General features: G+C 69.7%; 44 protein-coding genes (1 of these 44 cut by a window edge). 20 read left to right on the top strand and 24 right to left on the bottom strand.

Annotated features, from left to right (window positions below; genetic code table 11):
* The 4 genes from ACGFNK_RS05080 to ACGFNK_RS05095 all read right to left on the bottom strand — a co-directional run.
* Positions 1–11, bottom strand: partial view of a hypothetical protein gene (locus tag ACGFNK_RS05080; RefSeq protein WP_393412031.1) — the 5' end (the start) only. Its footprint begins 667 nt before the window's first position; 11 of the gene's 678 nt are visible here — the first part of the coding sequence; its start codon is at positions 9–11; the stop codon falls past the left edge of the window.
* Between the two features lie 305 nt (positions 12–316).
* Positions 317–1,423 (bottom strand): peptide chain release factor 2, encoded by a 1,107-nt coding sequence (prfB, locus tag ACGFNK_RS05085; RefSeq protein ID WP_386352037.1) that lies wholly within the window; start codon positions 1,421–1,423, stop codon positions 317–319.
* Positions 1,424–1,796: 373 nt separating this feature from the next.
* A complete protein-coding gene (locus ACGFNK_RS05090) occupies positions 1,797–3,029 on the bottom strand; it encodes a serine/threonine-protein kinase (RefSeq protein ID WP_393412033.1) in 1,233 nt (410 codons plus the stop codon).
* 264 nt (positions 3,030–3,293) lie between these two features.
* Positions 3,294–4,979, bottom strand: a complete 1,686-nt coding sequence (locus ACGFNK_RS05095) for a serine/threonine-protein kinase (protein WP_393412035.1) — start codon at positions 4,977–4,979, stop codon at positions 3,294–3,296.
* A 410-nt stretch (positions 4,980–5,389) separates the two neighbouring features.
* Between ACGFNK_RS05095 and ACGFNK_RS05100 the strand changes: the two genes are divergently transcribed.
* The 7 genes from ACGFNK_RS05100 to ACGFNK_RS05130 all read left to right on the top strand — a co-directional run bounded on the left by ACGFNK_RS05100 (position 5,390) and on the right by ACGFNK_RS05130 (position 18,451).
* Complete coding sequence (locus ACGFNK_RS05100) at positions 5,390–9,679, top strand: FHA domain-containing protein (RefSeq protein ID WP_393412037.1); 4,290 nt, start codon at positions 5,390–5,392, stop codon at positions 9,677–9,679.
* A 261-nt stretch (positions 9,680–9,940) separates the two neighbouring features.
* Entirely contained in the window at positions 9,941–11,329 is a 1,389-nt protein-coding gene (locus tag ACGFNK_RS05105; protein ID WP_393412039.1) for an ABC transporter substrate-binding protein, read from the top strand.
* 9 nt (positions 11,330–11,338) lie between these two features.
* A complete protein-coding gene (locus ACGFNK_RS05110) occupies positions 11,339–12,691 on the top strand; it encodes a carbohydrate ABC transporter permease (protein ID WP_393412041.1) in 1,353 nt (450 codons plus the stop codon).
* Positions 12,692–12,798: 107 nt separating this feature from the next.
* Positions 12,799–13,602 carry a carbohydrate ABC transporter permease gene (locus ACGFNK_RS05115; RefSeq protein ID WP_388685626.1) on the top strand — a complete coding sequence of 268 codons (804 nt, stop codon included), beginning with the start codon at positions 12,799–12,801 and terminating at the stop codon, positions 13,600–13,602.
* Positions 13,603–13,748: 146 nt separating this feature from the next.
* Positions 13,749–16,103 carry a CDP-glycerol glycerophosphotransferase family protein gene (locus tag ACGFNK_RS05120; RefSeq protein WP_393412043.1) on the top strand — a complete coding sequence of 785 codons (2,355 nt, stop codon included), beginning with the start codon at positions 13,749–13,751 and terminating at the stop codon, positions 16,101–16,103.
* 21 nt (positions 16,104–16,124) lie between these two features.
* A complete protein-coding gene (locus tag ACGFNK_RS05125; RefSeq protein ID WP_393412045.1) occupies positions 16,125–17,078 on the top strand; it encodes a class I SAM-dependent methyltransferase in 954 nt (317 codons plus the stop codon).
* A gap of 89 nt (positions 17,079–17,167) precedes the next feature.
* Positions 17,168–18,451 (top strand): hypothetical protein, encoded by a 1,284-nt coding sequence (locus tag ACGFNK_RS05130; protein ID WP_393412047.1) that lies wholly within the window; start codon positions 17,168–17,170, stop codon positions 18,449–18,451.
* 22 nt (positions 18,452–18,473) lie between these two features.
* On the opposite strand, the gene ACGFNK_RS05135 is transcribed toward ACGFNK_RS05130, so the two are convergent.
* On the bottom strand, positions 18,474–18,887 hold the full coding sequence (locus ACGFNK_RS05135; RefSeq protein WP_388685328.1) for an organic hydroperoxide resistance protein: 414 nt from the start codon (positions 18,885–18,887) through the stop codon (positions 18,474–18,476).
* 138 nt (positions 18,888–19,025) lie between these two features.
* Between ACGFNK_RS05135 and ACGFNK_RS05140 the strand changes: the two genes are divergently transcribed.
* The 4 genes from ACGFNK_RS05140 to ACGFNK_RS05155 all read left to right on the top strand — a co-directional run bounded on the left by ACGFNK_RS05140 (position 19,026) and on the right by ACGFNK_RS05155 (position 23,393).
* Entirely contained in the window at positions 19,026–19,562 is a 537-nt protein-coding gene (locus ACGFNK_RS05140) for a MarR family winged helix-turn-helix transcriptional regulator (RefSeq protein WP_393412049.1), read from the top strand.
* A gap of 129 nt (positions 19,563–19,691) precedes the next feature.
* Positions 19,692–21,380 (top strand): glycosyltransferase, encoded by a 1,689-nt coding sequence (locus ACGFNK_RS05145; RefSeq protein WP_393412051.1) that lies wholly within the window; start codon positions 19,692–19,694, stop codon positions 21,378–21,380.
* Positions 21,381–21,444: 64 nt separating this feature from the next.
* Positions 21,445–22,425, top strand: coding sequence for a UDP-glucose 4-epimerase GalE (gene galE / locus ACGFNK_RS05150; RefSeq protein WP_393412053.1), 981 nt, complete (start codon positions 21,445–21,447; stop codon positions 22,423–22,425).
* Between the two features lie 230 nt (positions 22,426–22,655).
* The gene (locus ACGFNK_RS05155; protein ID WP_393412055.1) at positions 22,656–23,393 is read left to right on the top strand and encodes a hypothetical protein; all 738 of its coding nucleotides are present in this window, start codon (positions 22,656–22,658) and stop codon (positions 23,391–23,393) included.
* Between the two features lie 122 nt (positions 23,394–23,515).
* On the opposite strand, the gene ACGFNK_RS05160 is transcribed toward ACGFNK_RS05155, so the two are convergent.
* Genes ACGFNK_RS05160 through ACGFNK_RS05175 form a run of 4 tightly spaced genes read right to left on the bottom strand, consistent with a single transcriptional unit; the run spans position 23,516 to position 25,231 of the window.
* A complete protein-coding gene (locus ACGFNK_RS05160) occupies positions 23,516–24,031 on the bottom strand; it encodes a helix-turn-helix domain-containing protein (protein WP_393412057.1) in 516 nt (171 codons plus the stop codon).
* Positions 24,028–24,441 (bottom strand): type II toxin-antitoxin system RelE/ParE family toxin, encoded by a 414-nt coding sequence (locus tag ACGFNK_RS05165; RefSeq protein WP_386351994.1) that lies wholly within the window; start codon positions 24,439–24,441, stop codon positions 24,028–24,030. Before ACGFNK_RS05165 ends, ACGFNK_RS05160 begins: the two co-directional genes overlap by 4 nt.
* Positions 24,438–24,794: a hypothetical protein gene (locus tag ACGFNK_RS05170; RefSeq protein WP_393412059.1), complete on the bottom strand. Its 357-nt coding sequence runs from the start codon at positions 24,792–24,794 to the stop codon at positions 24,438–24,440. The genes ACGFNK_RS05165 and ACGFNK_RS05170 overlap by 4 nt, the downstream gene beginning before the upstream one ends.
* Positions 24,791–25,231, bottom strand: coding sequence for an ATP-binding protein (locus tag ACGFNK_RS05175; RefSeq protein ID WP_393412061.1), 441 nt, complete (start codon positions 25,229–25,231; stop codon positions 24,791–24,793). The genes ACGFNK_RS05170 and ACGFNK_RS05175 overlap by 4 nt, the downstream gene beginning before the upstream one ends.
* A 302-nt stretch (positions 25,232–25,533) precedes the next feature.
* Between ACGFNK_RS05175 and ACGFNK_RS05180 the strand changes: the two genes are divergently transcribed.
* Genes ACGFNK_RS05180 through ACGFNK_RS05190 form a run of 3 tightly spaced genes read left to right on the top strand, consistent with a single transcriptional unit; the run spans position 25,534 to position 27,530 of the window.
* Complete coding sequence (locus tag ACGFNK_RS05180) at positions 25,534–26,385, top strand: DUF5753 domain-containing protein (RefSeq protein WP_393412063.1); 852 nt, start codon at positions 25,534–25,536, stop codon at positions 26,383–26,385.
* Between the two features lie 12 nt (positions 26,386–26,397).
* Positions 26,398–26,592 carry a DUF397 domain-containing protein gene (locus tag ACGFNK_RS05185; protein WP_393412065.1) on the top strand — a complete coding sequence of 65 codons (195 nt, stop codon included), beginning with the start codon at positions 26,398–26,400 and terminating at the stop codon, positions 26,590–26,592.
* On the top strand, positions 26,589–27,530 hold the full coding sequence (locus ACGFNK_RS05190) for an ADP-ribosylglycohydrolase family protein (protein ID WP_393412067.1): 942 nt from the start codon (positions 26,589–26,591) through the stop codon (positions 27,528–27,530). Before ACGFNK_RS05185 ends, ACGFNK_RS05190 begins: the two co-directional genes overlap by 4 nt.
* A gap of 76 nt (positions 27,531–27,606) precedes the next feature.
* On the opposite strand, the gene ACGFNK_RS05195 is transcribed toward ACGFNK_RS05190, so the two are convergent.
* Positions 27,607–27,828, bottom strand: a complete 222-nt coding sequence (locus tag ACGFNK_RS05195) for a hypothetical protein (RefSeq protein WP_165345107.1) — start codon at positions 27,826–27,828, stop codon at positions 27,607–27,609.
* Between the two features lie 113 nt (positions 27,829–27,941).
* The gene (locus tag ACGFNK_RS05200) at positions 27,942–28,601 is read right to left on the bottom strand and encodes a TetR/AcrR family transcriptional regulator (protein ID WP_386351967.1); all 660 of its coding nucleotides are present in this window, start codon (positions 28,599–28,601) and stop codon (positions 27,942–27,944) included.
* Between the two features lie 115 nt (positions 28,602–28,716).
* Here ACGFNK_RS05200 and ACGFNK_RS05205 point away from each other — a divergent pair, with 115 nt between their 5' ends.
* The gene (locus tag ACGFNK_RS05205) at positions 28,717–29,646 is read left to right on the top strand and encodes an ABC transporter permease (RefSeq protein ID WP_393412070.1); all 930 of its coding nucleotides are present in this window, start codon (positions 28,717–28,719) and stop codon (positions 29,644–29,646) included.
* Complete coding sequence (locus ACGFNK_RS05210) at positions 29,639–30,457, top strand: ABC transporter ATP-binding protein (protein WP_393412072.1); 819 nt, start codon at positions 29,639–29,641, stop codon at positions 30,455–30,457. The genes ACGFNK_RS05205 and ACGFNK_RS05210 overlap by 8 nt, the downstream gene beginning before the upstream one ends.
* A gap of 710 nt (positions 30,458–31,167) precedes the next feature.
* Here the strand turns inward: ACGFNK_RS05210 and ACGFNK_RS05215 are convergent.
* The 3 genes from ACGFNK_RS05215 to ACGFNK_RS05225 all read right to left on the bottom strand — a co-directional run bounded on the left by ACGFNK_RS05215 (position 31,168) and on the right by ACGFNK_RS05225 (position 40,214).
* Entirely contained in the window at positions 31,168–32,271 is a 1,104-nt protein-coding gene (locus ACGFNK_RS05215) for a glycosyltransferase (protein ID WP_393412074.1), read from the bottom strand.
* A gap of 11 nt (positions 32,272–32,282) precedes the next feature.
* Positions 32,283–35,150, bottom strand: coding sequence for a CDP-glycerol glycerophosphotransferase family protein (locus ACGFNK_RS05220; protein ID WP_393412076.1), 2,868 nt, complete (start codon positions 35,148–35,150; stop codon positions 32,283–32,285).
* Between the two features lie 123 nt (positions 35,151–35,273).
* Entirely contained in the window at positions 35,274–40,214 is a 4,941-nt protein-coding gene (locus tag ACGFNK_RS05225; protein WP_393412078.1) for an NAD-glutamate dehydrogenase, read from the bottom strand.
* 584 nt (positions 40,215–40,798) lie between these two features.
* On the opposite strand from ACGFNK_RS05225, the gene ACGFNK_RS05230 reads away from it, so the two are divergent.
* On the top strand, positions 40,799–41,365 hold the full coding sequence (locus ACGFNK_RS05230) for a DJ-1/PfpI family protein (protein ID WP_386351950.1): 567 nt from the start codon (positions 40,799–40,801) through the stop codon (positions 41,363–41,365).
* Positions 41,366–41,421: 56 nt separating this feature from the next.
* Here ACGFNK_RS05230 and ACGFNK_RS05235 read toward each other — a convergent pair whose 3' ends face one another.
* Together ACGFNK_RS05235 and ACGFNK_RS05240 are read right to left on the bottom strand one after the other, a co-directional pair.
* A complete protein-coding gene (locus ACGFNK_RS05235; protein ID WP_393412080.1) occupies positions 41,422–42,087 on the bottom strand; it encodes an HAD family hydrolase in 666 nt (221 codons plus the stop codon).
* Between the two features lie 71 nt (positions 42,088–42,158).
* Positions 42,159–42,674, bottom strand: coding sequence for a DUF6912 family protein (locus ACGFNK_RS05240; protein WP_393412082.1), 516 nt, complete (start codon positions 42,672–42,674; stop codon positions 42,159–42,161).
* A gap of 323 nt (positions 42,675–42,997) precedes the next feature.
* Between ACGFNK_RS05240 and ACGFNK_RS05245 the strand changes: the two genes are divergently transcribed.
* Positions 42,998–43,615 carry an Rv3235 family protein gene (locus ACGFNK_RS05245; protein ID WP_393412084.1) on the top strand — a complete coding sequence of 206 codons (618 nt, stop codon included), beginning with the start codon at positions 42,998–43,000 and terminating at the stop codon, positions 43,613–43,615.
* A gap of 284 nt (positions 43,616–43,899) precedes the next feature.
* On the opposite strand, the gene secA is transcribed toward ACGFNK_RS05245, so the two are convergent.
* Complete coding sequence (gene secA, locus ACGFNK_RS05250) at positions 43,900–46,752, bottom strand: preprotein translocase subunit SecA (RefSeq protein ID WP_393412086.1); 2,853 nt, start codon at positions 46,750–46,752, stop codon at positions 43,900–43,902.
* Between the two features lie 242 nt (positions 46,753–46,994).
* Between secA and ACGFNK_RS05255 the strand changes: the two genes are divergently transcribed.
* Together ACGFNK_RS05255 and ACGFNK_RS05260 are read left to right on the top strand one after the other, a co-directional pair.
* On the top strand, positions 46,995–47,573 hold the full coding sequence (locus ACGFNK_RS05255; RefSeq protein ID WP_393412088.1) for a GNAT family N-acetyltransferase: 579 nt from the start codon (positions 46,995–46,997) through the stop codon (positions 47,571–47,573).
* 87 nt (positions 47,574–47,660) lie between these two features.
* A complete protein-coding gene (locus ACGFNK_RS05260) occupies positions 47,661–48,860 on the top strand; it encodes a winged helix-turn-helix domain-containing protein (protein WP_393412090.1) in 1,200 nt (399 codons plus the stop codon).
* A 175-nt stretch (positions 48,861–49,035) separates the two neighbouring features.
* On the opposite strand, the gene ACGFNK_RS05265 is transcribed toward ACGFNK_RS05260, so the two are convergent.
* From ACGFNK_RS05265 to mtnA, 7 genes are all read right to left on the bottom strand, one after another.
* A complete protein-coding gene (locus ACGFNK_RS05265) occupies positions 49,036–49,800 on the bottom strand; it encodes a response regulator (protein WP_386351929.1) in 765 nt (254 codons plus the stop codon).
* A 230-nt stretch (positions 49,801–50,030) separates the two neighbouring features.
* The gene (gene hpf, locus ACGFNK_RS05270) at positions 50,031–50,723 is read right to left on the bottom strand and encodes a ribosome hibernation-promoting factor, HPF/YfiA family (RefSeq protein WP_386351926.1); all 693 of its coding nucleotides are present in this window, start codon (positions 50,721–50,723) and stop codon (positions 50,031–50,033) included.
* Between the two features lie 314 nt (positions 50,724–51,037).
* Positions 51,038–51,805, bottom strand: coding sequence for a ComF family protein (locus ACGFNK_RS05275; protein ID WP_393412092.1), 768 nt, complete (start codon positions 51,803–51,805; stop codon positions 51,038–51,040).
* 70 nt (positions 51,806–51,875) lie between these two features.
* Complete coding sequence (locus ACGFNK_RS05280; protein WP_393412094.1) at positions 51,876–53,726, bottom strand: LpqB family beta-propeller domain-containing protein; 1,851 nt, start codon at positions 53,724–53,726, stop codon at positions 51,876–51,878.
* Entirely contained in the window at positions 53,716–55,815 is a 2,100-nt protein-coding gene (gene mtrB, locus ACGFNK_RS05285) for an MtrAB system histidine kinase MtrB (RefSeq protein ID WP_393412096.1), read from the bottom strand. The genes ACGFNK_RS05280 and mtrB overlap by 11 nt, the downstream gene beginning before the upstream one ends.
* A 1-nt stretch (position 55,816) precedes the next feature.
* A complete protein-coding gene (mtrA, locus tag ACGFNK_RS05290; protein ID WP_187822996.1) occupies positions 55,817–56,506 on the bottom strand; it encodes a two-component system response regulator MtrA in 690 nt (229 codons plus the stop codon).
* An 8-nt stretch (positions 56,507–56,514) separates the two neighbouring features.
* Positions 56,515–57,660 (bottom strand): S-methyl-5-thioribose-1-phosphate isomerase, encoded by a 1,146-nt coding sequence (gene mtnA / locus ACGFNK_RS05295; protein WP_393412098.1) that lies wholly within the window; start codon positions 57,658–57,660, stop codon positions 56,515–56,517.
* Positions 57,661–57,671 lie beyond the last annotated feature (11 nt).

A 57,671-nucleotide genomic window follows, 5' to 3' on the forward strand; every position in this document is an offset into this window, starting at 1 on the left:
TTCTTGGTCATCTGCCTGCTACCCCCAGATAGCTCATCGTGAATGGAGCAGCGCCTGGGGCGACGACATCAGGGACGCTCTCGAAGCCCCCCGGTTCACATGCGCCCCAGAGATACGCATGCCGCGCGTCAGCCTTCCTGTTCTTCAAAGCATCGTCAAGGTCGTTGCGACCGTGATGTCCAGATCAAGGTCATATGACGGCCGATACTCAATGTGAGTGTGACGTAAAACCCAGACATTGAGCTGCAGAAAGGGCAACTGCCGTCCATAGGACGGCAGTTGCCCTGTCGACAAAACGACGCCTGCGAAAGTCGCCTTACTTCGCCTGCTGCTTGCGCCAGCGAATTCCGGCCTCCAGGAAGCCATCGATCTCGCCATTGAACACGGCCTCCGGGTTGCCCACCTCGTACTCCGTGCGCAGATCCTTGACCATCTGGTACGGGTGCAGCACGTACGAACGCATCTGGTTGCCCCAGGAGTTGCCGCCATCGCCCTTGAGGGCGTCCATCTTGGCCTGCTCCTCCTGCCTGCGCCGCTCCAGCAGCTTCGCCTGCAGTACGTTCATGGCGGTCGCCTTGTTCTGGATCTGCGACCGCTCGTTCTGACAGGAGACGACAATTCCCGTGGGGAGGTGGGTCAACCGCACTGCGGAGTCAGTGGTGTTGACGCCCTGACCGCCGGGACCGGACGAGCGGTACACATCCACCCGCAGCTCGGACTCGTCGATCTCTATGTGGTCGGTCTTCTCGACGACGGGCAGCACCTCCACGCCCGCGAACGAGGTCTGCCGGCGCCCCTGGTTGTCGAACGGCGAGATCCTGACGAGCCGGTGCGTGCCCTGCTCCACCGACAACGTCCCGTAGGCGTACGGCACCTGGACGGCGAAGGTGGTCGACTTGATGCCGGCCTCTTCCGCGTACGAGGTTTCGTAGACCTCGGTCTTGTAGCCCTGCTGTTCGGCCCAGCGCAGGTACATGCGCTGGAGCTTCTCGGCGAAGTCCGCGGCGTCGACGCCGCCGGCTTCCGCGCGGATGTTGACGAGTGCCTCGCGGGAGTCGTACTCCCCCGACAGCAGCGTCCGGACCTCCATCTCGTCCAAGGCCTTCTTGACGGCGGTGAGCTCCGTCTCGGCCTCGGCGCGGGTGTCCGGGTCGTCCTCCTCCTCGGCCATCTCGAAGAGCACGCCCAGATCGTCGATCCGGCTGCGCAGGGCTTCCGCCTTGCGGACCTCCGCCTGGAGGTGGCTCAGCTTGCTGGTGATCTTCTGCGCCGCTTCCGGGTCGTCCCACAGGGACGGCGCTGCCGCCTGCTCCTCGAGCACGGCGATATCTGCCCTCAGCGTGTCGAGGTCCAGGACGGCCTCGATCGACTCCATGGTCGCGGAGAGGGATTTGAGCTCTTCGGATACATCGACAACTGCCACACCCCCAGCGTAACGGCTCTGCCAAGTGGCTCCGCCGGTTGAGCGGGGGGTCCGGGTGCGGGGTGCGGTCGGTTTGGCAGCCGCGGCTGAGTGGGGGCAGGCGCTTTTCCCCGACCCGGCCCCTTCCCGAAAACTGGGGGCTACGGGGCTACGCCCCCATGCCCCCTCGGCGGGTCGTGTGTCGGCTGCGGGCCGTCCTGGGTTGCTCGCGCAGTTCCCCGCACCCCTCGGTGGGTGGGGGCTTGGGCCGTCGTGCGGCCCGCGCCCCGTCAGGGGCGCGGGGAACTGCGCGACCAGCCACAACGGGCCCGCAGCCGCCAATCGCACCCCAGCCAGATACCCCCCCCGTAGGCACCCCGCCGGGGGGCGACGGTTACGGCGAAGCCGGAGCCGACGCCCCCGGACCCTGCGGCTTCGCGTCCGCGTTGTCGCCCGTCGTGGCGAGCCACGTGCCGATGCCGACCGCCGCCGCGAGGGCGACGGCCACCGCGCTGAGCGTGAGGCGTCGGCGCCGTGCCGCGGCACGGTTGCGGGCGGAGCCGGGCCGCGGGGCACCGGCGGCGCGGGGCGCGCGGGCGGTGCCCCTGGCGCCGCCCGCCAGCTCGTCCGGCCCCGGCACGCGCATGCTCGTATGCGTGTCACGGTTCGAGTCCGGCGCGGCGCGCCCCGGCACCAGCGGCACAGCACCCCGCCGCACCCGCTCGGCGTCGCGCGGAGCCTCCGGCTCCGCGGGCGTCGCGTCGGATTCCGGCTCCGGCTCGTCCACATCCAGCGGTGGCATCCCCGCCAGTTCGGGCAGCTGCTCGCGCAGCCGCGCCCCCAGCTCGGACGCCCGCAACCTTGACGCCGGCGCCTTCGCCAGACACTGCACGAGCAGCTGCCACAGCTCGTCGGGAATCCCGGGAAGCGGTACCACCGTCTCCGTGACATGCCGCCGCAGCACCGCTCCGGGGTGACCGCCGCCGAACGGCGTGAACCCGGCCAGCAGCTCGTACAGCACGGTCGCCAGCGCGTAGATGTCGACGGCCGCCCGAGGGGGCAGCCCCTCGATGATCTCGGGCGCCAGATAGTCCGGCGTACCGATGATCTTCGTCGCCCGGGTCCGCCGCGGCGAGTCGATGAGCTTGGCCACACCGAAGTCCGTCAGCAGCGCCGGATGCGAGCCGCCGGGCCCGAGCGGTCCCTGCATGTCGAGCAGTACGTTCTCCGGCTTGACGTCCCGGTGGACGACACCGGCCGCGTGCGCGGCAGCGAGCCCGTCCGCGACATCCGCGACGATCGCGACCGCGGCCTCGGGAGCCAGCCGCCGCTCGCGGTCGAGACGGGTACGCAGATCCGTCCCCCGCACGAGATCCATGACCAGCGCGAGGTCGTTGCCGTCGACCACCAGGTCACGTACGGAGACGACATGCGGATGATCGAGCCCGAGCAGCGCCGTCCGCTCCTGAACGAAGCGACCCACGAGCTCCTGGTCGGAGGCGAGGTCCTCACGCAACAGCTTGATGGCGACGGGCCCCTCCGGCCCCTCGCCCAGCCACACCGTCCCGGCGCTGCCCCGCCCCAGAATCTGGTGCGCGGTGTACCGGCTTCCGATCTTCCGTGCCAAGACTGCTCCTACGGACGCGTGTTGTCGCTAAAGCTACGCGCCCGCAGACCCAACCTTCACTCCGGAGACAGAAATCACCCGCCAGGTGTCGACAAATCCCCAGAACCGCACCGCGGTTCTGGGGATTCGGAGGAGAGCCGAGGGGGCCAGTACAGGCATGAAAGGGGTCAACGGGCCTGAACAGGCCTAGACGGACTCAAAGAGATCTCAAGTGATCTAACGGCACAGAAAAGGCAAGGCGGGACAAAGAGAGGCAAGACGGGCCTACTGGCCGGAACCAGAACCCGATCCCGAGCTCAAGTCCCCCACCCAGTCCGTCGCCGTCTGGAACCAGTCCGTGAGCTGCTCCCAGTACCCCTTGGACGTATCGAGCCACTCCTGGAGCGGGCTCAGTTCCCAGATCAACCACCCGGCCACGACCAGGATGATGATCGTGAACAGGCACCCCTTGAGGCACCCGAGCCCAGGGATCTTCATCGGGTTGGCGCTGCGCTGGCGCGGCTCACGCGGCGGCCGGGGCTCGCGAGGCGGCCGCGACGCCGGCTGCTGCGGCGGAGGCGGCGCGGGAGCGTATCGCTGCGGCTGTTGCTGGGGCTGACGCTGAGGCGCGTACTGCTGCGGCTGGCCCTGGGGCGGATAGCCCTGCTGAGGTCGCTGCTGCGGCCGCTGTCGCGGCTGCTGCTGCGGGCGGGCGACCTGTCGCTGGGGACGTCGCCGGAGCGGATCCTCGCCGGGGTCGAGATACGACTGGACCTGCGTCTGCTCGTTGCGGTCGCGGGCCGCGCGCAGTTGGTTCTGCCAGGGGTGCGGGTCCTCCGGGCCGCCGGACGGCGGCTGGTTCGGCGGCACCGGCGGCATCACCGAGGTGGGGTCGGAGGCGCCGCGGTGGGGCAGTACGGAGGTGGGGTCGGCGTCACCGGAGCCGGCGCCGGTGTGCGGCAGGACGCTGGTCGCGCCGTTCGGGTCGTACGAGCCGGCGCCGTGCTGCAGCACCTGCGTGGGGTCGGCGGCCCAGGATTCGCCCGCCACGGTGGCGGGTGCCGGATCCGGGGCGAGCAGCGCGGCCACGCCCTCGGCGGCGGCGATCTGCGCGGAGGTCGCGTGCACGCCGACGCCCTCAGCGACCGTGCGCAGGCCGCGGGCGAGGTTCTCGGCGCTGGGCCGTTCGTCCGGGTTCTTGCGCAGGCAGCGCTCGATGACCGTCCACAGGGGGTCGGGGATCGTGGAGGGGCGGCGCGCTTCGGAGTTCAGGTGCTGGTGGAGCACCTCGAGGGAGGAACCGCCGGAGAACGGCGGACGGCCGGTGACCAGCTCGTACAGCATGATTCCGGCGCCGTAGACGTCGACCGCGGAGGTCTGCGGGCGGCCCTCGGCGGACTCGGGGGCGACGTACGCGGGTGTGCCGACGAACTCGTGGGTGCGGGTCAGACCGGGCGAGTCGGCGAGCCGGGCGATGCCGAAGTCGGTCAGCAGCGGGTGCATCTGGCCGCCGTCCTGCTTGAGCAGGACGTTCGCCGGCTTCAGGTCCCGGTGGACTACGCCGTCGGCGTGGCTGGAGGCGAGCGCGTCGGCGACCTGGGCGGTGAGGAGGGCGGCGGCCATGGGGCTGAAGGGGCCGTTCTCACGCAGGTAGCGGTGCAGGTCGGGGCCTTCGACCAGGTCCATGACGAGGGCGAGGAGGTCGCCTTCGACGACGAGATCGCGCACCCGGACGATGTTCGGGTGGGTGAGGCGGAGCAGAACAGAGCGCTCCCGCAGGAACCGCATCACGACATCCGCGTCGTTGGCGAGTTCCTCCTTGAGGACCTTGATCGCCACGGTCTCGCCGGGCTGGCCCGGCACGGCCGCCTCGGCTCCCGCGGTCTCCCTCTGGCGGGCTCGCCAGACGGTGCCTGTGGCGCCGCGTCCAAGCGGCTCCTCAAGGAGGTACTTGCTCCCTACCGGCCGCACGTCATGCGCTCCCTGCTGCTTGCTTGGCTGGTCCGTCACCCTTGCTGCGGGTGTTCCGACCCACTGTAGTGCCGCCGAACTGGCACCGGGTTGTCGTCATCCTGTGGATGCCGTCCTGTGGATTTACGTGGGGCGATCCCTTCCGTTTCAGGCAAAGACGCTCACTCCCGGGCCGTTGGTTGCCGGATCTTGGCGTGATCGATCTCAATGGGGCATTGGTCAGGCACTTTTGCGGGCAGAGCCGACCAATCAAGATCACTTGTTCGTGGGATGCGGGCGCATTGTCAGTGGCAGGTGCGAGGATGCTTCCCGTACTGGCCGACGTGCCCGAGTGTGGTGGGGGGAGCTGCGGTGGGGATCGCAGCGCAGCCTCGTCGCGGGCGCCCGCGCAGAAGGGACCGCTGACGGCGATGCAGATCCGGCTGACCGTCGTAGACCCGCTGGGGACGCGTCCCGAGGGGCGTGCCGCGTCCTGCGACGTGCTGGTGACGGCGCCCGCCGGGACCGCGCTCGCCGCGGTGGCCTCCGGCCTCGCCTCGGCGGTCGGGGGCGAGGGTCCCGGTGTGCTGTACGCGGGAGCGGAGCGGCTGGACGCCCAGCGCTGCACGCTCGGTGAGCCGCCGCTGATCGACGGCGCCGTGCTGTGGATGGGCGCCCCGGCGGAGCCCGGCCCCGAGGTCGACGCGGCCGAAGCCCGGCTCCATGTCGTCGCCGGTCCGGACGCGGGCGGCGTCCATCTGCTGCACGGCGGCCGCATCGACATCGGCCGCTCCGCCGACGCGGACGTGCCCCTGGACGACCCGGACGTCTCCCGCCTGCACTGCGCCGTCACGGTCGCGGCGGACGGGCGGGTGTCGGTCGCGGATCTCGGCTCCACGAACGGCACGACGCTGGACGGCGCGCGCGTGGGCGAGCGCCCGGTGCGCTTGGCGCCGGGGGCGCTGCTGCGGGTGGGCGAGTCGGCGTTGCGGCTGGCCCGGGCGGGGGATGCGGAGGCGGTACGGGAGACGGTGCCGGACGGGGAGGGGCATGTACGGGTGCTGGGGGCGCCCGAGGAGCCGCCGCCGCTGCCCGCGCCCGCCGGAACCGTGCCGCACGCGCGTGTAGGGGACGATTCCGCCGCCGATTCCGCCGCCTTGGAGGCGAGCGACACCCACCATGGCTTCGGTACGGCGGGGTGGGGAGCCGCGGAGGGCACTTCCTCCGGGGCGCAGGGGCACGGCTCCGCGGAACCGCCGGTCGTGCCCGGACAGGGCGGGGCACCCGAGTTCGAGAGCACCGGGAGGGCAGAGAGCACCCGGAAGGACACGCCGACGAGGGGCACGACGGTGCCGCGCGAGGCGCGCAAACGCGGCGGGCTCTCGGCGTGGGCCCGGCGACTGGCGGGCGGCCGGGGCGAACCGTCTCCGACATCGGCGTACGACGAGTCCGAAGAGGACGCAGCGGACGCAGCACCGTCCCCCGAGCCCGTCACAGAGGGCGCCCGGGAGCCGGAGCGGTGGCCCGACCTTGCAGCGTTGCTCCTGGCCGCGCTCGGGCCGGGGCCCCGGCTTTGGGAGCGCGGCCCCGAGCACCCCGAGACGCTCGCGGTGCGGCTCGGTACGGCGGACCGGAGCGCGCCGGACGGCTCCGGGCTACTGCCCGCGGTGCCGGTGACCACCGGGTTGCGTGAGGTCGGGGCGCTGGGCATCGCAGGGCCGCGGCCCCGACTCTCCGGGCTCGCGCGCGCGGTGGTGGCGCAGCTCGCCGCGCTGCACTCCCCCGACTCGCTGGAGATCGTCCTGCTCAGCGCGGACCGCTCGCGCCCCCTGGAGGAGCGCATCGCCGAGTGGTCCTGGCTCGGCTGGCTCCCCCACGTCCGCCCCGCCCACGGCCAGGACTGCCGCCTGCTCCTGGCCTACGACCGTGAACAGATCACATCCCGCACGGAGGAACTGCTCCGCCGCCTGGAGGACCACAAGGCGGACACGGCCCGCAGGACGGGGCTCCGTCCCTCGTACGCGGCCACCGCGGCTGCCCACGGGGCCCAGGCCCACATCGCCGCTGCCCCGGACACGACCGGTGCGATCCCGGGGGCTCGCCGGTCGGGCGACGGCGCTGCGCGTGGCGGGTACGGCAGCTCCGGACCGTCCGCCGACGGCGTCCACACCGACCGCCCGGGGTCGACCGCGGACGGCACCCGCCCGGACCACCCGACGGGCAACCACGCCGGTGGCGAGCGCGGCTACGACGACGCCACAACCAGCCGCCCCGGAGCAGCTTCCCCAAGCGCCCATGCAGATCACCAGTCGAACGAGCCAACCGGCGCCAGTCGCGGCACCGACGCGAGCGACCCCACCGACCCGTCCACTGACGGTGCCCGCCCGGGTCACCCATCGGGCAACCGCGCCAGTGGCGAGCGCGGCTCGGGCAACGGCACGGGCACCCGGCCCAGGGCGACCGCCGAGTCGGCCCACCCGGATCACCGGCCGGACGCCCGAAGCGGTGCTGGGCGCGACGACGCGGGCCACCGCCCCCGTCCATCCGCCGAAGGCGCCCACCCGGGAGACCGGCCGGACGACCACGGCGCCGCCCCCGGCTACGGCGGCGGAGCCGCCGAGCGCACCTCCAACCCGGCCCAGCGCGCCGGCGGCGAGCGCAGCCACGGCTACGACGACACCCTGAGCCACCGCCCCGAACCATCCGCCGAAGGCGCCCAGCCGCGACACCGTTCGGGCAACCACGGCAGCGCTGCCCCAGGGACGCCCTCGGACCGGGCCACCGCCCCGACCCGACGCGGCGGTGTCGAGCCCCACCCCGTCGATGCCGCAGGCCACCACCCCAGGCCGACCACCGTCAGCGCCCACCCAGGACACCCGCCGACCGACCCGACTGCCCCCGGCGGCCCCGGCTCCAGCGCCGCGCCCGCCGACCAGGACTCCGCCCCCGGCTCCAGGCCCCCCACCCCCACGCGCGACCGCGACGCCACCCACCTGGGAATCCCCCTCGGCGGCGGCCAAGTCGACGGCACCCTCCGAGGCCGTGGCCGCGACCGCCGCCCCTCCTGGGCCCAGACCGACGATGCCGGCGACGGCGCCTGGCCCGGCCCGTACACCGTGGTCGTCGTGGACGGTGACCCCGGGCCCGCTGCCGTGCGGGAAGCCGTATCGCGGCTGGCGGTCGAGGGACCGCGGGTCGGGATTCATGTCGTGTGCCTTGCCGAGACGGCGGCCGCGTCGCCCGCCTCGCCGGTGACGGAGACGTACGAGGCGGGCTGTGCGGCTTCTTCGGTGTTCCGGGACTGTGGAGCCGTCGCCCTGCTCAGCGGGGACGTGGCCACGGCGCTGCGGCTGATGCGGGTCGCACCGGGCGCCCTCGCCGGCGCCACGCGCACCCAGGCCGCGGAGCTCCCCCGCGGACCCGTCGGCCATGGCACCGTGGCCTCCGTCGACTCGGTGTCCATGGCCTGGGCCGAGCGGTTCGCACGGGCGCTGGCCCCGCTGCGTACGGACGCTGTCCCCGGTGAGCGGCACGCGCGCGTGTCCGCGCCGTTGCCCCAAGCGGCGCGGCTGCTCGATGAGTTGGGGCTGGCCCGGGCCACCCCGGCGTCCCTGATGGCCCGCTGGGCCGACGCGGCCGACGACACGGAAGCGCTCGGCGGGCGCGCGGTCGCCGTGCTCGGCGCCGGGCCACGCGGGCCGGCGAGCGTGGACCTCGCCCAGGAGGGCCCGCATCTGCTGATCGAGGGACCCTCGGGCAGCGGGCGTACGGAGTTGCTCCGCTCCGTCGCCGCGTCGCTCGCCGCCGCGGAGCGGCCCGACCGGCTGGGCATCGTGCTCATTGACGGGTGGGACAGCACCGGCGGCGGCACCGCCGCACGCGGTGACGGTCTGCGGGTCTGCACCGATCTGCCCCATGTCACCACGTATCTCGCGGCCCACGACCCGGTCCGAATGCGGGAGTTCGCGCAATCCCTCACCGCCGAGCTGAAGCGGCGGGCCGAGCTCCTCAGCCGCCTCGACTTCACCGAGTGGCACGGACGGCAGCAGCTCCAGGGCCGCATCGTGGGCCAGCGCTCGGCGAAGGGGTCCACCACCGCACCCCCCGGAGCCACCCCCGGCGCCGCGGACCTGGACGCACCCCCCAGCTCCACCCTCCGCCTGCGCCCCGCCGCCGAGCGGCGGCGGGCGGCGGCGGACGCAGGTCCCCCGCTCCCCCGGCTGGCCGTGATCGTCGACGATTTCGACGCGCTCCTGTCCCCCGCCCTGGGCTCGCCGGGGCGCCCGGCGGCGGGATCCGTCGTACGGGCCCTGGAAGCCGTCGCACGAAGCGGTCACCGGCTCGGCGTGCATCTGGTGGCGGCCACCGCGGGCGGTCCCCGTACCGCCGAGACGGAGCTGTCCCGGCAGGCCGCCCTGCGCATCGCCCTCGAAGCACCCTCGGCCGGCCCGGAAGACCCCGCCCCGGGCCGCGGACGCCTCACCGGTCCCCGCGGCCGGTCAACTCCCTTCCAGGGGGGCCGCGTCACGGGCCGCATCCCCCGCACGTCAACCCTGCGCCCCACGGTCGTCCCCCTCGAGTGGGACCGAATGGGCGACCCGCCCGCCCGTCGCCCCATACGCGAGTTGGGCAACGGCCCGACCGACCTGGCCCTCCTCGCCAGCGCATTGGAGAGAGCCGCCCGCTCCGTGTCCGCCACGGAGGTTCCCTCGCTGCTGTGAAGGCGCCCTGAAGCCGCCCTGAAGCCGCCATTCCGCACAGCATTCTGTACAGCCGTCAACCACCCGACGACTCCTTACGACCACACACGACTCCACACAAGACTCCATTCGACTCGATCCGCATGACGGCACGTCACGACGCGGTTACGATCACGCACTTGACACCGCAGGCGCTCTTGCCGCCGCCAAGCGGGCAGGCGTACACCGGGAGCGCACGGGAACAGGCAGCGCTCGGACGTTCGACGGAGAACGGGGCAAGTCATGCGCAGCACTCTTCGTACACGCAGGCCGAACAGGAAAGGCGGGGCCGCGAAAGCCGCAGCCGCCGTCGTCGCGGGGGCGATGGCACTCACGCTCACCGCGTGCGGCGGAGACGACGACAAGGGCAGCGAGGGAAGCGCCGGCGGCGACACGGACAACGCGGCCACGGTGAAGCTCCCCAAGCTCGACGGTCAGAAACTCGAGGTCGCGGCCGTCTGGACCGGCCCGGAGCAGGACAACTTCACCAAGGTGCTGGACGAGTTCGAGAAGCGCACCGGCGCCGAGGTCAGCTACGTACCGACCGGCAACAACACCTCCACCTTCCTGGGCACGAAGATCCAGGGCGGCAAGCCGCCGAACGTGGCGTTCCTGCCGCAGGTCGGCGTGCTCCACCAGTTCGCCGAGAAGGGCTGGGTCAAGCCCCTCGGCGCCGAGGGGCAGGCGCAGCTCGACAAGAACTTCTCGGCGGGCTGGAGGGACCTGGGCGCGTACGAGGGCAAGCAGTACGGCGTCTATGCGAAGGCCGCCAACAAGTCACTGGTCTGGTACAACACCGCCGCGTACGAGGCCGCCGGCATCACCGAGGAGCCGAAGACCTGGGACGAGTTCGTCCAGACGGCGCAGACCCTGTCGGACGCGGGTTCACCCGCGGTCTCCATCGCCGGGCAGGACGGCTGGACCCTCACCGACTGGTTCGAGAACGTCTATCTCTCGCAGGCCGGACCGGAGAAGTACGACCAGCTCGCCCAGCACAAGATCAAGTGGACGGATCCTTCCGTGAAGGAGGCCCTGACCACACTCGCCGAGCTGTGGGGCAAGGACGAGCTGATAGCGGGCGGGAAGGCCACCGCGCTGCGCACGGAGTTCCCCAAGTCCGTGATCAACACCTTCTCCGGTGACACCCCGGCCGGCATGGTCTTCGAGGCCGACTTCGTCGCCGCGAACATCAACGCGGACACGAAGGCGAAGATCGGCACGGACGCCAAGGTCTTCCCGTTCCCGGCGGTCGGCGACGAGTCGCCGGTCGTCAGCGGCGGTGACATGGCCGTGGCCCTGAAGGACGACAAGGCCTCGCAAGCCCTGTTGACCTTCCTCGCGTCGACGGACGCGGCCGAGATCTGGGCGGCCCAGGGCGGCTTCATCTCTCCCAACAAGGAGATGGACCTGGAGACTTACAAGGACGACGTGGCCCGGGACATCGCCAAGGCGCTGCTCGCCGCGGGCGACGACTTCCGCTTCGACATGTCCGACCAGGCTCCCGCCGCCTTCGGTGGCACCCAGGGCCAGGGCGAGTGGAAGGGCCTGCAGGACTTCCTGAAGAACCCCTCGGACGTCGAGGGCGCGCAGCAGGCGCTCGAGGCCTCCGCCGCCAAGGCGTACAAGGGCTGACGGCAGTCCATGTCGTCCCAGGCGGCGGTGGCGGGGGCCCCGGCAGGTCCGGTGCCCCCCGCCGGAAAACGTAAGAGCGTGATGGGTACCCGGCCGTGGGTGGCAGGTCTGTTCCTGCTGCCCGCGCTGGTGCTGCTCGGCGCGCTCGTGGTCTACCCGATCGGGTACTCGGTCTGGCGCAGTCTGTACGACGCCGACGGTTCAGGCTTCGTCGGCCTGCAGAACTACGCCGACATCTTCACGGACGACGCCACGTTCACCGCGGTCAAGAACACCGCGATCTGGGTCGCGGTGGCCCCCGCCCTGGTCACCGGGCTGGGCCTGATCTTCGCCGTGCTGACCGAACGGGTGCGCTGGGCAACGGCGTTCAAGCTCGTCATCTTCATGCCGATGGCGATCTCCATGCTCGCCGCGGGCATCATCTTCCGGCTCGTCTACGAGGCGGACCCCGACCAGGGCGTCGCCAACGCCGTCGTGGTGGGGGTGCACGACGCCTTCGCCGAGTCGTCCGTCTACCCGAAGGCGCGCCCCTCGACCGAGAGTGATCTCAAGGCGTCGGGAGGCGGCGCCTTCACCTCCGAGGGCACGGTGAGCGCGGGCTCCCCGGTCCTGCTCCCTCTGGTCGGCATCGCCCCGAACAAGCTGCCCGGCGACCCGCAGGACGCCAAGCCCGCCGAGGCCTCGGACGACGGGGTGTCCGGCACGGTCTGGCTGGACTTCCGGCTGGGTGGCGGCGGCGAGAAGGGCGCCGTCGACGCGCGCGAGAAGGGCCTCGCGGGCATCAAGGTCGAGGCGGTCAAGGACGGCGACGTCGTGGCGTCCGCGAAGGCGGCCGACGACGGTACGTTCACGCTGCCCGCGGAGGCGGACGGTGCCCAACTCCGGCTCCCCGCCTCGAACTTCGCGGCGCCCTACAACGGTATCGACTGGCTCGGCCCGAGCCTGGTCACACCGGCCGTCATCGGCGCGTACGCCTGGATGTGGGCCGGTTTCGCGATGGTGCTCATCGCGGCGGGTCTCGCCGGAGTGGACCGCAACCTCCTGGAGGCGGCCAGGGTCGACGGGGCCAACGAGTGGCAGGTGTTCCGCAGGGTCACGGTTCCCCTGCTCGCCCCGGTCCTCGTCGTCGTGCTGATCACGTTGATGATCAACGTGATGAAGATCTTCGACCTCATCTTCATCATTGCCCCGCAGCCCACCCAGGACGAGGCCAACGTGCTGGCCCTCCAGCTCTACAACGCGGCGTTCAGCGGTAGCGGCGACCTCGGCCTCGGCAGCGCGATCGGCATCGTCCTGCTGCTCCTCGTCCTACCGGTGATGATCGTCAACATCCGCCGACTGCGAAGGGAGCGCCGACGGTGACCGCACCCTCCGTACCACTGAAAGAACCCCTGGTGACCACCGAGGCGTCCGCTCCGCCCTCGCGCTCGCTGGTCTCCCGGCTCGCGAGCGGCGCGGCCGGCGGCGTGATGCGGGTCGTGCTGATCCTGATCGCGCTGCTCTGGGTGACACCGACGGTCGGGCTGCTCGCCTCGTCGTTCCGTGACCCGACCGACATCGCCGCCTCCGGCTGGTGGGACGTCTTCAGCAAACCGTCCCAGCTCACCACCGAGAGCTACTCGACCCTGCTCGGCAAGGAGGAGATCACCGACTCCCTGCTCAACACGATCTGGATCACCGTTCCGGCCACCGCCCTGGTGATCGTCATCGGGGCCATGGCCGGATACGCCTTCGCCTGGATGGACTTCAAGGGCCGCGACTGGTGGTTCCTGGCCGTCGTGGCGCTGCTCGTGGTGCCGGTGCAGGTCGCACTGATCCCGCTGTCCGCTCTCTTCGGCGACCTCGGGATCTACGGCAGCGTCATCGGCGTCGTCCTCTTCCACGTGGGTTTCGGCCTGCCGTTCGCGATCTTCCTGCTGCGGAACTTCTTCGCGGAGATCCCCCGTGAGCTCCTGGAGGCCGCACGGCTCGACGGCGCGGGCGAGACCCGGCTGTTCACCACCGTGATCCTGCCGCTCGGCGCACCCGCCATCGCGTCGCTCGGCATCTTCCAGTTCCTGTGGGTGTGGAACGACATGCTGGTGGCGCTGGTCTTCTCGGACTCCGGCTCGCGACCGCTGACGGTCGCCCTGACCGAGCAGACCCGGCAGTTCTCCGGCAACATCGAGACGCTCGCGCCCGGCGCCTTCATCTCCATGGTCATCCCGCTGGCCGTGTTCTTCGCGTTCCAGCGGCAGTTCGTGTCCGGTGTGATGGCGGGCGCGGTGAAGTAGCGCTTCCGAATGATCTGTTGAGGGGTGGCCGGTACCGGCCACCCCTCAACTCACTCCCGACGTCCCCCATATGCCACATCTGGCGTAACCACGTCACCCCTTCGGCCGTTTCCGGGCAGTCTGCCGCGCCGACCCATGGATGTGACGTGCCCCGGTTCAGTGTCATCGTCCCCGCGTACAAGGTGCAGGCCTACCTGCACGAATGTCTCGCATCCGTCCTCGAACAGTCCTACCCGGACCTTGAGTTGATCGCCGTCGACGACTGCTCGCCGGACGCCTGCGGCTCGATCATCGACGAGTTCGCCGCCCGCGACCCGCGCGTACGGCCCGTGCACCTCGAGGAGAACAAGGGCCGCGGCCAGGCCCGCAACGCCGGTCTGGAGCGCGCGAAGGGCGACTACCTGGTCTTCCTGGACGGCACCGACACCCTCACCCCGCACGCCCTGCGCGCGCTCGCCGACCGGCTGAACGAGACCGAGGAACCGGACGTCCTGGTCTACGACTTCGCGCGCACCTTCTGGACGGGCGAAACGGTACGCAACGTCCAGGCGGCGCAGCTCACCGAGCGCGGCCCGGCGCCGTTCCGCCTCGACGACCGGCCAGGGCTGCTCAAGGTCCTCATGGTGGTGGGGAACAAGGCGTACCGCCGGGAGTTCATCGAGCGGGAGGGCTTCACGTTCTCTCCCGGCCACTACGAGGACACCCCCTGGACGTACTCAGTCCTGATGGCCTCCGAGACCATCGCGACGCTCGACCGCGTCTGTGTCCACTACCGCCTACGACGTCAGGGGAGCATGCCCAGCACGCCCGGCACGACCACCGGCCGGGGTCACTTCGACATCTTCGACCAGTACGACCGTGTCTTCGCCCATCTCGACGCGCACCCGGAACTGGCGCACTGGCGCCCCGTCCTGTTCCGCCGCATGGTCGACCATCTCTCGGCCGTGTTCCTCGGACGCGACCGGCTGCCGCGCGGCTCCCGTCCCGAATTCCTGCGCAGGGCCCGCGCGCACTACGCCCGTTACCGGGTTCCGGGCGCCCGCCTCCCGGCCCGCAACTGGCTGCGGCACGTGCTCATCCGCCTGGGCAGCCACCGCACGTATCGCACGCTGTGGGCGGCGGCGCAGCTGAAAAGACGGGTGGCGGAAGGCGTCAGGGCGGCGTTCCGCGGCGTACGGGCCGTGGCGCTGCGGCTGCACTACCGCGTCCAGCTGCGGCTTCCCGTACGGGCCGACCGCGCCGTGTTCTCCAACGGGGACGGACGCGGTTACGGCTGCAACCCGGCAGCGCTGGAGGACGCGTTCCGGACATACGCGCCGGACATCCGCACCGCGTGGATCGCGGCGCCCGAGCACCACCACACCGTCCCGACCGCGACCCGCAAGCTGAGCCCGGACACGGCCGCGTACTGGACGGCGCTCGCCCGCTCCAAGTACCTCGTCAGCAACGTCGACTTCGACCGCAAGCTGGTCAAGCGACCGGGTCAGATTCTGGTCCAGACGCAGTCCGGAACCCCGCTCAAGCGCATGGGTCTGGATCTCCAGGACCGCCCGGCGGCAGCCCGCGGCACGGACTTCGCCGAGCTGCTGCGCGGAGTCGACCAGTGGGACTACTGCCTGTCCGGCAACCGCCACTCCACGCTCGTCTGGGAGCGCGTCTTCCCCTCCGGCTATACGACGCTCGAGTACGGCCAGCCCCGCAACGACGTGTTCCAGCGGGCGACTTCGGCGGACGTGGCCCGGCTGCGCGAAACACTCGGCATCCCGGAAGGTTCGGTCGCGATCCTTTACGCGCCGACGCACCGCGACTACCGCCGCTCCCAGCGCCACATGCTCGACCCGGAGCGCGTCCTGCGCCGACTCGGCCCTCGCTTCGTACTGTTGACCCGCGCCCACCCTTCGTACGAGCAGCCGCTGGCCCGCAGCGGCGGCCGGCTGATCGATGTGTCGGGGCATCCGAGCATCGAGTCCCTGTGCCTGGCCTCGGACGCGCTGATCACCGACTACTCCTCCCTGATGTTCGACTATGCGAATCTCGACCGGCCGATCGTGATCCACGCGGACGACTGGGCGGCGTACGAGGCGGCACGTGGCACGTACTTCGATCTGCGCACGTTCCCGCCGGGAGTCGTCGCGCGCAGCGAGGACGAACTCATCGACATCTTCGCGACGGGCCACTGGCGCGGTTCGCGCTCCGCGCAGCTGAGGGCCGCGTTCCGGGAGCGCTTCTGCCCGTACGACGACGGACGGGCCGCCGAGCGTGTCGTACGCCGGGTGGTGCTCGGTGAGACCGCCGGGCTGCCGGCCGTGGTGCCGCTCGACGAGCGCCATCCGGTGCCGTCGGTGGAAGACGGCATTCCAGGGGTGCTCGATTCCTCCCGAACCGGTGATTATCCGACCTCCTCACCACTGGCAACTGTTTCGACACCCGGAGTTTCCGTTCCCGTCGTTGACAGTCCCCGAAGCCCTCGGATCCCATCCCTGAACACAGAAATTCCATAGACCCCGCTGTACGGAGTACACATGACCTCCAGCACCACCGAGCTGCCCCGTCCCAAAACGCTGTCGGACGTCAAGGGCTGGTTCCGTGCCGTCGATCAGCAGCTGTTCGACTGGTTCCTGTCCCGGCAGCTCGACAGCCAGCAGACCGGCAATCTGCTGGAGCTCGGCGCCTACATGGGAAAGAGCGCCATCTTCATGGGCTCCTACCTGCGTGGCGAGGACAAGTTCACGGTGTGCGACCTGTTCGACTCCCCCGCGGAGGACGCGGCCAACAGCAAGGAGATGAACAAGTCGTACTCGACGCTGACCCGGCGGGCCTTCGAGGCCAACTACCTCGCGTTCCATGAGGAGTTGCCCGAGATCATCCAGGCGCCGAGCCAGGTGGTCGCCGACCGCGTCGAGGACAAGAGCTGCCGCTTCGCGCACATCGACGCCTCGCACCTGTACGAGCACGTGAACGCCGACATCGAGGCGGTGCGCGACATATTGCTGCCCGATGGCGTGGTCGTCCTCGACGACTTCCGCGCCGAGCACTGCCCGGGCGTCGCCGCGGCCACCTGGGGGGCGATTCCCACGTTCGACCTGCGCCCCATCTGCATCACGGGCACCAAGTTCTACGGCACCTGGGGCGACCCCGAGCCGCTGCGGGACGCGCTGCTGGAATGGCTGGCGGGCCGTGACGACATGTGGCACGAGGTGCAGCGGGTCGCGGGGTACGGGCTGATCCGTATCACCGGCCAAAAAGCGACCGAGCCGAAGCAGCCGGTGTCCAAGTACGCGGGCGAAGAGCCGAAGCCGGTCGTCGCGGCGCCCAAGCCCGCGCCCGCTCCGAAGCCCGCTCCCGCTCCGCGCGCCGCCACGCGGCCCGCCACCGTCAGCGCCGCCAAGCGGCGGCCGAGCCGGACCAGGCGGATCGCCAAGGACCTGCTGCCGCCGATCATCACCAGGGCGATTGTCAAGGCCCGTAAGGGCTGAGGCCTCTCGGTGGGGCGGGCCACGGCTCGCCCCACCGCATGCGGTGGCGCGGGCTCACAACACCAAGAGCACAACACCGAAAGAGCCGTATGCCCCGCTTCAAGGCCCGTACCTGGGTGATCGTTCTCGCCACCGTCTTCGCGCTGCTCCAGCTCGCCAACATCACCGGGCGGGACACTCCCGACAGCAGGAACTACCTGTCGTACGCCCTGGCTCTGCGCGGTGACAGCAGGCGCGAGGCGGCTGCCGCCACCATCGACTACGTCTGCGCCAGCCGGCACGCCGAGGCGCGCCGCGAGCGGAGCGTCGACGTGGTGCGGTTCCACTCTCCGGGCCCGGTCGGGCGGATCCCCGAGGAGTGCCGCCGCGAGCTGTGGCCGGAGGTGGACCGGCGGCTGCGGGCCGGTCAGACGACCGCGCACACGGTGCCGTTCAACTCCGAACGGTTCATGCGGATCTTCGAGGCGCGGCCCGGGTATCCCGCGCTGCTGGCGCCGTTCGTCACGGTGTTCGGTGTGACCTGGGGCATCTGGCTGTCGAGCGTGTTCGTGGCCGCGGCCGGAGGCGTCCTCGTCTTCCTGGTCCTGCGCGCCCTGCGCACTCCGACCGCCGTGGCCCTCACCGGGCAGGCCCTGTACTACGCCCTGCCGGTCGGCACGACCGCCATGCGCCCCATGACCGAGGGTCTCCAACTGGCTCTGACCCTGGCGGCCTTGTGGGGCTGCGCACTGGCACTCGACGGCCGGACGCGCACGGGCGCCGCACTGATCGGCGGCTCGCTGCTGCTGCTCTTCACGGTGAAGCACTCGCAGGCAATGTTCCTCGGGCTGTGCCTGGTGGCGGCGTGCGCGGTGATCGCCGTACGGAGAAGGCGACTTGACCCCGCCCTGCGGGTGATCGCCGTGATGGCGAGCTGCGCGGCCCTGGGGACCGTGTCGGCCGCCGGGCTGCTGAACTACCCCTCCACGAGCGAGAGTCTCCAGGACCTGCTCGCCCATCACTTCACGCTGCCCGACCGCGCGGACCCGTGGCCGGAGTTCTGGCGACTGGAGCTCAACTTCTGGGTGGAGTGGCTACGTCGGCAGTTCTTGCAGCCGCTCTTCATCGCGGCGCTGGCCGCCGGGGCGTGGGGTGTGCTGCGGCAACGTCCGGCCTACGCGGCGTTCCTGATCGCGGCGGCCTTCAGCGGGGTCGTCAACCAGGCGGGGCATCCGGACATCAACATCGGCGACCGGCTGATCGTGGTGGCGTGGGTGCTGCCGGTGATCGGGCTGCCGCTGCTGCTGGAGCGGGCCGCGTCGACGATGGCGGCGCTTGAAACGCCGGATGCCCGGCCCGCGTTGAGTGCGGACCGGGCAACGATCAGGGTTTGACCAGGCGTCTGGGGTTGCTCGATTACTCGACGACGAGCTCGACCGGGATGTTGCCGCGGGTGGCGTTGGAGTACGGGCAGACCTGGTGGGCCTGCTCGATCAGCTTGCGGCCGGTCTCGGCGTCCACGGAGTCGGGCAGCTCCACGCGCAGCGTGACCGCGAGGCCGAAGCCCTCGCCCTGCTTGCCGATGCCGACCTCGGCGGTCACCGCCGCCTCGCTGACATCGACCTTCGCCTGCCGGCCGACCAGACCGAGGGCGCTGGCGAAGCAGGCGGAGTAGCCCGCGGCGAACAGCTGCTCCGGGTTCGTGCCCTGACCGTTGCCGCCCATCTCCTTCGGGATGCCCAGCTCAAGGTCGAGGCGGCCGTCGTTGGTGAAGGCGCGGCCCTCACGGCCGTGGGTGGCGGTGGCGACAGCGGTGTAGAGCGCGTCCATGGGAAACGTCCCTCTCATCATCAGGGTCAAGATCAAGGTCGTATCGGCAGGCCTTGGAGCGCCTGCCGCACGACTGCAAGTAGAGCACACAATTCAGTTGCGCACAATCCAATGGCGTACTTGAGTTATCCTGGAGGCATGACCGCTCCGACACCGACTCCGACTCCGGATCCCGCCGTCACGGACGCCGCAGCCGACGCTGTGCGCGACGCCGACGCCCTTCGCGAGGCCGGGGACTTCCTGCGTCTCGACCAGCAGATCTGCTTCTCCCTGAACGCCGCGTCGCGCGCCTTCGGCGGCGTGTACCGGGTCGTCCTGAAGGACCTGGGGCTCACCTACCCCCAGTACCTGGTCATGCTCGTGCTGTGGGAGCACGGCGAGCTGCCCGTGAAGAAGCTGGGCGAGCACCTGCGGCTCGACTCAGGGACCCTGTCGCCGCTACTCAAGCGCCTGGAGGCGACCGGGCTCGTACGGCGTGAGCGCAGCGCCCGCGACGAGCGGTCGGTGGTCGTCGGGCTCACGGACGAGGGCGGCGCGCTGCGCGAGCGGGCACTCGCCGTACCGCGCCGGATCGCCGCCGCGACGAGCTTCGACCTGGACGAGATCCGCGAGCTGCGGGCCTGGCTCGACAAGCTCACGGCGGCGCTGGACGCGGCGGAACTGGAGAACGGCTGACCACTGAGACGCCGCTTCTGGGGGAGCCTGCGCTCATCACTGCCATCTTTCCCCACGGGACAACAAGCACCACATAACGGAGAATCAGTCACAAAGCCTCCGTTTCTTCCCGTGGAAGCCAGGCACACCATGCAAGCCATACACCCTCACCTGTCGCAGGTCTGCGTCATCGTCATCGGTTACGACGACGCCGCCCATGTGACGGACGCGGTGCGCTCTGCCCTCGCACAGGGCCCGGCCGTCCGCGAGGTGATAGCCGTCGACGACTGCTCGGCGGACGGCAGCCCGGACCTCCTGGACCGGCTCGCGCGCGGCGAACCGCGCCTGAAGGTCGTACGCCGCAAGGTCAACAGCGGAGGCTGCGGAAGCCCCCGCAACGACGGGATCGACGCCGCGACGGCCCCGTACGTGATGTTCCTGGACAGCGACGACGTACTGCCGCCCGGCGCGGTGGACACGCTGCTCTCCGCCGCCTTCGGGCACGGCACGGAGGTCGCAGCCGGCCTGTGCATACGCCGCGAGCTGCCGTCCGGTCGCGAGGTCCCCTGGCGGCCCGAGCTCTACGCGAGACCCGTCCTCGTCCCCCACCCCTCGCACCGCACCCGCCTGGTCCACGACACGCTCTGCGTGAACAAGCTGTACCGCACCGGCTTCCTGCGCGAGCACGGCATCCGCTTCCCCGAAGGGCGCTTCCCCTACGAGGACTTCGTCTTCACCGCCCGCGTACTCGCCGCCGGGCCGCGCCTCGCACTGGTCCCCGATCCGGTGTACGTCTGGCAGGTGCGCCGGTCCGCCGGGCGGCTGTCGATCTCGCTCGACCGGGCGGGCATGGACAGCTGGCGGTCCAGGCTGACGGCCCACGGCATGGCGTACGACATCCTCCTCACCGCCGGTGAGAAGCGGCTCGCCCGGGCGGCGCGCGCCGCGTTCCTGGACCACAGCCTGCGGATGTACGCGCGCGAGCTCGGCCTGCGCGGTACCGGGTACCGGCGCGAGTGGTGGGCGCTCACGCGCGCGTACCTCGCGACGTTCGACGCGGGTGACTTCGCGTCCGCCCCCGCACCCGGGCGGGTCGTCGCGCAGGTCGTCATGGCCTCCGAGGAGCCGCGCGACCTGGACCGCATCAGGGAGCTCGCTTCGCGTCCGGCCCGGCTGACGCCGCCCTATCCACGGGCGTCGGACGGCACCCCGCTCTGGTCCGCCGACCTGCCCCAAGTGACCCTGGAACACCTGCTGTTCCGCCCTGTACGACTCCTCCCTGTCGCCGTCGACGCGGAACTGCGGCCGCGCGCGCGTGCCACCCGGCTTCGGCTGCGTCTGCACGAGCTGTACGGGCGGATGACGGAGGCGGGACCGGCAGGCATGGACGTCGAGTTCGTACACCGGGAAAACGGCAGCGTGGGGCTCGGACTCACGGCGCCGCTTCTGCCCGACGACAGCGAGGCCGGCTCCGGGGTGGGCCCAGGGTTCGACGCCTCGGTCGGCTCCTCGGTCGGCTCCTCGGTCGGCTCCTCGGTCGGCTTCTCGGTCGGCTCCTGGTGGGCCGAGGTGCCGGTCGACCTCTCCGCGCTCGGCTCCGGCACCTGGGATCTGCGGCTGCGACTGCGGTTCCACGACGGCTCGGCCCGCGACACCACCGCGCACGCGGTCGCGGGGCCCGGACTGCTGCGTCGTACGGTCGTGCCGAGCCGCCGGCACGGCGTGTTGCTCGTCCAGCCGTACGCGACCCATTCGGGCTCGCTGGCGTTGCGGCTCGCGCCCGGTCGGCGGGGAATGACCGCCGTACTGCGCCGTCGGCTGAGGCGGCTGTTTCACTAATGCGCGACGGGGCCCATTGGCCGACGATGGTCTTACCGACCGACAGACGAGGGGACGGCCGTACATGACCTGGCTGATCACCGGCGGCGCCGGCTACATCGGGGCGCACGTCGTCCGCGCGATGACCGAGGCGGGCGAACAGGCCGTGGTGTACGACGACTTGTCCACCGGGATCGCCGAGCGCGTCCCCGACGGGGTCCCGATGGTCGTCGGCTCGACCCTGGACGCGGACCGGGTGGCCCGCGTACTCACGGACCATGCCGTCACCGGTGTCGTTCACCTGGCGGCGAAGAAGCAGGTAGGCGAGTCGGTCGAGCTGCCGCTGCACTACTACCAAGAGAACGTCGAGGGTCTGCGGGTGCTGTTGTCCGCCGTGACCGAGGTGGGAGTGCCCTCCTTCGTGTTCTCGTCCTCAGCGGCGGTTTACGGCATGCCGGATGTCGACCTGGTGACCGAGGAGACGCCCTGCGTGCCGATGAGCCCGTACGGCGAGACCAAGCTGGCAGGCGAGTGGCTGACCCGCGCCACGGGCCGCGCACACGGCCTGTCGACCGCCTCCCTGCGCTACTTCAACGTGGCGGGCGCGGCGACGCCGGAGCTGGCCGACGTCGGGGTCTTCAACATCGTGCCGATGGTCTTCGAAAAGCTGACGGAGGGCGCGCCGCCACGGATCTTCGGCGACGACTATCCGACGCCGGACGGCACGTGCGTACGCGACTACATCCACGTGGTCGACCTGGCCGAGGCCCACGTGGCAGCGGCCCGCCGCCTGTCCGCGTCCCCCGGCACGGACCTGACCCTCAACATCGGCCGCGGCGAGGGTGTGTCGGTCCGCGAGATGATCGACCTGATCAACGACCTAACGGGCTACGACGTCCCTCCGGTCGTCACGCCGCGCCGCCCAGGGGACCCACCCCGCGTCGTGGCATCGGCTGCCCGCATCGCCGACGAACTGGGCTGGAAGGCGAGGTACGACGTGGCCGACATGATCACGTCGGCTTGGGAGGGATGGGTACGGCTGTATCCGGGGGCGCGGCGCGGCTGAGAGAGTCCTGAAGTGACCAGGCCGGTCAGGGACTTGACGCCGGACTGCGATCCGGTGTCCCTGAATCCGCGTTAATTCGATGCCCCTCGGTCGGCCTGGCGGATAGGGTCCACACGTGCGTTGATCTTCCGGGCGGCGGCCAAGTGTCGCCGCGGACGGTGCGGGGCGCCCCCATCAGCGGGGCCGCCCCGGCAGGCATACCCGTCACCATCCCACCGGAGATTCACACAGTGACTGCCCAGCAGCCCCTCACTTACGACGCGTTCGTCGAACTCGCCTTCGCTGATTCCGCCGTCGTCGGCCTAGTCCTCAAAGGTTCGCAGGCCCACGAAGGCCTGACCACCAAGTACTCCGACCACGACCTGTACGTCATCCTCGCCGATGACGCGGCAACGGACCTCACCCGGTTCACAGGCCACCGCACCCCCGAGCTCGACCTCGTCGTCGTCCCGCTCACCGAGTTCCGCACGGCCGGAATGCCCGGCTTCGAGCGCTACGCCCTCGCCCGCGCCCGGATCGTGCTCGACCGGCTCGACGGAGGCATCGCCCAGCTCCTGGCCGACAAGGCACGTCTCGACGCCGATGAAGCCTTCCGGGACTCCCGTAACTGGCTCGACGCCTACGCCAACTCCCACTACCGCTCCGTCAAGAACGACCGCGACGGCCATTCACTCGCCGCCCGCCTGGACGCCGCCGACAGCATTCGATTCCTGCTGGAGCTGCTCTTCGCTCTCGACCGTCGTCCCCGCCCCTACAACAAGTACCTGGAGTGGGAACTCGCCCGATACCCGCTGCCCGGCTGGGACACCGACATGCTGCTCGATGCTGTGGCTCACATCTCAGGAACAGGCGACGTGCCCCTGCAACAACACCTCTTCGCCCGTGTCGAGCCAGCGGCCCGGCGGGCCGGACACGATGCGGTGCTGGATGCATGGGGCGAGGACCTCGACCTGATGCGACCGCGGTAGAGGGACGCCGACGGAGGGCGGACTGCGGCCGGCACCCAGCACGGTGACCTGTCGGAGTTGGTCCGCCCGCCGCTGCGTTCGTCGGGACAGTCCCAACGTGACTGCTCTGACACGTGGCTTGGTCAGGCGACTTCGGTGCGGAAACCGTCCATTTCGGCCACGACCTTCAGGCTTTCCGGTTTCTGCTTCAGGATCGTGTACAGAAGGTCAGCGTTGGTACGGTCCGTGGGGGCGGGGAGGAACCAGACTCGCCCGCCGGGTTGCGTGATTTCGAGCCGTACGTCTCCCCCGATGGCCTGGATGTAGGCGGCGAGGTCGAAGATGAACTGGGCTAGGGGGATCAGCTCGTCCGAGGTGCTGGTCTCCAGCTCGTCGATGCGGGAAAGATCGACACGGGGAGGGCTGAAGGCGCCGGATTCCAAGTTGATGACCCGGGCGAGTTCGACACCCATACGGCGGGCGACGTCCTCGCGGGTGGCGCTGGCTCGCTCGCGGAGTTCGACGAGCCGGGCACCGCGTTCTTCTGCAGCCAGGCGCTCGGCTTCCCGCTTGACCCCTTCACGGTCGGCGGGGTCGTCGAAGAATTCGGCGAGCAGGTCATCAGGGGTGTCGTAGACCCCCGCTTCGTGGGTGTTCATCGTCGGCCCTCCTCCATCTCCTTCAAGTGTCGCTCATATCGCTCTTCGGCGATCGGAATCGTCTCGTCGTACCAGCCGGTCCAGTTTCCTGCTTTGTTGCCGGCGGCGAGCACAACCGCCTGGCGCTGGGGGTCGAACACGTACAGCATGCGAATGGACACCCGGCTGCCGGAGCGCGGCCGGAGTTCCTTCATGGCGTACTTGGACCCGGTGATCCGATCGGCTGTCGGGCGCCCCAGTCCTGGCCCTCGTTCTTGCAGCCGAGTCAGTGCGGCGGTGATGTGCTTCAGCGTGTCTGGGTCGTCCCGCCTGAGCTGGTGCAGCCAGCCACGGACCTCCGGGACGATGACCAGCCGATAGATGTATGGATTCGGTGGCTCCAAGGAGCGCTCCCCCTGTTGGTCGTTCAAGCCTCGATCTCCCGCTCGGCCTCACGCAAAATCGTGTTGACCTCCGCCATGGCGGCGCGGAACGCGGCTTCGCCAGCCGTCTCGTCCCGAGCGATCCGCTCAGCTTCATGCAAGCGAGCCGCCTGTGCCGGATCTCGTTCGATCGCCACCAAGACGCCCCATCGTTTCAGGAAGAGCTGAAGCGGAGCCGTACTCCCGGTCTGGCTGGCCTGGTCGAACGCCCGCCCGGCCTCCCAGTCGAACTGCGGCAGGTCCGCTAGGCTCACCCGCTTTACCGCCTCACGCAACGCGTCCCTGGTCAGGGGCGGCATCGGGATGATCGGCCCCTCCTGATGGACCGGCTGCGGGCTCATCCCTCGGTCCCTTCTCGCCGAAGGCCGGATAGGCCGGACGCCCCGAGTTCGAACCAGACACCCTTCCCTCCCGGGGGCGGGCCGACGGCGTGTGCGGCGTCCGGTTCCGTGCCCCATCTGCCCTCGGTGAGTGCGTCCACGAGCCAGATGCCGCGCCCGTTCTCGTCGAGGCAGCCCTCTCTCAGCTTGGGCGGTCGCAGATCTCCGTCGTAGACGGTGCCCCGGACCGCGGCGAGCGGTTCACCGACGGCCAGCCGTAACACAGCGTCGGTCCCCTTGGCGTGTACGCAGGCGTTGGTGACGAGTTCGGAGGTGCAGAGGACCGCGTTGTCGACGAGGTCGCCGAGTTGCTGCGAGCGCAGGACGGAGGCGACGAAGTCGCGGGCGACGCGAGGGGTGGTGTCCAGGGAGGGGCAGAAGAGGGTGTACTCGGGCATGAGGGATCAACTCCGTTGCAGGGATGGCGAAATGCAGGGAGGAGGGAGCAAGAGGGGTAGGGCGCCGGTCGGTGTCATTGCCCGTGGGGTCGACTTCGCACGGGTGCGCTTCCAACTGGCGTTGGGCATGGGTGAGTTGATCAGCCGACGATTACCGCGACGCAGCGTGTCGGCTTCAGCACCGAAGGTAGGCGTAACCTAGTGACGGCACAAGCTAACGCCGAAGACTGCCCACTTTTCGGTGACCGTGCCGCGCTTGAGCGGCATACTCGGTCAGCCAAACCACCAGGGAGAGAGCACCAATGCCGCCAAGGAGCACCCCTACCGCCCGGCAGGAGCGCCTGGGGAGCGAGCTGCGCAAGATGCGTGAGCGTGCGGGAGTGACAGCTCGTGCCGCCGCCGCGCTGCTGGGCTCGAATCCCATGCAGCAGAGCGCCGTGGAAACCGGCCGCAGCGGCATCAGCGAAGAGCGTATTCGCCGCCTGGCAGCACACTGCGCCTGTGACGACGCCGCGTACATCGATGCCTTGGTCTTCATGGCCACTGAGCGCGGGAAGGGCTGGTGGGAGGATTTCCGGGGCGTCATCCACCCGGGCGGGCTCGACCTGGCAGAGCTCGAACACCACGCCGTAGGTGTTCGCACCTTCCAGGTGGCTCATATCCCAGGGCTGTTCCAGACCGAGGATCACATGCGAGCCGTCTTCCGCTTTGCGTCGCCCGACTGGCCGCGTAAGGATCAGGACGCCCACGTCGAGTTCCGCTCACTTCGACAGCGGATCATCACCGATCAGCGTGCGACACCGTACGAGGCCGTGATCCATGAGGCCGCGCTTCGCATCCGAGTTGGCGGCCGGAAGACTGCACGCGCCCAGCTCGAACGCATCCTTGAGCTCTCCGTGCTGGATCACGTGAACGTACGCGTGGTCCCCTTCGACAGTGAGGACTTCGCCGGAGCCGGACACTCGATGCTCTACGTGCGCGGCCCCGTACCCCAACTCGACACGGTGCAATTGGACACCGCCCACGGGGGCAGGCTCCTCGATGCCGAGTCTCTGCTCCAGCAATACCGGAGGCGCTTCGACCAGGTCGTCACCACAGCCCTGACGCCCAAGCAGTCCCAAGACCTCATCGCCCACATCACCACGGAACTCTGAAAGGCTCCCAACGTGTCCGCCCCCCTCCAGTGGCAGAAGTCAACGTTCTCCGGTGGCGGTTCGAGCGAGGACTGCGTCGAACTCGCCGCCGCCAACACCGCGATACACCTCCGCGAGAGCGACGACCCCGCAGCACTAATCACCACCAGCCCCACCCCCCTGCGCGCCCTCCTCTCAACCCTCAAGGCCGGCCGCCTCGCCCCATGAGGACGCCGATCGACCGCACATCACGCGCCCTCGGGGCCGTTCTCGGATCCGCCGTCGGGGACGCCCTCGGCGCGCCCTTCGAATTCGGGCCCGAAGGGGCGTTCTCGGAGCGGTTTCCCGAGCCCGGTGGCGGCGGTGAGATGTGCGGAGGCGGCGGCTGGGACCCCGGTGAAGCCACCGACGACACGCAGATGGCCGTGCTCGTCGGTGAGTCGCTCCTGGAGTCCGGTGGGCTCGAACTGGCCGACATTTTCCGGCGGTTCCAGCGGTGGGCGGTGTCCGAGCCCAAGGACATCGGGCTGCAGACCGAGGACGTACTCACCAGTGGAGAGCCTTGGGACTTCGCCGCCGCGCTCCACTTCCAGGTCAACCAACGGGCTGCGGGGAACGGGGCGTTGATGCGGGCGGCCACGTCCGCGGTGTACTTCGCGGGCGGTGGCACGGAGGCCACGATGGACGCCGGGCGTCGCATCGCCGCGCTCACCCACGGGGACCGGGCGGCCTGGGAGGGGACGGCGCTCTTCCACGAGTTGGTCCGGGTGGCTCTGGCCGGGAGCGATCCGCTCGATGCGCTGCCGGGCGCCCTGGATCTCGTACATCCGGATCATCGGGCACGGTACGCGACCGTTCTCGCGCCGGACTGGCATCCCGATCAGGCGACGGAATTCAACGGGGCTGTTTGGCCGTGCCTCGGATCGGCCGTGTGGGCGGTGCGGTGTACGTCGTCGTACGAGGACGCCGTGCGGGCCGCAGTAGATCTGGGCGGGGACACCGACACCGTGGCGGCGGTCACGGGTGGGCTCGCGGGGGCGGTGTACGGGGCGGACGCCATCCCGTCACGGTGGACCGAGCCGTTGCATGTGCCGCTGCCGGGGTTCGGCGGGCGGGTACTGCGGGCAGGGGAGCTGGTAGGGCTGGCCGATCGACTGGCTCAGTAGCCGCGGGTGCGGAAACGCGTTCGCCGCGGGTGGGACGACTGTCCCAGTCCGCGGCGAGCGTTGCTGACGGGTTCCGTCAGAGTTTGTCCATGCGGGTGTAGGGGCTGACGATTCGGGCCTGGCGGGCACCGAAGTCGACGAGCATCGCGACGCCGTCCTCGACGCCGACGATCGTGCCCAGGCCGAACTGGTCGTGCGACACTCGGTCGCCCAGAGCGAAGTGCTTGGCGACCGGGGCAACCGGAGCTTTGAAGGGACTGGTGGGCAGATGGCGCCGGGGCGCGGAAGGCTTCGTCATCGTGAAACCAGTATGCGTCAGCGCGGGCCCGAGGTGTGAGTCACGGATGACAACGATCCGGCGCCCGGTCTGCAACGCGGGCTACCGCGCGCCCCACCACAGGCCCACAACGCCTACAACGCCTTGAGCGCCACGGCCGTCGCCCGCGCCAGCTTCTCCAGGTAGCCCTGCGGCAGCTTCGGGCTACGGATCACCACCGAGCGCCAGTACAGCGGGCCGGAGATGAGGTCGAGGGCCATCTCGTCGTCGATGCCCATACGGACCTCGCCACGCCGCTCGGCCGCCGCGACGATGCCGCTTGCGACGCCCTCCTGCCCTTCCCGCAGGGCCTTCTGCATGGCCTCTGCGATGTCCGGGTTGCGGGCCGCCTCCGCCTGGAGGTCGGGGATGATCTGCGAGGCGACGGGGTGGCGCAGAGCGCGGGCCGTGACCTCGTACAGCAGCCTCAGGTCGCCCTCCAGGGTGCCGGTGTCCGGCGCCGGCAAGCCCTGTACCGCGATCGCCGACACCAGGTCGAGCACCAGGTGCAGCTTGGAACGCCACCGGCGGTAGACCGCCGTCTTGCCGACGCCCGCGCGGCGCGCGATGCCCTCGATCGACATCCGGGCGTAGCCGACGGCCGCGAGTTCCTCGAAGACGGCCGACCGGATGGCTTCCGTCACATCCTCGCGGAGTACGGCCGCCCCGGCGGGAGCCCTTCGGCGCGGCTGCTGGGGGCTCTGGCCGGCTCCGTCGGCATTTCCGGCAGCTTTCCCGTCGGGGTTCGTCGTCATGGCGCACAGCATAGGGGCGTCACGACGACACGGTTGCGTTCCGACGTCGAATCGACTTACGCTCACGTTGCGACGATACGGTCCCGTCCCGACGTAAACGCCAAAGGATGCCGATGTGAGTCAGGTCCTCGACACAGCGCTTCCGGCGCCGGCCCACCCCGACGCCCCGTCCGACGACGACCCCGCCGCGCTCGCCGCCCGGTACGGCCTCACCGTCAGCGGCGCCCGCCCCTCCCTGCCCGCGTACGTCCGCCGGTTGTGGGCGCGGCGGCACTTCATCACGGCGTTCGCGACGGCCAGGCTCACCGCGCAGTACAGCCAGGCGAAGCTCGGGCAGGTCTGGCAGGTGGCGACACCGTTGCTGAACGCGGCGGTCTACTACCTCGTCTTCGGCAAGCTGATGGGCACCAGCCGGGGAGTGCCCGACTACGTCCCGTTCCTGGTCACGGGCGTGTTCGTGTGGACGTTCACGCAGAGTTCGATCATGGCGGGCACGCGGGCGATCTCCGGCAGCCTTGGCCTGGTCAGGGCGCTGCACTTCCCGCGTGCCGCGCTGCCGGTGTCGTACGCGCTGCAACAACTCCAGCAGTTGCTGTTCTCGATGGCTGCGCTGATCGTGATCCTGCTCTGCTTCGGGGTGCCGGTCACGGCCTCGTGGCTGCTGGCGGTCCCGGCTTTGGCACTTCAGTTCGTGTTCAACGCGGGCGTGGCGATGATCATGGCGCGGATGGGGGCGAAGACGCCGGACATCGCGCAGCTGATGCCGTTCGTGCTGCGCACCTGGATGTACGTCTCGGGCGTCATGTGGAGCATCGACAAGGTCCTCAGCGGTCACCAGGACCTGCCGCACGTCGTGCTGCTCGCGCTGGAGTGCAATCCGGCCGCGATCTATATCGACCTCATGCGGTTCGCCCTGATCGACAGCTTCCAGGCCGGCCAGTTGCCGCACCACGTGTGGGAGCTCGCGATCGGCTGGGCGCTCCTCGCGGGCGTCGGCGGCTTCATCTACTTCTGGAAGGCCGAGGAGACGTACGGACGTGGCTGAGCACGTGGAGAACAACGAGAAGATCCCCACCGTCATCGCCGACCGCGTCGACATCGTCTACCGCGTCAACGGCACCGGCGCCGGCCGCGGCTCCGCCACCGCCGCGCTCAACCGCATCCTCCGCGGCAAGAAGACGGAGCAGGCGGCGGGCGTACGCAAGGTGCACGCGGTAAAGAGCGTGTCCTTCACCGCGTACAAGGGGGAGGCCATCGGGCTGATCGGCACGAACGGTTCCGGCAAGTCGACCCTGCTCAAGGCGGTTGCGGGGCTGCTGCCCGTGGAGCGTGGGCGTATCTTCACGCACGGTCAGCCCTCCCTGCTCGGGGTGAACGCGGCTCTGATGAACGACCTCACCGGTGAGCGCAATGTCCGCCTCGGAGGGCTCGCCATGGGGATGTCCCGCGAGCAGATCCGTGAGCGGTACGAGGAGATCGTCGACTTCTCCGGGATCAATGAGAAGGGGGACTTCATTACGCTGCCCATGCGCACGTATTCCTCCGGGATGGCGGCACGGCTCCGGTTCTCGATCGCCGCCGCGAAGGATCACGACGTGCTGATGATCGACGAGGCGCTGGCCACCGGGGATCGCTCCTTCCAGAAGCGGTCCGAGGCCCGGATCCGGGAGCTGCGGAAGCATGCGGGCACGGTGTTCCTGGTCAGTCACAACAACAAGTCGATCCGGGATACGTGTGACCGGGTGCTGTGGCTTGAACGCGGGGAGCTCCGGAAGGACGGGCCGACCTCTGAAGTGCTGGCTGCCTATGAGGAGTTCACCGCTGGCCGCCCACCAGGGCATCCCAATGCCCGTTGACAGCTCACTCCACCCGAGACGCATTGTTGCTGTCTGTACGCCCCTGATCGCCATGGGATTGGCATTCTGGGCACAGCTCGTGACGCCCCCCGCAGGTGAGCACACTTCCCCAGCCGTTACATGTCTTGCAATCGGCAGCCAAGGCAGCGTTGGCACGCGGGGTCGGGTCGGGGGTGGCAGCCAGGGCATGCCCCATGCATCTCTCCTCGGGTCGAACTCGCGACGACAGCGCCGCCTCACACGGACATGCCCAGTTTAGTCCGATTAATATCTGAATGCACCCGTTTTCCTTGATTTCATGACCGTTTATTTCTGATTTGGTCCCCAGCGTCACATGTGATCACGGAATCGGCCCTCTCCCGAAGCTGCCGCCAAGTGGTCTCAACGTTTGTCCGCGAGGGCCTGCGGGATCCGACACCAGGCGATGTCCGGACGGGCTCCTGACCCGGCCCATGTCGGTGCCGGCCGCTACCGTCACGGGCGTCCGTCTGCTGTTGCTGCTCGGACGGCGCCTCGCCCAGCGTGGAACCCGGGCGCGGCCCGTTACCGTACGTGTGGTCACGTGGCCGCTCAGTTTCGCGAGGTACCAGAGCCCTACACGCGCCAGAACCGCCGTCCGTACCCGCGCGTGGAGCGTGCCCGCCGGCATTTCGAGCGGGCGACCACGGGCGAAGGAGGCGGTGACGGAAGGGGCGGGCCTGGAGTCCCCCTCAGCGCTCCAGGAAAGCGAACAGCTCCTCCCAGCGCCGTACGATCTCATCCGTTCTGTATCGCTGAATGTTCGCCCTCGCCGCGTCCCCCATCCGATCCCGCAGCTCCTTGTCGGACATCAACGTGCCCAGCCTGCGGGCCAGTTCGCCCGTGTTGCCGAGGCCCGCGAGCAGACCGTCCTCCCCGTCCCGGACGATCTCGCGTACTCCGGGCGCGCAGTCGAACGCGGCGCAGGGCAGGCCCGTCGCCATCGCCTCCATCAGGGCGAGCGGGAAGCCCTCACCCCGCGACGACTGGACGAAGACCGAGCCGCCGCGCAACGCGCCCGGCACATCGCCCGTACTCCCCATCCACTCGACGGAGTCGTCGAGCCCGAGCGCGGTGCACCGCTTCTTCAGCAGCTCCTCGTCCTCGCCGGAGCCGTAGATCCGCAGGGTCCAGCCGGGGTGGCGCGGGGCGGCCTCGGACCAGGTGTCGAGGAGCATGTCGATGCCCTTCTGGTCGTGCAGTCGGCCCATGCTGACGACCACGTTCGCGGTGCGCGGCGAAGGGATGTCAGGCATGAAGGGCAGCGGATTCGGCATGTACGAGACGTTGTTGAGGCCCTGGCCGATCCACAGGTCGGCGTCCTCGCGGGTCAGGGCGAGGAGGCGGTCGACATCGCGGTAGTGCCTGAGCACGCGCCGGAAGCGTCCGGCCGCCTTGGAGTAGGCGAACGACTCGTGGGTCATGCCGATGACGGTCAGACCCCGTGTGTCGGCCAGTTCCACCCACTCCATGGCCCACACCTGCGTGACGATCACGACCGCGCCGGGCCGCGCCGCCCGGAACAGCGCCGTCAGCCTGGAGGCCTGCTCACGCATGCTCGCCCGGCGGGCGCGGCCGGGGCGGGGCGGCTGGGCGTCGTACAAGGTCGTTGTGGGGTACGGGAGTTCGTCGCCCAGCTCCTGTTCGACCTCGGCCGGAGTGACGCCGACCATGTGTACGCGATGCCCGCGCCCGGTCAACAACCGGGCCATCTGGTGCGACCAGCTCGTCACTCCGCCCAGCTCGTTGACGCTGTTGGAGACGAAGAAGACGTCCCGCTCGGGGCCCCCGGTCACGCGCGCCTCCACTAGGGCCCCCACTGGGAGAAGAACTGCTCGACGACGCTCTGCGCGGCGTTCCCCTTGTCGTACTCGCCGAAGTCCGCGACGAACTGCTCCCGCGCCGCCGCGTACTTGACGGCTTGTTTCTCCAAGGAGCCGAGGACGGCATGCAGTTCGTCCTCGGTGCGCACGACGGGTCCGGGTGCCCGTTCCAGCAGGTCGAAGTAGGTCCCGCGGCCCTCGTACGCGTACTCCTCGTAGTCGTACGCGAAGAAGAACATCGGCCGGTCGAGGAGGGCGTAGTCGAACATCACGGACGAGTAGTCGGTGATCAGGCCGTCGGCGAGCGCCAGTAGCGGGGTCACGTCGTGGTGCGTCGACACGTCGATGACGCGGCCCCGCACGGACGGCGGGAGCACCACGTGGTCGAGGTAGTGCGGGCGGACGAGAAGGACGTAGCGGTCGCCGAAGGTGTCAGCGAAACGCTCAACGTCGAAGGGCAGCTCGAAGCGGCCCTTCCCGCGTCCGCGGAAGGTGGGCGCGTACAGCAGGACCCTTCTGTCCTCAGGGATGCCCAACTCGGCGGCCAGTGGCGGTCGTTCGGTGGCCCGGCGGGCCCTTACGAGCGCGTCGTTGCGCGGATAGCCCACCCGCAGCAGTGTCTTCTCCTGGAGCCGGAAGGCGCGGGCGAGCGTGCGGACGTCGTGCTCGGTGCGGATGAGGAAGCGGTCGAAACGGTCCAGCGTGCGCTGCTGCTCTTCCTGACGGCGACGGAACCTGAGCTTCCACTCCGGCTCGTCGAAGCCCATCCGCTTGAGCGCCGAGCCGTGCCAGGTCTGGATGTACGTGGTCTGCGGCCGCTTGGTGAGCTTCAGCGGATAGCTCTGGTTGTCGATCCAGAACTCGGCCCGGGCCAGCGCCTGGAGATAGGGCAGCGACCAGCGGCGTACGAGCGTGGCGTCGGACGGGAAGCCCACCGGGCTGCCGGTGTACGACCACACCGCCTCGAACTCCAGGCCCTGGCGCCGCATTTCCTCGTAGATGGCCCGCGGGCTGTCGCTGTACTGCCGGCCCAGGTGACTCTCGAAGACGACCAGGCGTTTCTTCACGGGCAGCCGGCTGAACACCTCGTGGTACATCCGGATCTTGGTGTCACCGGAGGTCAGCTTCTTGCGTGCTGTCTTCGCCTTCCGGTAGCCGGACTTGGCGAGCCGGCCCGGCGCCCCCTGCACGCCGCGCGCGACGAACCTGTCCACCTGCTCGCGGGACACCAGCCGGAAGCAGAGATGGCCGCGCGCGGAGATCCCGGGCTCGATGTGGTGGGCGGCCAGCCGGGTGAGCCGGGGCCGGACGGGCAACTGCCCGGAGGCAAGGCCTGGTTCGGAGGCGGTGAGACGGGTCGTGGTGCGGGCGCCGTCGACGTCGAGATGGAGCCGTACATCCCATACGGCGTCCACGATGCCCAGCGGACGCAGCCCGCGCGCAAGGTCCGCCGTAGCCTCCCAGGCGATGGTCTCGCCCTCGTGCCGCAGGGTGGCTACGGGGAACCGGAAGGTCTGGAAGCGCAGGCCCTTGCGGCGGGCGTAGAACTCCAGCTCGCCGGTGAGCCGAGCGCCGGGCGGGATGATGCCGAGCGGGTTGGTGATGCGCCCGGCGAGACGGACCGTGCCGGCCGTTTCCGCGTAGCCGGTCAGGGCGTTGCGGAGGAACATTTTCTGGAGCGGCTTGGTGTGGTAGCCGAGTTCGGTGACGTCCAGGACCTGCCGCCCGAAACCGTCTCCGTCGAGATGAGCGGCGTCGCACCAGTAGATTCGCCCGTCGCGTTCGAGGAGCGGCGAGGAGATCTTGTCGCGGTTCGTGAGCGTGTCCACGGCCGGGAGGAGCTGGTCCCAGTCGCTCTTGCGCAGCAGATGGGCGCAGATGGCGTGGATGGGCTCCACCTTGTCGAACGCGGCGCGGTCGATCGAGTCGAGGTAGTCGCGGGCGATCGCGGCGAACTCCTGCCGGTAGGCGGCGTCCCGGAACGGCAGTTCACGCAGGTGCAGCACCAGATCGTGCTTGAGGAACTTGACGTCCTTGTGGAACTTCAGTGCCAACAGGCCCTGTTCCGCCAGCAGTTGGTCGATCCGGTGATGGATCTCCATCCGCTGTGCGAAGTTGGCGATCTCGTCGCGCCGGTTGCTGATCGACTTCGCGGCGGCCTTCTCGACGACGTTCCAGTCGTACACGCGGTTGGGGATCAGGGTGATGCGGCGGGCGGCCGCATACGCCTGCGCCGAGAAGAGCAGGTCCTCGTAGTGGACGCCGACGGGGAAGCGCAGGTCCCGGTCCAGCAGGAACTGTCTGCGGTAGCACTTGTTCGTCGACAGCGTGTCGAAGACCAGCAGGTCGGGCAGCTCGGCGATCGACTCCAGGGTGCGGGTGCGCTTGTACAGCCAGGGGTACCACTTGACCTCCTTGCGGCTGCGCGCGTCCACATGCACGCGTACGCACAACCCGGAGACGAGGTCGGCGCCGGTGGTCTCGGCCGCTTCCAGGAGGTTCCGGCAGGCGTTGCGTTCCAGTACGTCGTCGCTGTCGAGGAAGACGACGTACGTACCGCGCGCCTGCGCGAGGCCGTGGTTGCGCGGCGCGCCGCAGCCACCGCTGTTCTCCGGGAGCCGGTAGGCACGTACGCGATCGGGATGCTCGGCGGCCAGCCGCCGGGCCGCCTCGTACGAGCCGTCCGTGCTGCGGTCGTCCACGATCACGACCTCCACGCCGCGCAGCGTCTGCGCCAGCACGGAGCGGACGGCCGCCGGCAGGCGGGACGCGTCGTTGTAGACGATGACGACGACGGTGACGTCGGGTACGGCGGCGGTGGCGCCGGGCGGCCGGGACGGATCCACGTTCACCCTATTGATCCTAAATGCTCCTTTTAGGACTTGTGCGGTGTGTAGGCCACTTGGGGGTCACTCAGCAAGATGCGTACGCGGACGGGGCGTCCCCGTCCGCGTACATACCGCCGTACGTACCGCCTACGAATGCGTACGCAACATCGTCCGCATCGTCCGCATCGCCACCGACAGGTTCGCCAGGTCGAAGGACTCCGAGCTCTGGATCTCCTCCAGGGTCGTACGGGCCCGGCCCAGGATCGCCGCGTTCTTCTGCTCCCAGGCCTTGAAGCGCTGCTCCGGTGTGGCCGCGCCGTTTCCGAAGGCGAGGACGTCGGAGGTGAGCGCCGCGTGGGCCGCGTACAGGTCCTCGCGGATGGAGGCGCGGGCCATGGACTGCCAGCGGTCGGCGCGCGGGAGCTCGATGATGCGGTCCATGAGCTGGCTGACGCGGAGGCGGTCGGCGAGGTCGTAGTACACCTCGGCGACGTCCATCGGGTCCTTGCCGGTGCGGTCGGCCACCGCGACGACGTCGAGCGCCGGGAAGGCCGCGGAGAAACCGGCGACGCGCTGGGCGAGACCGTCCGGGACACCGGCGGCCGACAGCTCGTCGTAGATCCGCTGGTACCACTCCAGGTCCGCGCCGCGCACCAGCTTGGGCAGCTCGGCCCAGACCCGTGTGACTCCCTCGCTGAAGAAGTCGATCGTCTCGGCGAGCTCGAGCGGCTGCGGCCGGTTGTTGAGCAGCCAGCGGGTGCCGCGCTCGACGAGACGGCGGGAGTGCAGGCGGATACGGGTCTGGACGGCCGCTTCGACCCTGTTGTCGAGCGCCTCGACCTCGTCCCACACCTCGCTCAGCCCGAAGATCGCGCGGGCCGCGGTCTGCGCCCGGACGATCTCCTCGAGGGAGGCTCCGGTCTCCTCGCGCAGTCGGTGCAGGAAGCTCGTACCGCCCGTGTTGACCGTGTCGTTGACCAGCACCGTCGTGGTGATCTCGCGGCGCAGCGGGTGGCTGTCGATCTGCGACAGGAACTGATCGCGCAGCGCCGTCGGGAAGTACGCGTGCAGCAGGCCCCGCAGATACAGGTCGTCCGGCAGCGAGGTGTGCAGCAGCTCGTCGGCGACCGTGATCTTCGTGTACGCGAGGAGGACGGCCGTCTCCGGCTGGGTCAGACCGTGCCCGGTGTTGAGGCGCTCACGGATCTGGCGCTCGGTGGGCATGAACTCCAGGGCCCGGTCGAGGTGCCCGGCGCGCACCAGGTGGCGCAGATAGCGGTGCTGCGCGTGGAGCATGTCCGGGGACTGGGCGAGCGCGTTGGCGAGCGCCACGTTCTGTGCGTAGTTGTTGCGCAGGACCAGCTGGCCGACCTCGTCGGTCATCTCGGCGAGCAGCTTGTTGCGCTGCTTGACGGTCATGTCGCCGTCCGAGACGACCGCGTTGAGCAGGATCTTGATGTTCACCTCGTGGTCGGAGGTGTCCACGCCCGCGCTGTTGTCGATGGCGTCGGTGTTGACCTTGCCGCCGGCTTGCGCGAACTCGATCCGGCCGAGCTGGGTCAGACCCAGGTTGCCGCCCTCGCCGACGACCTTCACCCTGAGGTCGGCGCCGTCCACGCGGATCGCGTCGTTGGCCTTGTCGCCGACGTCCGCGTGCGTCTCGGTCGACGCCTTCACGTACGTACCGATGCCGCCGTTCCACAGCAGGTCGACCGGTGCCTTGAGAATCGCCCGCATCAGATCGGCCGGGGTCATCTTGGCGACGCGGTCCTCGATGCCGAGGGCATGGCGGATGTGGCTGTTGAGCGGGATGGACTTGGCGCTGCGCGGGAAGATACCGCCGCCCTGTGACAGCAGCTCCTTGTTGTAGTCGGCCCAGGAGCTGCGGGGCAGCTCGAACAGGCGGCGGCGCTCGGCGTACGAGGTGGCCGCGTCCGGGTCCGGGTCGATGACGATGTGCCGGTGGTCGAAGGCGGCGACCAGGCGGATGTGCTCGGACAGCAGCATGCCGTTGCCGAACACGTCACCGGACATGTCGCCGACGCCGACGACGGTGAAGTCATCGGTCTGCGTGTTCACGTCCAGCTCCCGGAAGTGCCGCTTCACGGACTCCCAGGCGCCGCGGGCGGTGATGCCCATCTTCTTGTGGTCGTAGCCGGCACTGCCACCCGAGGCGAACGCGTCGCCGAGCCAGAAGTTGTAGTTCTGCGCGACCTCGTTGGCGATGTCCGAGAAGGTCGCGGTGCCCTTGTCGGCGGCGACGACGAGGTAGGTGTCGTCCTCGTCGTGCCGTACGACGTCGGCGGGCGGTACGACCTCACCGGCCACCATGTTGTCGGTGATGTCGAGCAGCGCCGAGATGAAGGTCTTGTAGCTGCGGATGCCCTCGGCCAGCCAGGCGTCGCGGTCCACGGACGGGTCCGGCAGCTGCTTGGCGACGAAGCCGCCCTTCGCGCCGACCGGCACGATGACGGTGTTCTTGACCATCTGCGCCTTGACCAGGCCGAGGATCTCCGTCCGGAAGTCCTCACGGCGGTCGGACCAGCGCAGACCGCCGCGCGCGACCTTGCCGAACCGCAGGTGGACGCCCTCGACACGCGGGGAGTACACCCAGATCTCGTACGCCGGACGCGGCGCCGGAAGGTCGGGGATGGCCGTCGGGTCGAACTTCATGGAGACGTACTCGTGCGGCTGTCCGCCCGCCGCCTCCTGGAAGAAGTTGGTGCGCAGGGTCGCCTTGATGACGGTCAGGAACGACCGCAGGATCCGGTCCTCGTCGAGGGAGGCGACCTTGTCGAGGGCGGCGTCCAGCTCCTCCAGGAGGGCGTCGGTCAGTTCCATACCCGCCCGCTGGCGGTCCGGGGACATCCGCGCCTCGAAGAGGGAGACGAGCAGCCGGGTGGTGTGGACGTTGTTGCGGAGGGTGTCCTCCATGTAGTCCTGGCTGAAGGTCGAACCGGCCTGGCGCAGGTACTTCGCGTACGCCCGCAGCACGACCGCCTGCCGCCAGCTCAGCCCGGCGCTCAGCACGAGCGAGTTGAAGCCGTCGTTCTCGGCCTGCCCCGTCCAGGTCGCCGAGAAGGCGTCCTGGAAGCGCTCGCGGGCGTCGTCGGCGAGATAGTCGCCGCTGCCCTTGGACGGGGGCACGCGCAGGCCGAAGTCGTAGATCCAGGCGGAGGTACGGTCCGAGCAGCGCAGCTCGTAGGGGCGCTCGTCGGTGACCTCGACGCCGAGCCGGCTGAGCACGGGCAGGACGGCGGAGAGGGAGACCGGCGCGCCGGTGCGGTAGATCTTGAAGCGGCGCTCGTCGGGCGCGGCGCCCACCGGTTCGTACAGGCTGAGCGCGAAGTCCTTGCCGTCGCCGAGCTGCTCCAGGTGGACCAGGTCGGCGACCGCCGCGCGCGGGTTGTGGTCGGCCTTGTAGCCCTCGGGAATGGCGTTCCCGTACCGGCGCTGCAGTTCGGCCGCGCGCTCCTCGCCGCACTCGGCGTTCAGCGCCTCGGCGAAACCGTCGGCCCAGGAGCGGGCGGCCTCGACGAGCCGCGCCTCGATGCGCTCCTTGTCGGCGTCGGACAGCTCCGGCAGCTCGGTGCCCTGCGGGACGCGGACCACGAAGTGCAGCCGGGACAGGATCGACTCGGTGTTCCAGGCGGTGAAGTCGACGCTGGTGCCGCCGAGTTCCTCCTTCAGGAGGTCGATGATCCTCAGGCGTACGGCCGTGGTGTAGCGGTCGCGCGGCAGGTAGACGAGGGCCGAGTAGTAGCGGCCGTACTCGTCCTGGCGCAGGTAGAGGCGGAGCCGCCGGCGCTCCTGCAGGTAGAGGACGGAGGTGACGATGGACCGCAGCTCGTCGACCGGGGTCTGGAACAGCTCGTCACGGGGGTATGTCTCCAGGATCTGCAGCAGATCGCGCCCGTCGTGGCTGTTGGGCGAGAAGCCCGCGCCCTTGAGGACCTCCTGGACCTTGCGGCGGATGACCGGCACACGGCGTACGGACTCGGTGTACGCGGCGGAGGAGAAGAGCCCGAGGAAGCGCCGCTCACCGATGACGTTCCCGTCCTGGTCGAACCTCTTCACGCCGATGTAGTCGAGGTAGGACGGCCGGTGCACGGTGGAGCGGCTGTTCGCCTTGGTGAGGATGAGCAGCTTGTGCTCGCGGGCCTTGGCGCGGGCGTCGGCGGGGAGCCGGCTGAAGGAGTGCGAGTGGCCGTGGGCGTCGTCGCCGCTGTGGTGCGGGTCGGAGCGCAGAATGCCGAGGCCGGTGCCGGGGACGGCGGCGAGGGAGTCGTCCTCCGTCAGTTCGTACTCGCGGTAGCCGAGGAAGGTGAAGTGGTCGGCGGCCAGCCAGCGCAGCAACTCGCGAGCCTCCTCGACCTCCTGGTCACGCAGATCGTCGGCGGTGGGCTCGGCCGGCAGGTCGTCGGCGATGCGCAGCGCGGCGTCCCGCATCTTCTCCCAGTCCTCGACGGCCTCGCGGGCGTCGGAGAGCACGCGCAGCAGATCGGCGGTGATCTGCTTCAGGTCGGCGCGGTCGGTCTCGCGGTCGATCTCGACGTGGATCCAGGACTCGATGTGGGCGTCGTGCGGCAGGTCTTCGGCGGCGGGCCGGGTGGGCTGGACCTCGATGAGCTTGCCGGTGACATCGCGCCGTACGACGAACTGGGGGTGGATCACGACGTGGATGCCGCGCCCCTGCCGAGACAGCTCGTTGGTCACGGAGTCGACGAGGAAGGGCATGTCGTCGGTGACCACCTCGACGACGGAGTGGCTGCAGGTCCAGCCGTTCTCCTCGACGGTCGGGGTGTGGACCCGCACATTGGCCGTGCCCTGGGGTCGGTTTTCGGCCAGTCGGTAGTGGGAGAAGGCGGCTCCGAAGACATCGACCGGGTCACGGTCGGTGAGGTCCTCCGGGGCGGTGTGCAGGTAGTAGCGCTGGAGGAACGCGAGCACGGTGGCGTGGTCCGGGGTGGCGGAGGTGCCCTCGTCCTTCGTCCCGGTCGGTAGATGCACCCCGGCCGGGCTGTTCTCAGCTACCCGGGCGGCCCGTTCGAGCAGCTCGGCCTTGGCTTCGTCCAGCTTGGTCTGCATTGTCCTCTGGCTCCTGTCGCGCGCCGTTGCGTGACGCCGAAAAACGTGAAGTGACGTAGCGCCGTGACGCGGGGTGTCCGGTCTGCTTCGACGCTATGCCGCGATGTGAGAGGGGCGGGGCGTTATCGGCCATGTTCGGCACCGCCGGAGACTGTGAGACTGCTCTCGGTGACCCGTACCGCCCGCGAAGACCAGCGACCGCCCGGCCACGGATGTCGTCCGTGCGGTCCGGGCGCAAAGCGGGAAGACAGACGCTCCCGCGACATATCGCGCTGATCACGTGACAAGGCTATCGCTCCGCACGGGGGCTCCGTCATGAGCCTCATGTGTACAAAAGAGGGGGTGGGATTTTGACAGTCTGCACAGTGCGCGGGGGCTTACGAGCGGGCGCTTGGGGCTTACGGGTGGCGCGGGAAAGCATGCGGCTTGAGGGTGGGGAGTAAGAAACCACCCGTCCACACATCCGCAGCCGAGCACCCCAGTCCCCCAGCTCACGCAAACCCCAGCGCGCAGCCCCCTTGGCAAAGGCCCGACGCAGAGGCACGTTGGGCGGGACGGATCCCGGCGAAGGGAGCGGAGCGACCATGAGTGCGAAGATCCTGATCGTCACCGGAGACGCCGCGGAGTCACTGGAGGTCCTGTACCCCTACCAGCGCCTGCGTGAAGAGGGTTACGAGGTCCACATCGCCGCCCCTGCCCGCAAGCAACTCCGCTTCGTCGTCCACGACTTCGAACCCGGCTTCGACACGTACACGGAGAAGCCCGGCTACACCTGGCCCGCCGACCTGGCCTTCTCGGAGGTCGACCCCGGCCAGTACGTGGCCCTGGTGATCCCCGGCGGCCGGGCACCCGAGTACCTCCGCAACGATCCCGAACTCCGCAAGATCCTGAAGTCCTTCTTCGACACGGACAAACCCGTCGCCCAGATCTGCCACGGCCCCCTGCTGACCGCGGCGATCGACGGCCTGCGGGGGCGCCGCGTCACGGCGTACCCGGCGCTGGAGCTCGACATGCAGGCCGCGGGCGCCAGCTTCCAGGACGCCGAGGCCGTGGTCGACGGCACCCTCGTCTCGTCGCGTGTTTGGCCGGACCACCCCCGCTGGATGCGGGAGTTCCTCACGGTGCTACGGGCGAAGGCTCCTGTGACCTGACCTCGGTGGGGACCTGCGCAACGGGCGCCATCATCCCCGTACGCCCGTACGCCCCTTCACGCCGCCAACCGCGCCGCCTCCACGATCGCTTCCTCCAGGCTGTCCACGACAGGCACCCCTACCGCTTCGAGGCTGGTCCGGCTGTGCGAACCCCCGGTGTAGAGCACGGCCCGCGCCCCGACGTGCCGGGCCGCGATCGCGTCGTCCGCCGCGTCGCCGATCACGACCGTACGAGCGGGCTCCACGCCGGTCAGCGCCCCCACATGCCGCACCATGTGCTCGGCCTTGCTTCCGCCGGACGGCCCGGTCCGCCCGTCGACCCGTATGAAATGCGGCTCGATCCCGAAGTCCCGTACCAGCGGAACGAGTTCGTCATGTCCGTACATACTCAGCAGTGACTGGCTGCCCCCGGCCGAAGCCCACTCGGCGAGCAGCCCCGGCACCCCGTCGGTGAGCCGGCAGCCGACCCGGTGCTCCGTGTAGTACCGGTGGAACGTCTCATCCATGACCGCCCACTCCGCGTCCGTGGGCAGCCGGCCCATCAGCCGCTCGTAGAACCGCGGCACCGGAACGCAGTACAGCTCCCGGTACTGCTCCAGGGTGATCGGCTCCAGCCCCAGCTCGGCGAACGCCGCGTTCGTCGCCCCGATGATGGCCGTGTTGTCGTGGAACAGGGTCCCGTTCCAGTCCCACACGATGTGCGCTGCTTTGTGCTTCCCCATGCCAATGAACGTACCCGCCCGCACTGACAACGCGTCCGGCATTTTCTTCACCGGCGGCCGCAGCTCAGTGCTCAGTCCCCGAGTCCCACCAGGTTCGGGATCTCCTGCACGGCGAACCACAGCAGCTCGTGGTCCTCGGCCCCGTCCACCACGAACTGCGCGTCGTCGTCACCCGTGTCCGCCGCGCCCAGCGCGTCCGCCGCCGCCGTGACATCCGCTTCGGCCTCGCCCGAGTCGACGTGCACGGCCGCGGCCTTGGTCAGCGGCACGGGCCCCTCGACCCGCACCTCTCCGAGCGAGCCGGGGTCGAGCCCGCGGTCGGGATCGGCGACCGCGGCCCCCTCCGGGACGTCGAGGGCGACGACGACGCGTCGCCGCACGGAGCCGGGGTCGAGCGCGAGCAGCCGCAGCGAGGCGAGCGCGGCCCGGTTCAGCGCCGCGTACTCCAACTCCTCGATGTCGTCGGACAGATACCACTCGCGCAACGCGGGCGTGACGGCGTACGCGACGAAGGGCCCGGCCGCGAGCTCGCCCGTCTTGTACGCCTCGGCGAGACCGGAGAGGGTCAGGGGGACGTAGACGCGCATGGCTGGCCGCTTTCGTAGTCGGAGGACTCCCAGGAGGACTGTCCCGCGCCTCCGGAAGGACCTTCAGGATACGTGCGAGGCGTCCCCTTTCGAGTCCGGGCGACCCCTCGCACGACGTCAACCACACGGCTTGGGTCTCACCCGGTACACCCCAGCCCCGCCAGGGACCTCGTACGCCCTCGTCACCCTGATAGGTGAAGATTCCGGCCGCCGCGGCGCGCAGCCGACGTCCTTGCAGCCGCCCGCTCCGGCGCCGTACAAGATCCCCGACAGCAAGTTACTGCCCGGTATCGACTCGGGCCCAGCGAGCGGGGACACAGGCCATGACCAAGGTGATGACCAGGACGAAGCGCAACCCGGGCACCCGCCCACCCGGCCGCCACGACACCCGCCGCCCCGCCGGAACCACCCCCCGCACCACACCGGGCAGGGAGGCACCGGGCAGCTCGCCGCGGGGCGAGAACAGGGGCAACGCCACCGGCGCGGGGCCCGGCGGAAGCACTGCGAGCACCTCCCGGACCATGCCCGGCGGCAACCCGCCCCGGACGGCGGGCCCTCGCCACAGGGCGCCCGCTCGAAGCCCGCTCAGGACGCCGCCGCAGCCTCGTCCCACCGACCTCTTCGCCGACCTCCTGCTCGCCGTGCTGAGCGGGCAGCGTCCCGTTCACAGCATGCTCCGGCACACGGCAGGCCGCGCGTACGACGAACTGGCCTGGCTGGCCGAACGCGGCCCCCTCCGCACCCACGGCACCCGCCCGGTCGTACGCGACGTCGGCTACGAGGTCCCGCGCCCGGGCGCGATCGAGGCCTTCGCCCGTATCGGCGCGGGCGACCAGCTCCGCGCGATGGCCTTCCGCCTGGAGAAGGGCCACGACCTCCGCTGGCGCTGCACAGCTGTGGAACTGGGCGGCGCCCGCATGCCACGCACGGACGACAACTGACTCCAAGCCGGCTTGCCGAAGTCCGGCGCAGTACCGCGCCCCTTTAGGGGCGCGGGGCTGTATCAATCTGCGGCTCCGCCGCGCGGGCGCGACCAGCGCGCCGTTAGGGGCGCGGGGCTGTATCGATATGCGGCTCCGCCGCGCGGGCGCGACCAGCCACGACGCGCCCGCGGCTTCGAACCGAGCCCCCGACACCCAGCAGCCCGAAGGGCCGGGCACCCTGAGGTGCCCGGCCCTTCACAGCCAACCCCCGCTCAACCGGTTCAACCCAGCGGAGCGAACCGTCACTTCTTGCGGCGCCGGCCCTTCTGCTGCTTGCGGCGCTCCGCGCGCGTGAGGCCGTCCGACTCGGAGCGCACCGGCTCCTCGTCACTGGCGAAGTCGCCCTCGACGACACCGCCCTCGCCGTCCACGGTCGGCGCGGAGAAGTGCAGACGGTCCGGCCGCTGCGGGGCCTCGAGCCCCTTGGCGTGGATCTCCGGACGCGCACCCGCGGGCACAGCGTCCTCCTTCTTGTCGAGCGACGGCTTCGCGTCCTCGACCGGGACCTCCTCGACCTGCTGCTCGACCTGGACCTCCAGGTTGAACAGGTAGCCGACGGACTCCTCCTTGATGCCGTCCATCATGGCGGTGAACATGTCGAAGCCCTCGCGCTGGTACTCGACCAGCGGGTCCTTCTGGGCCATCGCACGCAGGCCGATGCCCTCCTGGAGGTAGTCCATCTCGTAGAGGTGCTCGCGCCACTTGCGGTCCAGGACCGAGAGCACGACCCGGCGCTCCAGCTCCCGCATGATCTCGGAGCCGAGCTGCGCCTCACGTGCCTCGTACTGCTCGTGAATGTCGTCCTTGATGGACTCGGAGATGAACTCGGCGGTGAGGCCCGCGCGGTCGCCGACCGTCTCCTCGAGCTCCTCGATGGTGACCTTCACCGGGTAGAGCTGCTTGAAGGCGCCCCACAGCCGGTCCAGGTCCCACTCCTCGGAGAAGCCCTCGGCGGTCTCGGCGTCGATGTACGCGTCGATCGTGTCGTTCATGAAGTGCTGGATCTGCTCCTGCAGATCCTCGCCCTCCAGGACGCGGCGCCGCTCTCCGTAGATGACCTCGCGCTGCCGGTTGAGGACCTCGTCGTACTTGAGGACGTTCTTCCGGGTCTCGAAGTTCTGCTGCTCGACCTGCGACTGGGCGGAGGCGATCGCGCGCGTGACCATCTTGTTCTCGATCGGCACGTCGTCCGGGACGTTCGCCATCGACATCACTCGCTCGACCATCTGGGCCTTGAACAGCCGCATCAGGTCGTCACCGAGGGAGAGGTAGAAGCGGGACTCGCCCGGGTCGCCCTGACGGCCGGAACGACCACGCAGCTGGTTGTCGATACGACGCGACTCGTGCCGTTCGGTGCCGAGGACGTAAAGGCCGCCGAGGTCCGTGACCTCCTCGAACTCGGCCTTCACCGCCTTTTCGGCCCTCTCCAGGGCTGCGGGCAGCGCCGCGGCCCACTCCTCGATGTGCTCCTCGGGGTCGAGTCCACGCTGGCGCAGCTCCGCCTCGGCGAGGTCCTCGGGGTTGCCGCCGAGCTTGATGTCCGTACCTCGTCCGGCCATGTTCGTGGCAACGGTGACGGCGCCCTTGCGGCCGGCCTGGGCGACGATCGTCGCCTCACGGTCGTGCTGCTTCGCGTTCAGCACTTCGTGCTGGATGCCCCGCTTGCTGAGCTGCTGCGAGAGGTACTCGGACTTCTCGACCGACGTCGTGCCGACGAGGATCGGCTGGCCCTTCTCGTGCTTCTCGGCGATGTCGTCGACGACCGCGTCGAACTTGGCGACCTCGGTGCGGTAGATCAGGTCCGACTGGTCCGCGCGGATCATCGGCTTGTTGGTCGGGATCGGCACGACACCGAGCTTGTAGATCTGATGGAACTCGGCGGCCTCGGTCATCGCCGTACCGGTCATGCCGCAGAGCTTGTCGTAGAGGCGGAAGAAGTTCTGCAGGGTGATCGTGGCGAGCGTCTGGTTCTCGTCCTTGATGTCCACCCCTTCCTTCGCCTCGATCGCCTGGTGCATGCCCTCGTTGTAGCGGCGGCCGGCGAGAATACGGCCGGTGTGCTCGTCGACGATCATGACTTCGCCGTCGATGACGACGTAGTCCTTGTCCTTCTTGAAGAGCTCCTTGGCCTTGATGGCGTTGTTCAGGTAGCCCACCAGCGGGGTGTTCACCGACTCGTAGAGGTTGTCGATGCCCAGCCAGTCCTCGACCTTGGTGACGCCGGGCTCGTGGATGGCGACGGTGCGCTTCTTCTCGTCGACCTCGTAGTCACCGGTCTCTTCGATGCCCTTGAGGGTGTTGCCCGCCTCGCCCCTCTTCAGGCGCGTGACCAGCTTGGCGAAGTCGCCGTACCACTTGGTGGCCTGGTCGGCCGGGCCGGAGATGATCAGCGGCGTACGGGCCTCGTCGACGAGGATGGAGTCGACCTCGTCGACGATCGCGAAGTTGTGGCCGCGCTGCACCAGTTCATCCTTCGACCACGCCATGTTGTCGCGCAGGTAGTCGAAACCGAACTCGTTGTTCGTGCCGTACGTGATGTCGCAGTTGTACTGCTCGCGGCGCTGGGCCGGCGTCATGTTGGCCAGGATGCAGCCGACCGACAGGCCCAGGAACTTGTGGACGCGGGCCATCAGCTCGGATTGGCTTTCGGCCAGGTAGTCGTTGACCGTGATCAGATGCACGCCCTTGCCGGACAGCGCATTGAGATACGCGGGCAGGGTGCCGACCAGGGTCTTGCCCTCACCGGTCTTCATCTCGGCGACATAGCCGAGGTGGAGCGCGGCTCCGCCCATGATCTGCACGTCGAAGTGGCGCTGGCCGAGAACGCGCTTGGCGGCCTCGCGGACGGTCGCGAACGCCTCGGGGAGCAGGTCGTCGAGAGCCTTCGTCAGGACTGCGTCGTGCTTCGACTCGTCGGGCTCGTCGGCAAGCGCCTCGGCGATCCGCTCCTTGTACTCGTCGGTGAGGGCCCGCAGCTCGGCGTCGGAGAGGTCGATGAAGTCCTCTTCGATGGAGTTGACCTGGTCCGCGATGCGGTGCAGTTTGCGCAGGATCTTGCCTTCGCCTGCACGCATGATCTTCGAGAGGACGGACACGGGGGTTTGTCTCCTTGCCGGTCGGGCCGGACGGTCGGGTTCAACAACAGTTTCGAATCACAGATTGAGCAACGGCCATCGTAAGCGAGGACCCCGCCGCGCCGGGAGGTCTGCCCGTGACAGCCACTAGGACAACGGACGGGAGTTGCGGAAGGTGCCGCGTCGATGCAACGAAAAGTAACCGCCCCTTCACACAGGGCAAAAAGATGGCTTCCTCGGGGAACGCCGAGCAGAATCGGGCAATGGACCCCGTCACACTGACCTCGGAGCGTCTCCTGCTGCGCCCGGTGGGACCGCACGACACCGACGCCGTGTACGACGCCTGTCAGGACCCCGACATCCAGCGTTGGATCCCGATCCCCTCGCCCTATCTGCGAGAGCACGCGGCGGGCTTCACCGAGCAGATAGTGCCCGACGGATGGGCGGACTCGTCGATGTTCACGTTCGGCGTCTTCCTGCCGGCCGCCGGCGAACTCGTCGGCACGGTCGGCCTCACCATGCGTTCCTTGGGTGTCGGCGAGATCGGTTTCTGGGCGACGAAGCAGTACCGGGGCAACGGTTACATCACCGAGGCCGTGGTCGCCACGTCCCGCTGGGCTTTCACGGACCGGGCGGTCGACCGCGTGGAGTGGCGGGCCGAGGTCGGCAACACGGGTTCCCGTACGGTCGCCGAACGCGCCGGCTTCGCCGTCGAGGGCGTCCTTCGCTCCGGCATCAACAACAAGGGCGTTCGCCGCGACTGCTGGGTCGGCTCCCTGCTCCCGTCCGATCTGGGGCTGCCGTCGACGGCACCGTACCTGCCGGCTCCACAGCGGACCTGAGTCGCGGTTGCCCGATACCCGGCGCTTCCGGAGGCGATAGTCGCAGGCCAGGTCCGATTGTCAGTGGCACGGCCTATCGTGCGGGCCATGACGAGTCTCCCTCGCCCCACCGTCGAACTCTCCGCCGACGAGGCCCGCCGTATCGCCCTGCGCGCCCAGGGATTCCTCGGCGCTCCCGACCGCAAGGCCGGCGTGCGCGGTGTGCTGCGGCACCTGGGAGCGGTCCAGCTCGACACGATCTCGGTCCTCGCCCGCTCCCACGAACTCATCCCGTACGCCCGACTCGGCGCCGTCGGCCGCAAGACGGTGGACAAGGCCTACTGGACCACCGCATCCGCGGGCGCGCCTCCGGCACGACCCCACGCCTTCGAGTACTGGTCGCACGCCGCCTGCATCCTCCCCATCGAGGAGTGGCCCCACTTCGCCTTCCGCCGCCGCGCCTACCGCGCCCGCCCGCACTGGGGCCACGAGCTCCCGGACGGCACGTACGACCAGGTCATCAAGCAGCTGAAAACCGAAGGCCCCCTTACGGCCACGGAGTTGGGCGGCGCGAAGAAGACCAGCGAGTGGTGGGACTGGTCGGGCACGAAGGTCGCCGTCGAGCGCGCGCTGATGTACGGCGAGGTCGTGTGCGTCGAGCGGCGCGGCTGGAAGCGGGTGTACGACCTCGCCGAGCGCGCCGTCCCCGACACGCTGCTCCATGACGAGCTGGACGACACCGAGTGCCTGCGGCGTCTGGTCCGGCTCGCGGGCCAGGCGCTGGGCGTCGGCACGCGCGCGGACATCGCCGACTACCACCGCCTCAAGGGCGAGCAGGTCGACGCGGTGATGGCGGACTCCGGACTGGTCCCGGTGACCGTCGAGGCCTGGGGCAAGCCCGCCTGGGCAGATCCGGCGGCCCTGGAGACCACGCCGCGCGGCCGCCACCGTACGACGCTGTTGTCCCCGTTCGACTCGCTGATCTGGGAGAGGGCCCGCACGGAGCGGATCTTCGGCTTCACCCATCGCCTGGAGGCCTACGTCCCCAAACCGAAGCGGGTGTACGGCTACTTCGCGATGCCGGTCCTCGCCGGCGGCCACCTCGTCGGCCGTGTGGACCCCGCCCGCGAGGGCCGGACACTGGTGGCCAAGCAGATAACCCTCGACGGCCCGAAGGCGGTTCCTGCGGTGGCCCAAGCTCTCGTCGAGGCAGCAAGCTGGGTGGACTGCACGGACGTACGCGTGGAGAGGGTGGACGCACCGGAACTGCGCGAGCCGCTGACGAGAGAGCTGACCAGCGCGCTGTAATGGGCGCGGGGCTTTGACACATGCGGCTCCGCCGCGATGGGGGTCCCCCCGCTCATGGGGGTCCCCCTCCGCTCGAACGGAGCCGAGAGTGGGGGAGATGCCAAGAGTGGGCGAGCGACCAGTCACACACGCCCCGCAGCTTCCCACCCCCCTTGTCCCGCTCCCCGCGGAGCGCCTAGCGGATCTCGAGAATCTTCTCCCGCATCGCGTACACCACGGCCTCCATCCTGGAGTGCAGCTGCAGCTTCTCCAGGATGTTCCGCACATGGTTCTTCACGGTGTTCTCTGAGATGAACAACTCCTTGGCGATGTCCCGGTTGTTCATCCCGGTCGCGACCAGCTTGAGAACCTCCAGCTCACGATCAGTGAGCCGAGGTGCCGGCACCAGCCGCCGCTCGTCGGTGCGCTGGATCATCGACTTGAACTCGGTGAGCAGCTTGGACGCCATCGACGGGCTGATCTGTGACTGCCCGTCCGCGACGGCGCGAATGGCCGTGGCCACCTCGTCCGTGGAGATCTCCTTGAGGAGATAGCCGGTCGCGCCCGCCTTGATCGCGTCGTAGAGGTCGGCCTCCTCATCGCTGATCGTCAGCATGATGATCTTCGCGCTGGGGGCCACCTCCTTGATGGATGTGCACGCCTCGATACCGCCGCGCTTGGGCATCCTTACGTCCATCAGCACGATGTCGGGCAGCAGGTCGGCGGCCTTGTCGACCGCCTCGGCCCCGTCACCCGCCTCCCCGACGACCTGGATGTCCTCCTCGGCGGCGAGCACGATCTCCAGGCCGCGGCGGAAAAGGGCATGGTCGTCCACGACAAGGACCCGGATCGGCTCCTTGCGTGGGGAGCCGGCATTCGAGCCAGAGCCCGCGTCCGGGCCCATGCCGACGACGCCGTCGTCGGCGTCTTCGTCCTGCATCGGTCCGAAGCTGTCCGCCATCGTTCCTCCCCCTGAAGGCCGTGGCCTGTGTTCCTGTGCCATCGCCAACCCAAGGCAACGGCCCACCGGTTGGGGCCCGGTGCGGCCATGATTTCATGCCCGGACGACAGTCTGGTGACGTAGCGGGCCCCGAGGGGTCGCGCACCGGTGCCCCTGGGGGCGCACACGCACTCCAGGGGCACCGACTGGGGGTCCCCCGGCCCGAGGCTGGGGGAGCTCATCGGGCGGCGTCAGCCGCCCAGCATCCCGCCCGTCGAGGGCTTCTGCGCCTGGGCGACCATCGGGTCCGTGCTGAGGTGGATGACGCCGTAGTCGTATGCGTGCCGCCGGTATACGACACTCGGTTCCTTCGTCTCGGAGTCGACGAACAGATAGAAGTCGTGCCCGACCAGCTCCATCTCGTAGAGAGCCTGGTCGAGGGTCATCGGGGAGGCGACGTGAGTCTTCTCGCGCACGACGAGGGGGCCTTCGCCCTTCACCTCGAGGGAGCCGATCTTCTTGGTCGGCACTCCTTCGGGCTCTTCCTCGTGGACGGTTTTGCCGTTCCCGTTCAGTGTCGCCACACCCGGAACGTGGTCGGCGACCTCAGCTGCCGTGAGCCGACGGGCACCACGGCGCGTGTAGCGCTTGTCGTGCTGCTTGCGCAGCCGGGCTTCCAGCTTGTCCGCCGCCAGGTCGAGCGCCGCATATGCATCACTGGCCGCTGCCTCCGCCCGGATCACCGGGCCGCGGGAGTGAAGCGTGATCTCCACTCGGTCGGACCGGTCGGCCTGTCGCGGGTTCGGCTCCTTGGACACCTCGACGTCGAGGCTGATCACCTTGGCATCGAGCTTCTGGATCTTCTCCAGCTTCAGCTTCTCGGCCACGTGCTTGCGGAACCGCTCTGGCACCTCGGTCTTGCGGCCCTTGACGACGATGTCCACGCAGAACTCCGTTCCCGGATCGCTCCGCATCGGTGCGGAGCAACTCCCTTTTTTGCACCAGGCTCCGGCAAGTCCCAGAGCCTCGGACTTGGTGACTCCACCTCCTCCTCCCCCGTGGGCAAGATCTCCACCCCACCGCCGCGGGTGATTGCAGAAACCCCCAGCATGGCAATCCGATATAGGGGGACAGCAACCCGCCATTCCCTCAGAACCGAACATATCTCGCTCGGACGGATGTCGTCACCCTCTACCGCGGGGTACCTCCATTCCAGCGAATTGAACCTCTCGCTACCTGCAACGACGCAACTTCCCAGTCAGTTCCAGTTTGTTTCGAAAGATGACGGAGACGCTGCGACCACAGCCGCACTGAGCATGTCTCCGGTGCCGTTCGGGCCGCCCATTCCCGCCACCGCTTGTGGCACGTCTCCCACGTCCTCAAAAGCGGCGCGCAGCGCCCGCGCCGCCTCCGCCAAGGACGCGCCCGTCGTCATCAGGTCGTCGACGAGTACGGTCCGGCCGCCTTCGGCCAGCAGCCGGGCGCCCCCGGCGGCCACCTCCAGGGCGCCGGCCAGATTGTCCAGCCGCTGCCGGGAGTTGAGCCCCGACTGGTCTGCCACGGCACGTCGCTGCCGGAGCACTGCGAGCATCCGGGCCGGCGTCCCCGCACGCCGCAGCTCGCCCGCCGCCGCGAGCGCGATCCGCCGCGCCGGGTCGTGCCCCCGCGCCCGCACCGCCCGCCGTGCGGAAGGGGCGGGAACGAGCAGCACCGGCGCCCCGGGCCCGCCACCGGACGCGAGCCCCGCCCGCACCGCACCTGCAAGCGCCACTCCCAGCGGCCCTGCGAGCACCAGCGCACCCCGTTCCTTGTGGGCGAGGAGCGCCGCCCGCACTTCGTCCTCGTAGGGAGCCGCCGCATGCACCACCGGCAGCCCCGGCGGCTCGGGCACCGGTCGCACCCGGCGCGGCGCGGCCCCCATCAGGCGCGTACGGCACGCCGGACAGAGCACCGCACGTGCCCTCCCGCAGCCTCCGCATTCGGCCGGCAGCACCAGGTCGGTGAGGTCCTGCCACCACCCGCGCATGCCCACCACTGTGCCAACGCCCGAGTCGTCGAGCCACCCCTGTGGATAACTCCCTGTGACAGCTGCGGGCCTACCCCGGATAAATCGGCGCCGTCCCCGTCTTGACCACCTTTTGCCACTGCGCACCGGACGAAAGCCGCACAATCCCGTCCTCGGAGTGCGCCACCAGCGGCAGCCGCTCGTCGTCGGAGGCGGCGATCTCCTCCACACCCGTGAGCGCGGAAGGCGGCGCGCCGACCGGAGTGGAGCCGTCGACCTGGACGTACCGGATCTGCTGCACGCCGCCCTCCTCCTGGCCGACCACGACCAGGCGGCTGTCCCCGGCCCAGGACATGGCCGTGACCTCCTCCAGCTGTGGTGCGACCGAACGCGGGTCGTGGATCGTGACGACAGGCCGTCCATCCGGTCCGTTCTGCCCCTCGATCCGCCCCATGAGCAGCGAGGTCTTGCCGTCCTCCTCCACGATCAACGCGATCCGCACGCCGTCGGCGGCCACCCGCACCGCCTCGATCCGCCCTTCGATCCCGGGCGTCCTGACCTCCAGCGGCTCACCCCGGCCCTCCTCCAGCAGGAACAGCCGCGAGTTCTTCGGGTCCCGGTCGGCCACCCACAGGTCGCCGCCCTCGTCCCAGCTGGGCGTCGTCAGCCCGTCTTCCACCGACTTGGCCCTGCTCTGCAGCACGGGGTCCCCGAGCGAAGCACCGGACGCGAGCGACCCCACGTACAGCGAGCGCCCGTCCAGCGAGACCCCCGCCGCACTCTCCTCGTTCCGCGAGACGGCGGCCGTACGCAGCGCCGTGTCGCCCGCGCCAAGTGCTCCGGGCACCGGCTCGGCCTCCTGTTCGCTGCCGGCGGGTATGCCGGCGGGTATCCGTACGAGCCGCTTCTCGCCGTCGATGAAGTACTCGTACTGGACACGCTGCCCCATGCCGTGCGAGGCGATGATCTCGGCGTCGCCCTCCTTGATCGCGCACAGCTGTGAGCCGTCGGGGCGCTGCAGTTCGACCTCGTCGATGCCCGTGGGCGTCAGGTCCTTCAGGGTGAAGATGAGCTGGGCCGCCATCTCGGCGCACTGGGTCTGCCCGACACCCTCGGCCTTCTTGTTCAGCGGCACCCTCAGCCTGTTCTGGTCGTCGGGCGTCAGCGTCTTGACGCCCTTCTTCAGCGCCGTACCGGTGGGGAAGCGGGACCTGACGACCGGCTTGAGCCAGCTGGTGGGCCCGTTCAGCAGTGCCTTGACCATCTGAGTCACGGGGTCGACCTGCTGGCGCACATAGACCGGATCGGCCACGGTCCCGAGCCGCTCGGCGCTCGGCGAGTTCGACGCGAAGTAGTACTTGTTGACGGAGACGTAGCGGCGTTGGAAGTCGGAGTTGCCGAGCACCACGCCCTGCGGCAGCACGTCGATGCGCCACTGCTTGCTGCCGTCCGGCCCCTTCTGCTCCGTGAGATGCAACGTCTCCTCGTACGCCCCCTCGGCGGGCTCGTACGCGAACTGCTGGTCCACCTCGGCGACCTTGTCACCGGTCAGCGCGTACGCGTAGTCGCCGGTGGCCTCCCTGCTGCCGCTGTGCTGGGCCAGTGCGGTCGGCCCATCCGCGAGCACCGTCGTCGAGCGCTCGGGCTGCCAGTTCTTCGAGGCGTCCTCGGTGAGGTATTTGCGCGCCGTGTCGAACTCCGGCTCGTCGCTGGTCAGCGCCTCCAGGAAGCCCTGCACGATCTCCTCGGGCTGGGCGTTCTCCCGCGGCGGCATCGCGAACACCCGGACCTGTGCGTCCGGCCGCTGCGAAGCCTCGACGTCACGCAGATCCCCACTGTCCGGCATCGAGGCGCACCCGGCCAGCAGTACGGCTCCACAGCCGACGTACGTCACCACCCGCATCGGACGCCGTCGGCCACCGCGATCGCGGTCAGCGCCCACGAGTTCCCTCCCCTTGCTTCAACTGATCAGGCCCCTCGCCGGTTCCCGCGCCACCCTCGGACGGCGCCTCCCCGGGCTCTTCGCGCTCCCCGTCCTCCGCGGGCGCCGTGGCCACCGCACGCACCTCCGCCGCGGGCCGCGGCACCACACGCGCGCCGTTGCCGGGCAGCGCCGCCGGATCCACCGCGCCCGCCAGCCGCGGTGCCACCGGCGCCCGCGGCGGCATCGGCGGTACTCCGCGCTCGCCGTGCGACTGGGCCGGCACCGTGGCGAGTTTCTGTGTGCCATTGAGGGGCAGCCCCGCTTCGTTCAGCCCGCGGTTGCGCCTGGAGTCCTTGGGCTCCAGGGGTATCGGCGAGCCCCGAAGCGGTTCGTCCGCGGTCCGCGGCAGCGTCAGGCGGAACTGCGAGCCGCCGCCCGGCTCGCCCCACGCCTGCAGCCAGCCGCCGTGCAGCCGCGCGTCCTCCAGGGCGATGGACAGCCCAAGGCCCGTACCACCGGTCGTACGCGCGCGTGCCGGGTCGGCCCGCCAGAAGCGGCTGAACACGCGGGTCGCCTCGCCGGGCTTGAGCCCCACTCCGTAGTCGCGCACCGCGACCGCGACCGCGCCGCCCGCGGCGGCGAGCCTGACCACCACGTCCTTGCCCTCGCCGTGCTCCACGGCGTTGACGACGAGGTTCCGCAGTACCCGCTCCACCCGCCGAGCGTCGGCCTCGGCGACCACCGGCTGGTGATCGCCGACGACCTTGATCTGCGTGCCCTTGCGCTCGGCGAGCGGCTCGGCCCCGCTCACCACCCGGCGTACGACCTCACGCAGGTCTATGGGCTCGGCCTCCAAGGCCGCCGCGCCCGCGTCGAACCGGCTGATCTCCAGCAGATCCGCGAGCAACGTCTCGAACCGGTCCAGCTGGTCCGCGAGCAGCTCGGCCGACCGCGCGGTCACCGGATCGAAGTCCACGCGCGCGTCATGGATGACATCGGCGGCCATCCGCACGGTCGTCAGCGGCGTACGCAGCTCGTGTGACACGTCGGACACGAACCGCCGCTGCATCCGCGACAGGTCCTCCAGTTGCTGGATCTTCAACTGAAGGTTCTGCGCCATCTTGTTGAAGGCCTCGCCGAGCCGCGCGATGTCGTCCTCGCCGGTGACCTTCATACGTTCCTGAAGGCGCCCGGCGGACAGCCGCTCGGCGATCCCCGCGGCCATCCGTACGGGCGTGACGACCTGCCGCACCACGAGCCAGGCGATCGCGCCCAGCAGCACCACGACGAACAGTCCGGCCGTGGCGAGCGTCCCCTTGACCAGGCTGAGCGACTTCTCCTCCTGTGTGAGCGGGAAGAGGTAGTACAGCTGGTACGGGTCACCGTTCGGGTCGTTCACCTGCTTGCCGATGACCAGCCCCGGGTGGGAGTCCTGGCCGGTCTTGTAGACGATGCGGGTGTAGCTCTGGGCCGGGAGCATGCTCTCGTCGATCCGGCGGCGCAGATCCTCCGGCACACTCGTCGCCGGATCGACGCCGCCCGACGAACGCGGGCCGCGCCCACCGCTGTCCGCGCCGGCGACCGCGCTGGAGGAGCTGAGCGTGACCACGTCGAAGGCGCCCTGGCCGCCACTGGAGAGGGACTCCACGAGGTCGCTCAGCCACGCGCTGATGTTCTGGACGGGCCGCTCGTCCGTGCTCGACCCGTCGTCGCCCCCGGCACTCGCAGCCGCGTCCGCCCGCTGCTTGGCCACACCGAACCCACCGGTGGCCTGGCTCTCCGAAGCCCTCACCTTGGCGTCCAGCAGGCCGTTGCGCACCTGCCCGATGACGACGAAGCCGAGCAGCAGGACCACGCCCAGCGACATCAGCAGCGTCGTGACGACGACCTTGAGCTGGATGTTGCGCCGCCACAGCCGCATGACGGGCAGCAGCGGACGGCGCACCCAGCGCATGAACAGCCTCAGGACGGGGCTGCCCTGGACCCCGCCCTGCAACAGCCAGCCCTCGCTGAACCGAGCCCACAAGGAGCTCGCCGCCCTCCGGCCGACAGGCCGCGAGCGGCTGCCCGGCTGACCGGGCGCCGAAGCGGCACTGTCCCGGGACACGTCAGCTGGGTCCGGCCTTGTAACCGACGCCACGGACAGTCACCACGATTTCAGGCCGCTCCGGGTCCTTCTCGACCTTGGAACGAAGCCGCTGTACATGAACATTGACAAGGCGGGTGTCCGCCGCGTGCCGGTAGCCCCACACCTGCTCGAGGAGCACCTCACGCGTGAACACCTGCCACGGCTTGCGGGCCAGCGCCACCAGCAGGTCGAACTCCAGCGGCGTCAACGCGATCGACTGCCCGTCCCGCTTCACGGAGTGACCGGCCACATCGATGACCAGGTCGCCGATGGCGAGCTGCTCGGGCGCCGGCTCCTCCGACCTCCGCAGCCGCGCCCGGATCCGCGCCACCAGCTCCTTCGGCTTGAACGGCTTCACGATGTAGTCATCAGCGCCCGATTCGAGCCCGACCACCACATCGACGGTGTCGCTCTTCGCCGTGAGCATCACGATCGGTACGCCGGACTCCGCCCTGATCAGGCGGCACACCTCGATACCGTCCCGCCCCGGCAGCATCAGATCGAGCAGCACCAGATCGGGCTTGGTCTCACGGAATGCGGCCAGCGCCTTGTCGCCGTCGGCTACGAAAGACGGTTCAAAACCTTCACCACGCAGCACAATGCCGAGCATCTCGGCCAGTGCGGTGTCGTCATCGACGACAAGGACTCGTCCCTTCATGAATGCCATCATCCCATTAACTAAATCGTTACCTGGCGTGACCTGGCACACAGCTCGGCAAGCGCCTCCGCCGTGACGGGCGAAACGGCGCCCTCCTCGGTGACGATCGCCGTCACCAGCTCGGGCGGCGTCACGTCGAACGCCGGGTTGTACGCCTGGGTCCCCAGGGGTGCCACCGGAATCCCGCCTCCCGCTTCCGCTCCCGCCACCGGCACCTGGGGTGCGATGAGCTCGGTCACCTCATGACCGGCGCGCTGCTCGACCTCGATGGACGCCCCGTCCGGGGTGTCGGGGTCCACCGTCGTCACAGGCGCCACCACGACGAACGGTACGTGGTGGTACCGGGCCAGCACCGCGAGCGGGTAGCTCCCCACCTTGTTCGCCACCGAACCGTCGGCCGCGATCCGGTCCGCCCCGACCAGCACCGCGTCCACCTCCCCCGCCGAGAACAGCGACCCCGCTGCGCTATCCGTGAGCAGCGTGTACGCCATCCCGTTGCGCGCCGCCTCGTACGCCGTCAGGCGAGCACCCTGCAGCAACGGCCGCGTCTCGTCCACCCACAGCCTGCGCAGCCGTCCGGCCCGGTGCGCGGCGAGCGCGACGGCGAACGCCGTGCCCTCCCCGCCGGACACCAGCGCCCCGGTGTTGCAGTGCGTCAGGATCCGGTGATTGCCGCCGGGCAGCAGTTCGTCGAGCAGCGCCAGACCGTGCTCGGCCATGCGTCCGCTGGCCTCGGCGTCCTCCTGGTGCAGGGCGCGAGCGGCAGCGAGCGCGGCCTCAGCGGCCTGCTCCTGGTCACTGCCGCCGGCCAGGGCGGCACGATGAGCCGACTGGGCCCTGCGCACGCCGTGCACGAGGTTCACCGCGGTGGGCCGAGCGCTCGCGAGCGCGTCGGCAGCGTCGTCCACGTCGAACCCGCGCACGGCGGCGAGCGCGACCCCGTACGCCCCGGCGATACCCAGCAGCGGCGCTCCGCGCACAGCGAGTGTGCGGATCGCCTCCACCAGCGCCGGAGGGTCGGTGCACACCAGCTCGACCTCCTCGGCCGGCAGCCGCGTCTGGTCGAGAAGGACCAGTACGGAGCCTTCCGGCGGTTCATCCCACCGGATCGCCGGAATCTCGGTGGGCGCGTTGTCGTCGCGGATATGCACGTACTGATCGTCCATCCGCCCAGTCT

It is taken from the genome of Streptomyces sp. NPDC048825 (assembly GCF_043198355.1).
Classification (GTDB): Bacteria; Actinomycetota; Actinomycetes; order Streptomycetales; family Streptomycetaceae; genus Streptomyces; species Streptomyces xiangluensis.

Bases quoted from the DNA above. Each gene is read 5' to 3' on its own strand.
- ACGFNK_RS05225 (WP_393412078.1), bottom strand. From the start codon at position 40,214: ATGCAGACCAAGCTGGACGAAGCCAAGGCCGAGCTGCTCGAACGGGCC.
- mtrA (WP_187822996.1), bottom strand. From the start codon at position 56,506: ATGATGGCATTCATGAAGGGACGAGTCCTTGTCGTCGATGACGACACC.
- ACGFNK_RS05235 (WP_393412080.1), bottom strand. From the start codon at position 42,087: ATGGGGAAGCACAAAGCAGCGCACATCGTGTGGGACTGGAACGGGACC.
- ACGFNK_RS05230 (WP_386351950.1), top strand. From the start codon at position 40,799: ATGAGTGCGAAGATCCTGATCGTCACCGGAGACGCCGCGGAGTCACTG.
- ACGFNK_RS05195 (WP_165345107.1), bottom strand. From the start codon at position 27,828: ATGACGAAGCCTTCCGCGCCCCGGCGCCATCTGCCCACCAGTCCCTTC.
- ACGFNK_RS05170 (WP_393412059.1), bottom strand. From the start codon at position 24,794: ATGAGCCCGCAGCCGGTCCATCAGGAGGGGCCGATCATCCCGATGCCG.
- ACGFNK_RS05110 (WP_393412041.1), top strand. From the start codon at position 11,339: ATGTCGTCCCAGGCGGCGGTGGCGGGGGCCCCGGCAGGTCCGGTGCCC.
- ACGFNK_RS05140 (WP_393412049.1), top strand. From the start codon at position 19,026: ATGACCGCTCCGACACCGACTCCGACTCCGGATCCCGCCGTCACGGAC.
- ACGFNK_RS05180 (WP_393412063.1), top strand. From the start codon at position 25,534: ATGCCGCCAAGGAGCACCCCTACCGCCCGGCAGGAGCGCCTGGGGAGC.
- ACGFNK_RS05240 (WP_393412082.1), bottom strand. From the start codon at position 42,674: ATGCGCGTCTACGTCCCCCTGACCCTCTCCGGTCTCGCCGAGGCGTAC.
- ACGFNK_RS05145 (WP_393412051.1), top strand. From the start codon at position 19,692: ATGCAAGCCATACACCCTCACCTGTCGCAGGTCTGCGTCATCGTCATC.
- ACGFNK_RS05265 (WP_386351929.1), bottom strand. From the start codon at position 49,800: ATGGCGGACAGCTTCGGACCGATGCAGGACGAAGACGCCGACGACGGC.
- ACGFNK_RS05115 (WP_388685626.1), top strand. From the start codon at position 12,799: ATGCGGGTCGTGCTGATCCTGATCGCGCTGCTCTGGGTGACACCGACG.
- ACGFNK_RS05245 (WP_393412084.1), top strand. From the start codon at position 42,998: ATGACCAAGGTGATGACCAGGACGAAGCGCAACCCGGGCACCCGCCCA.
- mtnA (WP_393412098.1), bottom strand. From the start codon at position 57,660: ATGGACGATCAGTACGTGCATATCCGCGACGACAACGCGCCCACCGAG.
- ACGFNK_RS05275 (WP_393412092.1), bottom strand. From the start codon at position 51,805: ATGCGCGGGTGGTGGCAGGACCTCACCGACCTGGTGCTGCCGGCCGAA.
- ACGFNK_RS05255 (WP_393412088.1), top strand. From the start codon at position 46,995: ATGGACCCCGTCACACTGACCTCGGAGCGTCTCCTGCTGCGCCCGGTG.
- ACGFNK_RS05175 (WP_393412061.1), bottom strand. From the start codon at position 25,231: ATGCCCGAGTACACCCTCTTCTGCCCCTCCCTGGACACCACCCCTCGC.
- ACGFNK_RS05135 (WP_388685328.1), bottom strand. From the start codon at position 18,887: ATGGACGCGCTCTACACCGCTGTCGCCACCGCCACCCACGGCCGTGAG.
- ACGFNK_RS05190 (WP_393412067.1), top strand. From the start codon at position 26,589: ATGAGGACGCCGATCGACCGCACATCACGCGCCCTCGGGGCCGTTCTC.
- ACGFNK_RS05200 (WP_386351967.1), bottom strand. From the start codon at position 28,601: ATGACGACGAACCCCGACGGGAAAGCTGCCGGAAATGCCGACGGAGCC.
- ACGFNK_RS05160 (WP_393412057.1), bottom strand. From the start codon at position 24,031: ATGAACACCCACGAAGCGGGGGTCTACGACACCCCTGATGACCTGCTC.
- ACGFNK_RS05260 (WP_393412090.1), top strand. From the start codon at position 47,661: ATGACGAGTCTCCCTCGCCCCACCGTCGAACTCTCCGCCGACGAGGCC.
- ACGFNK_RS05105 (WP_393412039.1), top strand. From the start codon at position 9,941: ATGCGCAGCACTCTTCGTACACGCAGGCCGAACAGGAAAGGCGGGGCC.
- galE (WP_393412053.1), top strand. From the start codon at position 21,445: ATGACCTGGCTGATCACCGGCGGCGCCGGCTACATCGGGGCGCACGTC.
- ACGFNK_RS05125 (WP_393412045.1), top strand. From the start codon at position 16,125: ATGACCTCCAGCACCACCGAGCTGCCCCGTCCCAAAACGCTGTCGGAC.
- ACGFNK_RS05100 (WP_393412037.1), top strand. From the start codon at position 5,390: ATGCAGATCCGGCTGACCGTCGTAGACCCGCTGGGGACGCGTCCCGAG.
- ACGFNK_RS05130 (WP_393412047.1), top strand. From the start codon at position 17,168: ATGCCCCGCTTCAAGGCCCGTACCTGGGTGATCGTTCTCGCCACCGTC.